Source organism: Paenibacillus oceani, assembly GCF_014705615.1.
Classification (GTDB): domain Bacteria; phylum Bacillota; class Bacilli; order Paenibacillales; family NBRC-103111; genus Paenibacillus_AB; species Paenibacillus_AB oceani.
Genome location: NZ_JACXJA010000006.1, coordinates 288,357 through 346,027, shown reverse-complemented (window position 1 = coordinate 346,027; position 57,671 = coordinate 288,357). Strand labels below are relative to the sequence as shown.

Below are 57,671 nucleotides of genomic sequence, written 5' to 3'. Positions count from 1 at the left end.
GGGCGATTGGGCGGAAGCGCCGAAGAAGCGCTTCGCTGGGAGCGGGTCGTGCCGACAGGGGCGACGTATTTGCCGGATTATTATTAATTCGTCCCTCTTCTAGCGCCGGGCATTCCGAATCCATCTCTCCATAAATGGGCCGATATCGGCGCCGAGTAGGAATACTTTCGGACGGCCGTCCGGTTCAAGCAGCAGGAGTTTCGAGACTGTGGACTTGGAGGACGGGTCCCACATCAGATACAGCTCCGGGATCGGGCCGTCGAAGAAGGAGATGTTCGTTTCTAGCGGAGGACAACAACGGATTCTTATGATATAACCCCGCTTGGGAAGCAGATGCAGGCTCGTCGACAATCCGCGGACATCCGCAATCCATGATTCCGCCGCACAGCAAAGATCTGTAGTTGCGGGTACGCTGAGAGCAACCTCGCCGCGCGATACATCGAACAACTCTGCCCGGGAGCCGCCGCCGGCTTCGGGGCGGTCTCGTTCCGCAGCGATCAGCGGTTTCGCAGCCGCTATCGGGGAAGCGGCATGCGCGTGTGTACACAACCATAACGCGAGAGCGCCTAGCAGCAGCCTGTTCAGCCAGACCCCATCCTTCCCATCGTTTTCACGTTCTCCATCCTAGCTGGTTCCCCTATACTTTCACCCAACATTAACTGATCTATGCAAGTCCGCCAAACCCGGGAAACGCGCGCCGTTCCCGGGTTTTCGCGTATTGGCGCGGCCAGACGGCCCAATCGCGAGGCGTAAACGACGGTACCTTGAGACGGTCCCCGGCGCCCGACCAAGGTCCAGTGTCAAAAACCGTCGCGGGTCCGTTTTGACTAGACTGCGATTCGCCTAAAATAAAGACATAAGCGAGAGAGAAACAAACGAAAGGCGGTGAACATGAATGAAACTGAAAGGCAACGGCGGCTTAGCGGTTCTGCTGATCGCCTGCGGCGCCCTGATACTGCTGGCTAAGATCGGCTTCGGACTGGGCTTCCTAATGGGTTATTTGTTCCCGATCGCGCTTCTGGGGCTCGGGTACTACGGAATCCGCAACGGCAGCAAGTTTTTCGGATGGGTCATCTTTATCATCGGCCTGTTCGCCCTGGTCGGCAAATTTTCCTGGCTGTTCGCGATCCTATTTGCGGTAGGGCTGATCTACTTCGGTATAACGCTTCTGAAACGAAACCAAAGAACCTACTAATCACGATGCCGCTACCTTACACATAGATTCGAGGAGATAAAGGAGGATGGAGCAATGAGCCTGATGAGGCGGATGAGAGACATCACCGTCGCCACGCTGAATGAGCGGTTGGAGCAGGCGGAGGATCCGGTCAAGCTGATCGATCAATATTTGACCGCACAGAAAGAACAAATCATGCAGTCCGAGAAAGTTCACCGCCAACTGATGGCCCATGCGGGTTCGCTTCGCCAGCAGGCGATGTCGGCGGAGCAGCTCAGGGACAAGCGTGAGCAGCAAGCGATGATCGCCTTGAAAGCCGGCGAAGATCATGTAGCCAAAATGGCGCTGCAAGAAAAGATTTTGCAGGAAGAGAAGTACGAGCAGTTCAAAGAACTGTACGAGCAAAGCAAGCTGTCCATCGTAGAGCTGGAAGAGCAACTGGATCAGCTCAAGCGGGATTTCGACGAAGTATTAAGCAAGCGACAATATTACATGGCGCGTCTCGAGTCGATCCGGCTGCAGCGGCATATGAACGAATCGCTGCGCGGCGGATACCCGGGAATCAGCGGCCGCACCTTTCACCGGCTGGAGGAACGCATCTCCGATCTGGAGCTGGAAACCAAGTCCTTGCGCGACGTCCGGCAGCTTGGCCGGGAGGTGGCCCACACAGGAAGCCAGATGCAGCAGGCGCTGGAGCGTGAGCTGTCCCAGCTGAAAAACAAGCTGGAGAAGGAAGGTTGGTTAAAATGAAGAAGCTGTACCGTTCCCAACGGGATAAGAAGTTGTTCGGCATATGCGGCGGCATGGCCGAGATGATGAACGTGGATGCGACGCTGCTTCGTCTGGTCATCGTAGTAACGACCTTTTTCACCGGCGGGGTGCTGATCCCGATTTATATTATCGCGGCACTGGTCATTCCGAAGGAGCCGGCGTTCGAGACGCCGCATATGGGCTCCTGGAACCCATACGGCGCAGGTTCTCAAGCTTACTCCGCTCCTCAGGGCGGTTACGGATTCCAGCAGGCGCCGGCTTATACGGCAGCACCTAGACCGAATGCAGCGCCTGCACCGGAATCGAGCCCGAATCTGGATCACATGATGAAAGACATCGAAAGCAAAGCGATGTGGAACGAAATTCAAGAATTGAAAGCTAAACTGGCTAAATACGAGAAGGGAGACGTGTAAACAATGGGAGTTTTCAAACGGATTAAGGATATGACGAAGGCATCGATGAATGAGCTGCTGGATAAGGTGGAGGACCCGGTCGTGATGCTCAACCAGTATATTCGCGACATGGAGGAGGAGATCGCTCAGGCGGAAGTGACGGTTGCCCGTCAAATCGCCAACGAACGCAAGCTGCGGGAGCGTTTGAACGAATCGGCAAGACTGAGCGCCGATCGCGAAGCGAGAGCGGCCGATGCTCTGAAGAACGGTCACGAGGCTCAAGCCCGTCAAGCGTTGGAAGAAAAGCTGTATTACGATCAAAAAGTCGTCGAGTATACCGAAATGCATACCCAGTCCAAAGGTCAAGCCGACGAGTTGATGGCTCAGCTGCACCAGATGAAGGACGAGTACTACAAAATGCGTAATAAGCGCAACGAGCTGGCCAGCCGTGCGGAGCTTGCCAAAGCGAAAAAGCAAATGTCGCAAGCTACGGTAACGAATTCGATCGATTCCGGCAGCGCAGCCCGCGGCTTCCATCGGATGGAAGAGAAAATCATCCAGCTTGAAGTTGAAGCCGAGATCGCCCGTACGCCTTATGTGCCGGCATCCGCGCTCCAATCGGTGCAAACGATCGACGCTGCGAAACAGCTGAAAATCGATGAGCAGATGGCCCGCCTGAAGGAAAAGCTGTCCGTAGGCACACCTGCCGCAGAATAACTTTTGAAGCGGCAAACGAATTATGCTATTCTATTCAAGGAGCAAAGCCATAGGCGAAACGACTATCGCGCTATGGCTTTTCCCTTGTACCGCTGGGGCACTAGACGATACGCAAAGGAGGTGCGGCAATGGGAAATCGCAATCGCAACACGGCAATCGTGCTCATCGCAGCCGGGCTGTTCATCTTGGTCGAGCATTACGTCAGTTTTTTTACCATTGCCGCCCTGTTGTTCATCGCCCTTGGCATTTATAAAATAAGATCCTCTCCGGACAAGACCGGATACGTGTTGCTCGCGGTCGGCGTCATCCTGATGTTTACCGGACACTTCACCTTTATCCTGTCGGTCGTGCTGATCTCGCTCGGACTGTTTTACATGAAATCGAAGCAGACGCACCGGGACGACTCCTACGTCCAGAGACAAACATTTCTGGAAAGCTTCAAGCGGGACAAAGAGCCGTGGGAGCTGAAGGATACGAGCATGTGGAACGTCGTCGGCGAGATTTACATGGATATGTCGCTCGTCATGCTGGATCAGAAGGAAACGACGGTCATTCTCCAAGGGGTGTTCGGGGACGTCGATATTATCGTGCCGGAGTTTGTGGGAGTCAGCGTCAACGCCTCCGTGCTCGTCGGACAGATCAACGTCGGCCCCGAGAGGGAGACGGGACTGGTCAACAAAGTGATCTGGCAATCGCCGAATTACGACACTTCCGATCAAAAAGTGAAACTTCTCGTTTCTTATATCGTAGGGGATATAGATATCAAAATGGTGTAACCGGGGGAGGATCGCACTTGAACAAGAAATTAACCAATATGATATGGCGCAGCATGGGCGAGTCGATCCTTCTCAGCCTTTTTTTGTTCGGAACGGTCGTATACGTTCTGAATTATTACGGTTATATAAGGCCGTTCACCGATTGGAAAGAGGGCATTACGATCAGCCTGCTTCTGATCGGTATTGTTGCCGTTCTGGGCGGGGCCTACGGGTATTGGTCCAGCAGCCGGACGAAGCGCCGTCTGGAGATGCTTCAGGACGCGATGCTTCATCTGGAAAAGGGAAACCTCAGCAAACTGGTCCCGGATCTCGGCCAGGACGAAATCGGCCGGATCGGGGAACAGCTCGGCCGGATCAGTACGAGGTGGGAGGAGCAGGTGTCGTCCCTCCAGCGGTTGTCGACGAACAATGCCGAATTGGCTGAGAAAGCCCGGTTGTCGGCGGTGGTGGAGGAACGACAGCGGCTCGCGCGGGAGCTGCACGATGCGGTAAGCCAGCAGCTATTCGCGATTTCGATGACGGCGACGGCCGTCGGCCGGACGCTTGACAAAGATTTTGAGCGGGCGAAGCGGCAAATCGCGCTGATCGAAGAGATGTCGTCCGTCGCCCAGTCGGAGATGAGGGCGCTGCTGCTCCATCTGCGGCCGGTGCATCTGGAAGGCAAGCGTCTGTCCCAAGGGCTGATGGATCTGCTGCAGGAGCTTCAAGCGAAGGTGCCGATCGATATCGCCTGGGATATGGACGACGGGATACGGCTACCGAAAGGGATCGAGGATCATCTGTTCCGGATCGTGCAAGAGGCGCTCTCCAACACGCTCCGGCATTCGAAGGCGAATCAGATGGAGCTGAAGCTTCATCGCCCGCTGGACAGCGTCAGGCTGTCGATTCGCGATAACGGGGTCGGGTTCGAGCTGGATGAGACGAAGCACGCTTCTTACGGAATTCAATCGATGAAGGAACGGGTCAACGAGATTGGCGGGTCGATCCAGTTCGTTACCGCTCCGGGCAAAGGAACCCGGATCGAAATTCGCGTACCGATCTTGACCGAAGAAGGAGGAGAAACGTCCGATGGAGATAATCAAAGTCCTATTGGTGGATGATCACGAGATGGTGCGCATCGGCCTCGCCGCGGTGCTCGGAACCGAAGACGGAATCGAGGTGGTCGGCGAAGCGAGCAACGGTCTGGAAGGAATCCGGCTCGCCCAGGAGTACGATCCGGATGTCGTGCTGATGGATCTGGTCATGGACGGCATGGACGGCATTGAGACGACACGGAAGCTGCTGGAGCAGATGCCCCATATCAAAGTCATCGTGCTGACCAGCTTCCTGGACGACGAGAAGATGTACCCGGTTATCGAGGCAGGCGCGTTCAGCTATTTGCTGAAGACGTCCCGGGCTTCGGAGATCGCCCAGGCGATCCGGGCGGCGGTGAAGGGCCAGTCCGTGCTGGAGCAGCAGGTGGCGGCCAAGATGATGAACCGGTTCCGCCAGCCGAAGCCGGCTTCCGAGCCTCACCATGAGCTGACGGACCGCGAGATGGAAGTGCTGCGGCTGATCGCGTCGGGCAAGTCCAATCAGGAAGTGGCAGACGAGCTGTTTATCGGAATTAAGACGGTGAAGTTCCACGTAACGAACATATTGGCCAAGTTGGGCGTCGACGACCGGACACAAGCGGCGATTTACGCCTTTAAGCACGGACTGGCGGAGTGACGTCTGGCTAGTTACGCTGTACGATTGCGGAGGAAGAAAGAAGCTCTCATCTCTGGTGAGGGCTATTCGCCTGTAGCAAAAGTTGACATAAAAATGTATATTATATACTATTGTATATATAATGAATGATAGGCGAACTAAAAGACGGATAACGAAGGACGGAGTTACGTATGGATCAACCGGTGCAAACACAGCCTCTAATTATTCAAAAGCAAAACATCAGCGAAGAGTTAGTCAAATATATTAAGCAGCAGATCATTACCGGCGAGCTGAACCCGGGCGACCGGATCGTGGAGACGAAGCTGGCCCGTGAGCTGGGAGTCAGCCAGACGCCGGTCCGGGAAGCGATCCGGCACCTGCACGGAGAAGGGATCATTACGATCGTTCCGAACAAAGGGCCGATGGTCCGCACGCTGGATATGAAGGATGTCTTCGAAATTTACTCGGTCCGTTCGATGCTTGAAGGGCTGGCGATCCGGCTGGCGACCCAGCATGCGACCGACGAGCAGATCGCCGAGCTGGAATCGTTTTACGAGCAGATGAAACAAAAACTGAATGACGACAGCGTGCCTTTCCTGCTGCACGACTCGACGCATATCCACAAAACGATTATCGACATGTCGGGCCATTCGCGGGTCATCTCGATGTACCAGTCGATCTCCTTCCAGATCTCGCTCGTCAACCGGCTGCTCGGCACGAAGTCGACGAAGCAGAAGGAAGTGGACCAGCATCTGGAGCTGATCGAGGCGCTGAAGAAGCGGGACCCGGATCAGGCGGAGCTGACGATGCGCAAGCATATTTTCCGGTCGTACCGCGATTTCGTCCAATTATCCGAGCAGAAAGGACCGCAGCCCGAATTTGACCAGAAGCTGTGGCTGTAATGGCATCCGCCGCGATGAAATTTACTTGTTCAGCACGATGGATATTTGTCCAAACCGAAAGCGCCCTGTCCTGATGCGACAGACCGGGCGCTTTTTTTAACGTTTAAAGTATTTCACTTTACTACGGGCTGCCGCTTCATCGAAGGAAGGTTCATGCGTCTAAGCAGGATTCTGGCCATGCCAGGATGGTCAAGGCGCAGCTTGAAATGGAAATAAACAGTAAAAAACAGGAATTGACGATATAGTATATATTATATATAATATTTCACAAGAGGAGATTTTCCGTTTGAGTAACTGCCGTCCGAAATCGCCAACCGATCGAAGCATGCTGCACGGACGGGATCACGGGAATCTGTTCTTTGCTGACGGCGAAGGGAGACCATTATGGCGGTTGAAGATTTGAACGAGAGACACCCGGCCTTACGCATTCTTGAAGATATGATCCGGATTCAAAGCGTCAATCCCCATTTTGACCCGGGAGGACGCGGCGAGGGCGATATGGCGGACTACATCGAGCGCCGGTGCGCCGCGGCCGGGCTGAAGGTGACGAGGCAGACCGTATTTCCCGGTCGGGATAATCTGATCATTGAGCTGCGAGTAGGCAAGCCGGACCAAACGCTGCTGTTCGAGGCTCACATGGACACCGTAACGCTTGGAGCGATGGAGAATGCGCTGGAGCCGGTGTACCGGGACGGGCGGCTGTATGGCCGGGGAGCGTGCGATACGAAAGGATCTTTGGCGGGGATGCTGTACGCCATGGAACGCTGCGCTGCGCAGCCCGGGCTGGCCGGAGGCGATCTGGTCCTGTGCGCATCGGTGGATGAGGAACATGCTTACCGGGGGCTTCTTGCCTTCCTGGAGCTGGATATACCGGTTGCCGGAGCCGTCGTCGGGGAACCGACGGAGCTCGGCATAACGGTAGCGAACAAAGGCTGTGTGCGCGTTGCGCTGACTACGCACGGGAAAGCGGCTCACAGCTCGATGCCCGCAGAGGGAGACAGCGCCATTATCCAGATGATGCGGGTCATCCGCTTCATCCATGAACGGCTGGAACCGGAGCTGGCCGCACGGGTTCATCCGCTGTGCGGCAGCCCGACGATTGTGGTCGGCACGATCCGGGGCGGAACGCAAATCAATATCGTACCGGACCGCTGTGTCATTGAAATCGACCGGCGTCTCATTCCGGGGGAACGGCCGGAGATCGTCGAGCATGAGCTGATCGAGCGTCTGGAGCGCGAATTGGCCTCTGAAGGAGTCAAGCTGACCGTAGAGCGGCTGCTGCTTGATTGGGCGCTCGATACCCCTCAGGAAGCGCCGATCGTCCAGGCGGCCCGGGAGGCGGCTTCAGGCGTTGGCCTGAGCGACCGGCTGCAGGGCGTTACGTACGGCTGCGATGCCAGCAAGCTCCAGGAGCTGCGGGGAATTCCCTCGATTGTGTACGGTCCCGGTTCGATCGCCGAGGCGCATACGAATCACGAGTGGGTACCGGTATCGGACGTGGAGCAAGCCGCGGAATTTTATTTGCAGCTCGCCCGGACGTTCGGGCGTTTGGGAGCGGTTAAAGGTTGAATATGAAACCAGCTTTTGATTTCGCAAAAGCTCAGCATATGCTTACGAAGTCAACCTTTGCTTAAGCAAAGGTTCTCAGGAGGTTCCCATGAAAATCACCCCCCATGTCCATATGGTCGGAAGCGGGCGTCACGGCCTGCAAATGACTCATCTGATCGACTGCAACGTCTATCTCCTGGACGGAGGCTCCGAGTGCGCGCTGATCGACGCCGGAGGCGGCGTCGAGCCGGAGCGGATCGAAGCGAACATCGCAGCGGCGGGCATCGCCCCCGAGCGGATCAAGAAGCTGCTGCTTACGCATGCTCACGGCGATCATGCGGCCGGTGCCCGGCACTTTTATAACCGATACGGCGTTGAGGTGATCGCCGCAGCGGAAGCGGCACCTTGGCTGGAGAGCGGCGACATGGAGAAGAACAGTCTGCTGGCCGCGATGGAGGTCGGCATCTATCCGCAGTTTTACCGGTTTCCCGCTTGCCCGGTAGTGCGCGCGGTGACCGAAGGGGACCGTATTCAGGTCGGAGAGATCGAGCTCACCGTCCTGGATACGCCGGGCCATTCCCGCGGTCATGTCAGCTACATATGGGACGAAGGCGGGAGCAAAGCGATTTTTGCCGGAGACGTCATTTTTGCTGGCGGTAAAGTTGTCATTCAGTCCACCTGGGACTGCTCGATTCAAGAATATGCGGCGACGACGGCGAAGCTGCACGGGCTCGGCATCGATACGTTGTATGCGGGTCACGGCGCTCCCGTCCTGAAGGAAGCGTACCGCCATATCGAGAAGGCGCATGATTGCTTTCGGAGACTGGATATTCCACCGAATTTGTAACAAAACGATCCGAAGACGAAAGGTGGAGCAACGATTATGGAATCTTTGATCAAACCATCCGAATTTATCGGCTTGGACAGCCGCACCTGGTTTTACGGCGGCGCGGAGTCCCCTCCCCACCGGGGGATGGTGGAGGCGGTGAAGACGTATTATACGAACCGGGCGGAAGGTCCGGAAGGACGGCAGCGGAACAGCGACATCGAGCACGCCTGCAAGCGCAATCTCGCCCAGATGCTCGGAGGCAGCGCGGAGCAGATCGCACTTCTATCCAATACGTCCGAGGCCATCTCCATGATCGCCTCTTCGTGCGGGCTGAAGGCGGGCGAAAACGTCGTTGTTCATGATCTGGAGTTTCCCTCCGGTATTTTGCCGTGGCTTAGGCTAAAGGCGAATGGAGTAGAGGTCCGGGTCGTCCCGAGCCGCGAGTGGACCGTAACTGCCGAGGATTTACTGTCTCCGGTGGATGAGAAAACCCGTATGGTCGTGACGAGCCACGTCAGTTATTTGTCAGGAGCCCGAATCGATTATCGTCAAGTGTACAACGAGCTGAAAAAGACGAACGCTTTGCTGCTCGTCGACGCGACGCAGTCGCTCGGTGCGATCCCGGTTAATATCAACGATGCCGATTTCATCGTGGCCAGCTCTTACAAGTGGCTGCTGGCCGGACACGGAGCCGGAATACTCGCGGTGAATCCAGAGCGGACGTCCCGGTTCGAACCGGCCTACGTAGGCTGGCGGAGCGTGGAGGATATGTTCAGCGACACCCGGTTCGAATCGTTCCGTTTTTTCCCCGATGCCCGCAGGTTCGAGGGCGGCTATCCCAGCTATCCGACTTTGTACGCGATGAAGTTTACGACCGACCTGCTTCTGTCGTTAGGGATTGAACGGATCGAGCAGCATCTCCTCGAGCTCGGCGGGACGCTTATACGCGAGCTGAAAAGGCTCGGCTACGAAACGATGACGCCCGGGGAACCCGAGCAGCGTGCGGGCAATATATCGTTCGTATGCCCGGAAGGCGAGGCGTTCGCAGAGTCGCTGAGCAAGCAGGGAACCTACTTGTGGGGCGGAGACGGCCGTCTCCGGGCATCGATTCATCTGTACAACAGCTCGGCAGACATCGCGAAGCTGCTTGGGCAGTTAAGCGCGCTTGCCAGCGGGCAGGCGTCATAGCCGGAGGAGGAAGAATATGGATATCGGGATCATTACGAGTCTGAGCAAGGACGGAAACAGCTTTGAATCCGTCCGGCAGTTCGGCTTGCGCACTTGCCAACTCGTGAGCTGGGACCCGTCCCTTGTGGTGCCGTCCGTCGCGGAGCGGATCGTACGCGAATCGGAGGAGTCGGGAGTACGCGTGTGCGCCATGTGGGCGGGATTTCCCGGCAGGATGGTCTGGAACTTCAGGGAAGGTCCGGTTACGCTGGGACTGGTGCCCGAGGAGCACCGGGCTGCCCGTGTGGAGGCGCTGAAGCGATGGGCGGATTTTGCCGTATGGATCGGCGCGCCGGCGATTATTACGCACTGCGGCTTTATCCCGGAGAACGGGACCGACCCGTCCTACGCTCCGGTTGTCGAGGCAATCCGCGAGGTGGCCGAATACTGTGCGGACAAAGGGATCGGATTCTGGTTCGAGACGGGGCAGGAGACGCCGGTGGTGCTGCTTCGCACGATCGAGCGGATCGGGACGGGAAACCTCGGCATTAATCTCGATCCGGCCAATCTGATCCTGTACGGGAAAGGAAACCCGGTCGACGCGCTCGATGTGTTCGGTCCGTACGTCCGCAACATTCATGTGAAAGACGGCTTTTATCCGGTCAATGGCGACGACCTTGGAGCGCAGGTTGCGGTTGGCAAAGGCAAGGTTGATTTCCCGAAGATGTACGAAGGGCTGCAGCAGTACGGCTTCCGGGGAGAATGGATCATCGAGCGGGAAGGCGGGGTTGGCGAAGACGAGAAAAATCGGGATATCGTCGAGACGATCGGTTTCCTGCAGCAGCTGGCCGCCGGTGGACGCGCGTAATAGTCGGAGTTGATCGGCCCAGTCAGGGCTGAAAAGTTCCAGGGATGTTCCCGCGCGCATGAAATCATACGCTTCGTATCGCCGTTTTTTTCCGCTGGTCGGAGAGGGACGGCATTTTCATTGGAGAAAAGGAATGGACGATGCGGGTGCGTTTGCACGTAATCCTCGTAAGAGCGGTTACAGAGGAAACGGGAAACAGAAAACAGAAAACAGAAAACAGAAAACAGAAAACAGAAAACAGAAAACAGAAAACAGCCATCGGCAAACGGGGCAGTTTCTTTTTCTATCTATCCGAAAGTGTATCGTGGGAGCGGCTCTAAATCTCGGTAAATGCCAGCCTCAAGACGCCGATAGGCGTTTATCCTTAGAGAACAGAACGTTTGTGTTCTTCAAGAGGTATCCTTCCTTGGCGTAAGAGAACGTATACTCAGGTCCGATGACTAACGAATCGTCTTGTGCTTATCGCTGAAAAACAACGTTATTCCAGACGTAACGAATCCGGGCATCGTTATCGGACCGAAAGTGGAAAAAAACGATCTGATCTGCGGGAATAACGACACAAGAGTTCGTTACAAATTCAAACGTCCGAATTCGGCTCTAATAACGAATGCTAGGTTCGTTATTCATACCGCCGCAAAAAAACAACACGACTGAGGGCGAGCCGCTGGAGCGAAGGAAGGAAGGAAGGAAGGTGCCCATTCCCTTCCACGCACTGGCGTATGGGTTTGCACGTCAAAGAACCGTCAGGGTTGATGGACGGTTCTTTTTTTCGCGCCTTCCTTTGCACACTTCCTAAAAAATAAAATGGTTCTTTCCGAAATTGTCGTGTAGACTGTAATAGGTAAATCGGAGGACATCCTCTATATTAGTCCGGCTGGAGGTCAACAAAGCGTGAAGCAATACCCTTTCGAGTACGATCATTCCCGGCCTTTCATCGCACAGGTTAGCGATTGGATGGCTGATGTATTTTATGACATATTGCCGGAGTCCGGCTTCGAGGTGCGCGACGAACAAATCTATATGGCGTTCCAGCTGGAACGCGCTTTTTCCGAGAAACAGACGATGTTTGCGGAAGCGGGAGTGGGGACGGGCAAGACGCTCGTATATTTGCTGTACTCGATCTGTTACGCCCGTTATAAGAGAAAACCGGTCGTGATCGCCTGCGCCGACGAATCCCTGATCGAGCAGCTCGTCAAGCCCGAAGGGGATATCGCCAAGCTTACCCGTCATCTGAATCTGGCTATCGACGCCAGACTGGGGAAGTCGCCGGACCAGTATGCATGTCTCGTCAAGCTGGACGATGCCCGATTCCGGGACCCGGAGGCGGACATGTACGAGGAATTGTATGAAGGATTGCCCGGCTTTGTCCGCAGCCATGAGCCGATGCAGAACTTCCACGCTTACGGGGACCGGAAAAACTATCCGCAGCTAAGCGACGAACAGTGGAGCAAAATGAACTGGGACCCGTTCCAGGACTGCTTCGTATGCGATAAGCGGCACCGGTGCGGCCAGACGCTGTCGCGGAACTATTACAGACAGTCGGAGGAGCTGATCATCTGCTCGCACGACTTTTATATGGAGCACGTATGGACGTACGAGGGACGGAAGCGGGAAGGCCAGCTTCCGCTGCTGACGGATCATTGCGCGGTCGTGTTCGACGAAGGCCATCTGCTTGAGGCAGCCGCCCAAAAAGCGTTAACCTACCGGTTGAAGCATTCGGTGTTCGAAGCGATCATAACCCGGCTGCTGGAAGGACAGGTCCGGGAGGAGCTGGCCCTGGCGATCGAGGAGGCCATCGTCCGTAGCGAAACGATGTTTGCGGGGCTGGAGAACCGCAGCCAGACGATCCCCGGTTCGGACCGGAAGCCGGTTATTCTGGACGAGCAGCTCGTGACGGAAGTGAACCGGCTTCGCCAGGCGTTGTCGGCCATCGAGGAGGAGCTCGTATTCGAGAGCGGATTGTATACGTTGAACGAATACCAGCTGCGCATCGTGGAGGAGCATCTGGAGACGATGCAGATCGCCCTGCGCCTGTTCGAGCAGGAGAGCAAGCTGCTATGCTGGGTGACCGACGGTCAGGACGGACCGACGCTGGTCGTCATGCCGAGAACGGTCAAGGAAGTGCTGCAGGAACGAGTCTTCTCCTCAGGCATGCCGATTGTGTTTTCTTCGGCTACGCTATCCGTCGACGGTTCTTTCCGCTTTTTGGCCGACAGTCTCGGAATCGGGAACTGCTTATCTTTCCAGGCGGACTCTCCTTACGATTACAAGAACCGTATGGAGCTGCTCGCTCCCATTGGCCCGGGCGAAGATACTTTTGAGCGAAAGATGGAAGCGGCCGCGGGACTTCTGGAGCGTACGGGGGGAAGAACGCTGCTGCTGTTCCCTACCAAGGACGAGCTGCTCCGGTTCAAGCAGGCGGTTCCGGCGTATCCGGCCATCCGGAATATGCGGATCGGGTTCGAAGGAGACGGGGAGATCAGTCATCTCATCTCTTCGTTCCAAAACGACGAACAAAGCGTCCTCGCGGCAGTCAGCTTATGGGAGGGACTGGATGTGCCCGGTCCGTCTTTGTCGAGCGTGATCATCTGGTCGCTGCCTTATCCTCCCGAAGATCCGGTGTTTATGGCAAAACGCAAAGAATCGGCTGTGCCTTTCGAAGAAGTGGATATGCCTTACATGCTTCTTCGACTGAGGCAAGGCATCGGCCGGCTGATCCGCTCACGCGACGATTCCGGTATCGTCTCCATATTAAGCGGAGAGCTGTATGAGCGGCAGGAGGTCAGGGCGCGGGTCGAGGCGGTGCTCCCTAAAGGCGTACGGATCAAGGAAGCGAAGCTCTTTTGACGTTCCTTCCCGATCCCGGTACAATAACGGTAGCAAGGCGGACATCACCGCCGGATGAAACTTGGGGGAACGGACATGAGCGGTACACAGGTAATTGTGCTCGCCTTGTTTTTGGCGGCTACCATAGGGTTCACCTGGTTGATGACGAATAAGTGGAAACGATAGCCGGATGACGGAGCACCATCGGCTTCCCGGGTTCATACACTGTCCTAGAAGCTTGCACGGTGAGTTGAGGACCGGATAGGCTAGCCAGCAGGGCAAAGGGATGATCAGGGATGATCCGGACTCGCAATCCGCGTCGGGACGACCGGACTATATTGCAACTGGTCAAGCAAGAGCTGTTTCCGTATACACTGCTGTCGTTTCCGGGTTTACGCTGGAGCGCTGCGGAGATTCGCCGTCGGCTGGCCGGCAACGTAACGTATGTCGCCGTGCCGAGAAGGAGCGGAGCGGCTGGATTCGCTTCGGTAAGGACGGCCGGCAGGGAGTTGTATCTCGATATGCTCGCCGTCGCTCCGGCGAGACGGGGCCAAGGCTGGGGCAAGGCGCTGCTTGCCGAGTCGGAGCGGCATGCCCGGCGCAAAGGTTACCGGCAGCTCAGCTTGTATGTGAACGACGCAAATGCGAACGCCAGACTTTTTTATGCGCGTCACGGATACGCCGAAGCGGGATATTTTCCGGCTATTCAATGCTATAAGATGGTCAAAACATGGTAGGCTCGCCTTCATAGAACAGCCCCCGCTCCGATGGAACGGGGGCTGAGGCCGCTGAGCGGTCCGCTGGCAACAAGGCCGGGTTGAATCCTGCGCTATCAATCCGGGAGGCCGATCGCGCCAAAACTCTTAATGAACAATGACCTTGTACTAGATAAACAGGAGAAACAACAGCGCGATGGCAGCTAGATCGAGCGCAATCCGGTTGCCGAAAGGAGCGAACGGGAAAGCCCCCGGATAAGGTCCGGCAAAAGGAAATGCGGAAAGGCGGGCTTTGTCGCCGCCTGACTCTGAACGGCTGTTTTTGACCGTACTGCTTGCTCTCGCTTTGCCGGAAGAGCCGCCTTTGCCTTTGGCGCTCCTGATCTTGGCCCCCTCTGTGGACGCTTCAGGCGATTCGTTCAGAATCAGCTTGCCCCCCGAGATTCGGCTGATCACGCCGTAGTGCCGGGAACCGTCCTGGAGCACCGCGCAGACCGGCATGCCGACAAAATGAGTGCAAGTCGCTTCGTCTACCGGATAAATTCGATTCATCGTACATCTGCCTCCTTGGGTTTTATTCTCGTTATTAGGCTATTCACCGGCTGCATTCGTGTATGGACAGACGCCCATCGTACGACAGCCTATTTTTGGGGCTCCCGAGGAACGGGCTTTTCGAAAGGCCGTCCATGCGCCTGGGCGAAGCAGTCCGGGAGAGCGCTTGGGGGCGGCGGACGGTTTGCTTTCAAGACGTGGATTGTGCTGTGCCGATATGCTAAACTACTATACATAACGGTCCGGTTTTTGGACCGAATTTCGCGAAGAAAGAATGATGAACGATGAATTTTGGGGAATTGGGCGATATTGGAGCGGATCGCACGCTCTTTTTTATCTTTGGAGCTACCGGAGATTTGGCGCGGAGAAAGCTGTTTCCGGCTATTTACAGCTTGTATCGCGAGGGGAAGCTGTCCAAGCGGTTTGCCGTCATCGGCCTGGCGAGACGTCCGCGTACGAACGAGCAGTTCAGGGACGACGTAAGTGGGTCGATTCGCGAATTCGCGCGTTACAAATCCGAGGAGGACAAGCAGTGGGACGAGTTCGCCGGACATTTCCATTACATGTCGCTCGACATCAACAAGCCGGAGGCGTTCGCAGAGCTGAGAAAGCTGGCCGATCTGCTCGACGACCAGTATGATATCGGCGGCAACCGTCTGTTTTATTTGGCGCTTGCTCCAGAGCTGTTCGGCAGCGTCAGCAATAACCTGAAGGAAGGCGGGCTGCTCGATTCCAGCGGCTGGCACCGTCTCGTTATCGAGAAACCTTTCGGGTACGATCTTCCTTCGGCGCAGAAGCTAAACGAGCAAATCCGCCAAGTGTTCGAAGAGGACGAAATATATCGGATCGACCACTATTTAGGCAAAGAGATGGTGCAGAACATCGAGGTGGTCCGGTTCGCGAACGCCTTGTTCGAGCCGCTGTGGAACAACAAGTACATAGCGAATATCCAGATTACGCTCAGTGAAACGGTAGGGGTCGAGGAGCGCGGAGGTTACTACGATCATGCCGGAGCGCTGCGGGATATGGGCCAAAACCATATGCTGCAGATGATCACGATGATGGCGATGGAGCCGCCCAGCCGGATGGAGCCCGAAGATATCCGGGACGAGAAGGTTAAGGTGCTCCGCTCATTGCGCATCTTCAAAAATGCGGACGAAGTGAAAGAACATGTAGTCCGCGGCCAGTATTCGGCCGGCGAGCTGAAGGGCAAGCCGCTCCCGGCTTACCGGAACGAGGAAGGCGTGCCTTCCGACTCCGTCACGGAGACGTATTTTGCGGCCAAAGTGTTCGTCGACAACTTCCGCTGGGCCGGCGTACCGTTTTATATTCGTACGGGCAAGCGGCTCCCGGTGAAAACGACCGAGGTTGTCGTCGAGTTCAAGAACATGCCGGAGAACGTCTATTTCTCCAGCAAAACGAAGCTCGAGCCGAACCTGCTCGTATTCCGGGTCAACCCGACGGAAGGCATTTATTTAAAAATGAATGCGAAGCGGCCGGGCTCCCAATGGGGGATCGTACCGATCGCCATGGATTTCTGCCAAAGCTGCGAAGTCGGCATCAATACGCCTGAGGCTTACGAACGGCTTCTGTTCGATGCCGCGCGCGGCGACTCGACCTACTTTACAAGATGGGACGAAGTGTCGCTCGCCTGGAAATTCGTCGACCGGATCGAATCCGCCTGGCGCGAGCAAAGCACCGATCTTCAATATTATGCCGCGGGCTCCTGGGGGCCAGAGGCGGCGCAGCAGCTGCTGGCGAGCGACGGCTTCAAGTGGTGGCCGGTTAACGGCCAGCTTGAAGGCGAGGTCGTCTGGGCGACTCCGGTCGCCGGCAAGTAAATTGGATCTGTATATCCGGACCGCCGCCGCTTTGCCGGCTCGCTGTACGGGGGAGCGGCAGGCTGCCGCCGGCTGGCCTGCAACGGCGCTTCGTTCCTAGCCCGCTGCGGGATGGCGGACAACCCGGACCGCTGCGACCTTCGGACACCCGAAGGTCTTTTTTTTCGCTTGCGAGCCCAAACCGTCCGCGTAGACGAAGACAGCCCTTTTTCTATATAATGAATAATAGCGGTGTTCATCTTGGAAAAATGGAAGTGAGACCATGTCCAGACGCGGATTTATGAAATGGCTGTTCGCTGCTTTTGCCGTGATCGCGGGTTCGTTTTACGCTTTGTTTCAGCTATTGACCCGTGTCGGCACACAGCCCTCTGCACCGCCGGCGGTAGCGGACGTCGTCGTCCCGATGCCCAAACCGGAACCGGCCCCCGCGCAAGACGTGAAGCCGGTCGTTTCGGCTGAACCGCTGCTTTCGTTTTTTCTTTTTAGCGACTTGCACATCTCGCTGTACGATCCGGCTACGTCTCAGAAGCTGAAGCAGGCGCTCGACGACGTCACCAAGCTGGAGTCCAAGGTGGAGGCGATCGTGTTTACCGGCGATTTGACCGATTACGGGACGGACGCCGAATATAATGCGCTGGAAGCGATTTTAAAGGACTATAAGCTGCCCCCAATTTACGGCAATATGGGGAATCACGACTACTACCGGATCTGGATCGACAAAAACGGCGGATTTGCCAGAGAGACGATGCCGAACGGGCAGACCGACGCGGAGTCGAGAGCGCGCTTTCAGAAAATGTTTAACCTCTCCAAGCCGTATTCAGATGTTACGATTCACGGCTACCATCTGATCATGATGTCACAAGAGACGTATGTCCAGGAACAGCCGGACGTCGGGGAAGGGGCCTGGTATTCGGATGAGCAGTTGGAATGGCTCCAGGCCAAGCTGAAGGAGACGAAGGACAACAAACCGATCTTCGTTATGATTCACCAGCCGCTGCCGCCGGAAGGGCAGGACGGAGGAACGCACCGGGTCATTCGCGCCAAGGCGTTCCGGGAGATCCTAAAGCCGTATCCGAACGTATTCGTTTTTTCCGGCCATACGCATCAGGATTTCGAGAACGGATCGTCGCACTATTCGAAGGAGTCGTTCCACTGGTTCGTCAATTCTTCGGTCGGGCGGACTTCGAACCGGAGCTTCCAGCAAGAAGCGAAAGACAAAACGCAAGGACTGTACGTGCAAGTATATGAAGACCGGGTCGTGCTTCGCGGCAGGGAATTCAGCCAAAAATCGTTCATAACGGCAGCCGACTGGACGATTCCGCTGGAACGAGCCAAAGTAGAAGGCCGGAACTAGAAGAAGGGAACGACAAGATTACTATGAATCCAATAACGACAAATATGCGGACCGAGGTCAGCAAACGCCGTACGTTCGCCATCATTTCTCACCCCGATGCGGGGAAAACGACGCTCACGGAGAAGCTGCTCCTGTTCGGAGGCGCCATCCGGCTGGCCGGTACGGTCAAAGGACGCAAAGCGAATCGCCATGCCACCTCTGACTGGATGGAGATCGAGAAGCAGCGCGGTATTTCTGTAACGTCAAGCGTGATGCAGTTCGATTATCTCGGCCACAAGATCAACATTTTGGATACTCCCGGTCACCAGGACTTCAGTGAGGACACGTACCGGACGTTAACGGCAGCCGACAGCGCGGTTATGCTGATTGACTCCGCCAAAGGGGTCGAGACGCAGACGAAGAAGCTGTTCCAGGTATGCCGCAAGCGCGGGATTCCGATCTTTACATTTATGAACAAGCTGGACCGCGAAGGCCGCGACCCGTTCGAGCTGATGGAAGAGATCGAGCAGCTGCTGGGCATCCGCTCCTATCCGCTTAACTGGCCGATCGGCTCGGGCAAACAGTTCTGCGGCGTGTACGACCGTGTAAAAAAACGGCTGGAGCTGTTCCGGAACGGCGATCATAACGATATTGAAGTGCGCGAAGTGAGCGGCTACGACGATCCGCTCGTCCGGGAGATTGCAGGCGACTATTTGTATGAGCAATTGCAGGAGCAACTGCAGCTGCTCGATATCGCCGGCGACGAATTCGATTTGGAGCAAGTGAGCAGGGGCGAGCTGACTCCGGTCTTTTTCGGCAGTGCGATTAACAATTTCGGTGTGCAGACGTTTCTGGAAAATTTCCTTCAGCTTGCTCCGCAGCCGGTGTCCCGCAACAGCAACCAGGGAGTCGTGGAGCCTACTTTTGAGAAATTCTCGGGATATGTGTTCAAGATCCAGGCGAACATGAACCCGGCGCATCGCGACCGGATTGCCTTCCTGCGTATATGCTCCGGCAAGTTCGAGCGCGGGATGTCGGTGAAGCACGTCCGGGTCGGCAAAGACATCAAGCTGTCGCAGCCGCAGCAGTTTCTGGCGCAGGAGCGCGATATCGTCGAAGAGGCGTTTCCCGGCGATATTATCGGGCTGTTCGACCCGGGTATTTTCCGGATCGGGGATACGCTGGCCCAAGTGCCGGAGTTGATGTTTGACGAGATGCCGACGTTCTCTCCGGAGATGTTCAGCAAGGTGACGATCAAAAACGCGCTGAAGCAAAAGCAGTTCCTGAAAGGGATCGACCAGTTGACGGAGGAAGGTACGATTCAAGTATTCCATACGACGAGCGGCTTCGACGAGATGATCCTCGGCGTCGTCGGCCAGCTCCAGTTCGAAGTAATGGAGCACCGGATGCGGGCCGAATACGGGGTCGATATTTTGCTGCAGCGGCTGCCTTACCAGTTCGCCCGCTGGGTGATCGACGAGAAGCTCGACCCTTCGAAATTCCGGATCAACTCGCTGCTGGTGAAGGATAAGAAGGACAATTACGTAGCGCTCTTCGAGAACGAATACGCGATGCGCAGCGCGGTGGAGAAGATGCCGCAGGCCAAGTTTCTAGAAACGGCTCCGTAAGACGGAGCGTTACGAGGGGCGGCTGCTGTAGGTAGTCGGGAACCGTGACCTTGGCGAGTGAATGAGTAACAGTAAGGAAAGTAATAAGAGCCTCTGCCGCTTCTATGAGCGCCGAAACGGAATTTCGGCGGGATCGAGGCGGTCAGGGGTTTTTGTTTGGTGGGGAGAGCGTGAAGACGGGACGTGGAGTTGCTCGCGGCAGGCGCAGCGGAATAAGAGCTTCTAGCAGCTCGTTTTGGGCGCGGAAACGGCGGTTTTGGCGGAATAGAGGTGATTAGGAGCTCTCATTTGGTGGAGAAGCGTGGCGGAAAAAGAGCCTCTAGCAGCTCGTTTTGGGCGCGGAAACGGCAGTTTTGACGGAATAGAGGTGGTTAGGAGCTCTCATTTGGTGGAGAAGCGTGGAATCGGGGGAAGCGCGGCGGAATAAGAGCTTCAAATCGCTCCTATTTTGCATCGAAACGGAAATTTCGGTGAAATAGAGGTGGTGAAAGGCTCTTATTTGTCCCGCCCGCGCTCGCGACTCCCCCCCCGATCGCGACTGCCGGTGCCAGGTGCCGGAGCACGCTCGCTGCCGGCTGTTCAAACCCAACCGGCTACCGGCTGTTCAAACCCAACCGGCTACCGGCCTACCCCGGGCCGAGAGTCCGCTTGACCTCCAACTACCTTCCGCCTGAGTCCATACTGTCACGGGTCTGGTCGACTGCGGGCGGCTTCGGAAACGAAAGCCTGAGCGTAGTGCCCATTCCCGGTACGCTGATCGCGTCGGCAGCGCCGCCGTGGGCTTCCGTCAACTGCCTGACGATGAATAAACCGAGGCCGGACGCCCCTTTGTCTTTCGAGCGGGAGGGATCGCCTCTATAAAAACGTTCGAACATCCGCTCCTGCTCCTCCTTCGACATGCCCTTGCCCTGATCGCGGATCTCCAGGACGACAGCTTCCGCGGTTTCCGAGCCGATCAGGCGAATGGTACCGAAATCGGAAAACTGGATCGCGTTTTTCACGACATTCATCGTGATTTGGATGAGCCGGTCATAGTCGCCGTATAGGGTAAGCTCGTCCGGGCAGTCGATGTGCAGGCGAATGTTTTTCTCCGCGGCTACAATAGCGAGCGTCTCGGCTACGATTTCGAATAGGTCCCATACACGGCATACCGCTGGGCGCAGGGTGATTTGTCCGGTTTCCAGCTTCTCTACGTCGGTCAGCTCGTTGACCAGCCGGATAAGCCGTCTCGTCTCGGCTTCGATGATCGTGTACGCCTTCTGTTCCTCATCCGGCGAGACTTTGCCGTGTCTCAGCCCTTCGATAATGCCGCGGATGGAAGTAAGCGGCGTACGAAGCTCATGCGTAACGTCGGACAGAAACTGCCGGCGCCTCGTCTCCGCCAGCCCTTGCTTACCGGATGCCTGCTCCAGTACGGACGCCATCCTATTAAACTCGCGCTCCAAATCGCCGAGCTCGTCGGTACGGGTAACGCCCAGTCTGGTTTCGTACCGCCCGGCGGCTATCGAACCGGTTGCTTGCCGGATCGTCCGGACGGCGCTGCTCATGCCCCGCGACAGACGAAACACGACAAGCAGTGACAGCGCGAGGACGGCTCCTATCGCGTAGACGAAACCTTGCAGTATGGCGCTATCCATGGCGTTGATCTCTTTGGCCGGCGAGAGAGCAAATATGACGACATCCTCGTTATGAAACTTGGACGGCACTACGTTGGAGGCCACTAGCAGGGGGGAGGGAGACGATTGGCTGATCCGAAACGTTTCCCCGTTGTTTTCCGGCCATAAGTGGTTGCGAAGCTCGTCCAAGGTTGTACGTTCCCTCGATTCCGGCGTCATCGTCCCCGCTTTTTCCTCGAGCGGATCTCCCTTTCGATTCATTACGATCACCGATATATTCCGCTCGCTCCAAAAAGCCAGATTTTGCATCAGCGTTGGGGAAGGGGCTTCCTCGTACTGCAGGAGCCTTCCGACGAACCGAGAATAGCTGACCAGTTCCTCCGTTTTGTAAGGATACAAAAGCCCATACTTGGCGTAGGAAGCAAAACCTGCCCCAAGCATAGCGAGCAGCAGGGAAGCGACAAGCAAATAACTGATGAATGGGCGCTGGAAAAACGTGAATTTATACCGGGAAAACAACCGCTTCATTCGTTACTCCTCCAACTTGTAGCCGATTCCCCAAACGGTACTGACCCATAAACGCTCCTTCGTGGCAATTTTATCGCGCAGTCTTTTGATATGTACGTCTACGGTACGGTCTTCCCCGTAATAATCGATCCCCCACACGTTCTCGATAAGCTGTTCCCGGGTAAATACTTTTTTCGGATGTTTGACGAACAGCAGGAGCAGTTCAAATTCTTTCGGAGTCAAGTTGGCGACAAGCTCACCCCGAATCGTCACCTCCCGGGTGTGCGTATCGATGGCAAGCTCCTTGTACCGGATCGGTCGGCTCTCGTCGTGGGGCTCATCTTCAGGCTCCGCTCCCGCCGCCGGTCCCGCCTCGACTTCAGGCACCGGCGAAGGCGCTGCCGCTGCCGCCTTATAACGCCTCAAAACCGCCTTCATCCGTGCGATCAGCTCCAGCGGACTGAACGGTTTGGTCACGTAATCGTCCGCGCCCAGCTCCAGACCGGTTATCCGGTCTTTCTCGGCGGTTTTGGCGGTAAGCAGGATTACAGGGGTGTCGGAACGGCTGCGGAGCTCTGCGCACAGCTGCAAGCCGTCCCGTCCCGGCAGCATCCAGTCGAGCAGCACAAAGTCCCAGTTTCGCTCCCGAAGCAGCTTCTCCGCTTCATGGCCATCATGAACGTATTCGGCTTGTATGTGTTCTTTCTCCAGAAACAACCGGAGCATTTCACATACGGATGGGTCATCCTCGGCAACGAGCAGCTTCATCCAGCACCTCCTTATCCGGAATCGCGAGTTCGGAAAAGATAAAAATATTGATACGCTTTATTAAACCTGAACAGCTCGGACCCACACTTTAGCTGCAAGGGGATTACTTGGGAATCGGGCCCGGTCGGAAATAAAGAGCCTGTCCAGTAATAGTCAAGAACTGTATCAGTGTTGTTACAATATGTAACAATTACAGCATATTCGGTTGAGGGCCCAGATGCAAGAAGCAAAAGGACTAGGATTCGCCGATCCGATATTAAAAGCCGCCTGTCGGTTGACGACAAGCGGCTGACGGTCAGTCCATATGGTTTTTTAGCGTATCTACCAGTTGATGCTGAATATCCTCTCCGCAATGCTGCCATATAATCTCGAACAAAACGCCGAGTCCGGGCAATGCCTTGTCGTCACCGCCGATCGATCCTTCGATCACTTCGTACAGTTCGTCCTCCGACTTCCCGTGAACGCGCTGAATGATGGCTTGCCGTAAGCTTAAGATCATAATCGGACCTCCGGTTTCATCATATTCCGTTTACTAATATGTGCACTTGACGCGCCGTTCATGTATTCGTCCGCCGGACGGCCGATACGGTATACGCGGTGCCGGCGGCACTATGGTATAATAAAAAAACACATAGGGACGGGGGAGGAACAACAACGATGAAAAAGAAGCAATACGCGGTAATCGGCATGGGACGTTTCGGTACCAGTGTCGCCAAATCGCTGTATGATCTCGGCCATGAAGTAATGGCTCTGGATTCGAACGAGCAGCGGATGCAGGAAGTTTCCGCCATGGTGACACATGCCGTTCAGGTCGATTGTACCGATGAAGAGGCGCTGCGGGCGCTCGGTATCCGCAATTTCGACGTCGTCGTAGTGGCGATTGGTGAAGATATCCAGTCGAGTATTTTGACCACGCTCATTTTGAAAGACATGGGAGTGCCGCTGCTGGTCGTTAAAGCGCGCAACGAGCTGCATGGCAAAGTGCTCAAAAAAATCGGCGCCGACAAAGTCGTATTCCCGGAACGGGATATGGGACTTCGTGTTGCACACCATCTAGTGTCCCCGAACATCCTCGACTTTATCGAACTGTCCGATGATTATAGCATCGTGGAGCTGAAGGCGTCCTCTACGATGATCGGCAAAAATCTGCGCGAACTGGATATTCGGGCCAAATACGGGTGCAACGTGATGGCACTTAAAACGGGACTAAAAATGAACATTTCGCCCAACGCGGAAGATACGATCAAGGAAGAAGACATTCTGGTTGTCGTCGGTCAAAACAATCAGCTTAGTGTGTTGGAACGGGCGTTTGCTTAATAAGGAGTCGGGTCGGAATCCATGAAACAGTTTAAAATCGAATCGTTGCAAAATCCCCGCGTCAAATTGTGGGCCCAATTGCTGGACAAAAAAGGACGGGACAAGCAGGGGCTTTATCTGGTCGAGGGCATTCATCTCGTCCAGGAGGCGCTGCGATATGACGCGGGTGTCGAGACGGTACTTTATTCGGAAGAGCGCGGCCTGCCGGCCGAGATCGCCGCGTGCCTGAATGACGGGATGGTGGAGAGAATCGCAGTCACGGAGCAGGTGCTCATCAAATGTTCGGATGCCCAGACCCCCCAGCCGGTTATCGGCATCGTCCGCAAATCGGCGAAGACGATAGAGCAACTGCTTGCAAGTCCGGAGAGCCTCGTGGTCGTTGTCGACGGCGTACAGGACCCGGGCAACCTCGGGACGATTATCCGTTCGGCGGATGCGGTAGGGGCTGCGGGCGTCGTGCTGGGCAAAGGGACGGTCGATTTGTATAATCCGAAAACGGTCCGGTCGACGATGGGATCGATGTTCCATGTGCCGGTCGTGGAAACGGAGCTGCTGCCGCTGCTCGATCTGGCCAGATCCCGGGGCATTCAGCTCGTGGGCACGAGTTTGCAGGCAAGCCGCTCCTGCTATGATATGGATCTAACAGTCCCGACCTGGATCATCCTCGGTAACGAAGGCAAAGGCGTCTCGGCAGAGGTGGCCGCCCAGGTCGATACCGGAGTGATTATCCCGATGAAGGGCCGGTCCGAATCGCTGAACGTGGCCATGGCGGCTACCGTATTGTTGTTTGAGGCCATGCGGCAGCGGGGCGATCGGCCCAGACCCGTCTAATTTATTTCTCATGAACCTTCAGGTTTGAAACTCACGGCAGCTGCTAACGTGCGGCTGCCTTTTGTTTTGCCTGCATTTACAAATCCTTCAACCCGGGTTTACACAGGGCAAATACGGACCGTGTAAACTATACAGATTCAACCGAATCGATCAAGGTGGATTCGATTCCGCGGCTTACAGACGGGAACATGCAGAGGGGAGAGCGGATCATGTCCAAAATCTTGTTGAATCATGTGTACAAGTATTATGGCAAGGAGAAGCAGGCCGTCGTCAAAGACTTTCATCTCGAAATCGGGGAGAAGGAGTTTATCGTATTCGTCGGGCCGTCCGGCTGCGGCAAATCGACTACGCTGCGAATGATTGCGGGGCTGGAGGAGATCAGCCGCGGCGAGATCTATATCGATCAGGTGCTGGTTAACGACCTTCCCCCGAAAGACCGCGATATCGCGATGGTATTTCAAAACTACGCCTTGTATCCGAATATGACGATCTACGAAAATATCGCCTTCGGGTTAAGGCTTCGCAAGCAACCGAAGCATGAAATCGATACGGCCGTCAAACGCGCGGCGCGGGTGCTCGGGATCGAAAGCTTTCTGGAGCGCAGACCGAGTCAGCTGTCCGGGGGACAACGTCAGCGGGTCGCACTCGGGCGGGCGATCGTGCGTAATCCGCAAGTGTTTCTGCTCGATGAGCCGCTGTCCAATCTGGACGCCAAGCTTCGGGTGCAGATGCGCGCCGAATTGATCCGCCTTCATAAGCAGCTCGGGGCGACGACGATTTACGTGACTCACGATCAAACTGAAGCGATGACGATGGCGAGTCGGATCGTTGTGATGAAGGATGGACTCATCCAGCAGGTGGATACGCCGGAGGAAGTGTACAACAATCCGTCCAACTTGTTTGTGGCCAGCTTTATCGGATCGCCGTTAATGAATTTTATCGAAGGCCGGCTGAAGACGCAAAACGGGAAGCTGGAATTTCACACAGACAAGTTCGTACTTGAACTGTCGGCGCCTAAAGCCGGACACGACTCCGCAAAGCCGCTGATCGGCAAAAGGGTTACGCTGGGTATTCGTCCGGAGCATGTAAGTGTGGACCCGATCCGGGCGGAGCGGCATCCCGAGGCGACGATCAGCGGCATCTTCCGCCAGGACGAGCTGATGGGAGCGGACCGTTTTGTGTATCTCGATATCGGGATGCCCAGCCTGCTAGTCGTGCGGACAAGCCCGTCCAACCGTTATGAGCCGGATTACCATGTGGCCGTATCGCTGGATAGGGAGCATGCCCTCTTTTTCGACACCGACACCGGTGAGCGGATACTGTAGAGGAAAAATAACAATTGCATTCGTGATAAATGAAAAAAGACTGTATCCGGGACGTTGCGTTACGGGGTACAGTCTTTTGGCGTTCAGCCGGATCAATAGATCACATACAGCATAATCCCGATCCCGATGATACCGGCGATTACATAAAAGGAAGTCAGCCGGACCATGTTGCCGCTCGTTCTTTTTTCGTATTCGGGATTGCCGTCCCGGTTTTGTTTGGACATTCCGACCAAGATCGTAGCGACAGCGGACAAGATTATGAAAAAGATGATTAAGGCAGCGTAAATCGCCATAGGATCACCTGCTTTATCGGATTTGGTACATTTAGAGTAACAGGGGACAATGTTCCTGTAACCATCCATTTGGCCGGCAATCGGACCATCCACTTGCCAAAGTGGCGCAAAATCGGATCGGCAGGTTGACATCGCGTATAAATGGTACTATGATGAGTATATACCCCTACACGTATAAGTATAATATTGAGGAGGAATGGAATATGGCGACGATGCCTATTACCGATAACAACTACGCAAAGGTTATTCAGAACAACAAACTGGTCCTGATCGATTTCTGGGCGCCGTGGTGCGGACCTTGCCGGATGATCGCTCCGATCCTTGAGCAATTGTCGGAGGAAGTGGGGGACGCCGCCGTCATTGCCAAGCTGAACGTCGACGAGAACCCGACTGGTGCGGTTCGTTACAGCATCCAGGGGATACCGACGATGATTTTGTTCCGGAACGGAGTCGAGGTCGAACGCTTTGTCGGCGTACAACCACTCCAGGTTCTTAAAAGTGCCGTTATGAAACATGCCCGCCAGTAATTTTTTTTGACGGGATCAATACCCATGGGGGTATTTATTCCTTTATAGAGAGGGGACGAGTCATGGACGTCCAAGTCGGCTGGATCGTAACTTTATTTCTTATCGGCTTCATAGGGTCATATATTTCGGGCATGGTGGGCATTGGAGGTTCGATCATCAAATATCCGATGCTGCTGTATATTCCACCGGCGCTCGGTTTTGCCGCTTTGACGGCTCAGGAGGTATCGGCTGTCAGTGCCGTTCAGGTATTTTTCGCCACATTGTCGGGGATGCTCGCTTACCGCAAGGGAGGCTTTATTAACAAAAAGCTTGTCCTTTATATGGGGATTCCGATTATCGCAGGCAGCTTTCTGGGAGGATACGGCTCGAAATTTTTGCCGGATACGGCTATTAACGTTACGTACGCCGTTATGGCGCTAGTCGCGGCTGTCATGATGTTTATGCCAAAAAAGCAGCAGGATGTCGACGATTACTCGAAGATCCGGTTTGATCCGATACTCGCTTCCGGGTCCGCTGCGGTTGTCGGAGTTTTATCCGGGATCGTAGGGGCGGCGGGTGCTTTTATTACGGTGCCGATCATGCTGGTAGTGCTGAAAATTCCGACCCGCGTGGCGATCGCCTCGTCCCTCGCCATTACGTTTTTGTCTTCGATCGGGTCAACGGCAGGGAAATTAATGGGCGGCCATATGCTGCTGATCCCGTCCGTGGTGATGGTGATCGCGAGCGTCATCGCTTCTCCGCTTGGCGCGAAAGCGGGAAAGAAAATGAACGTGAAGGCGCTCCAGTGGATATTGGCCGGACTGATTACGGCGACGGTCGTAAAAATATGGCTGGATCTGTTGATGGGATAACGAAAGGGGAATAATAAATTATGAGCCAAAAAGAGAAAACGACGATTGTACTGTTCAGCGGGGAGCTGGACAAGGCGATTGCCGCCTTTATTATTGCGAACGGAGCGGCCGCTTACGATCACGAGGTAACGATCTTTTGCACATTCTGGGGGTTGAATACGCTGCGGAAGGATCAGCCTGTACCGGTGAAGAAAGGTTGGCTCGAGCGGGTGTTCGGAGCGATGATGCCACGTGGGGCGAACAAGCTCGGGATGTCCAAAATGAACTTTGCCGGGATGGGCCCGAAGATGATTAAACATGTGATGAAAAAGCACAATGCGCTCTCTTTGCCGCAATTGATCGAGCTTGCCCGCGAACAAGGGGTGAAGCTGGTTGCCTGCACGATGACGATGGATTTGCTCGGCTTGCAAAAAGAGGAGCTGATGGACGAAATTGAGTATGCGGGAGTCGCAGCTTATTTAGGCGATGCGTCCGACGCTAAAGTCAATTTGTTTATTTGATCGAAAGTTGGCGAAAACCGGGCAGACCTCCTACCCACACCTGGTGGGCAGGAGGTTTCTGCGTTTCCGGAAGCAGACGAGGTAAAAGAAAATGTTTCGCTTGACAGAAGTTAATTACTAATATACACTTACTTACTAAAAGTAATTAATGAACACCGAATAAATAATAGACCTGAAATCATATACGAAGGCGAGGAAACGAAGATGACACACAGCATATATCCGGGCACGTCCATAGGTACCGTCCATTTGAAAGTAGCCGATCTGGAGCGTTCTATTCCGTTCTATCGCGATGTTATCGGCTTGAAAGTACTCCGGCAGGAAGCGGATGTCGCCGAGCTGACCGCTGACGGCAAGCGGCCGCTCCTAACGCTGCGGCAAATTGCCGGCGGGCTCGCGATGCCCAAGCGATCCACATCCGGCCTGTACCATTTTGCCATTCTCGTGCCGGATCGCCGGTCGCTGGGGCTGTCGCTGCGCCGGCTCGTGGAGCACCGCATACGCATCGGCTCATCCGATCATCTGGTGAGCGAAGCGCTGTATCTCGACGATCCGGACGGCAACGGAATCGAAATTTATGCGGACCGCCCGAGGGATGAGTGGAAGCATCTCCCGAACGGGGATATCGCAATGGCAGTTGATCCCCTGGATCTGGACGATTTGCTGATGCAGGCGGGCGACCTGCCGTGGACCGGGCTGCATCCCGACACGACTATCGGTCATATCCATCTGCACGTCTCCGATCTGAACCGGACGTGGAAATTTTACGGCGGAGTGCTCGGCTTCGATCTGGTCGCCCGGATGGGAAATGCCGCCTTGTTCGTCTCGGCCGGCGGTTATCACCATCATATCGGCTTGAATGTGTGGGCCGGTGTAGGGGCACCGACGCCTCCCGATCATGCGGTAGGATTGTCGTATTACGACGTCGTAATTCCGGATCGGCAAGAGCTCGAAGCGACCATAAATCGAGTACGAAGCACAGGGATACCCGTGCAGGAGCACGACGGAGGCTGGATGCTGAAGGACCCTTCAGGCATCGGAATCAGATTGACGGCCGGAGAGTAAATATTTCCACATATTCGCCATGTTCCCGTTGACAAAGAGAAGTAGTTCACTTAAGATAATATTGTTACGAAACATAAGTAAATAAATTTTAATAAGTCAATGAACAATATGGGGAGGATTTTGATTATGTCGAAGACGAACTGGGCGATTGACCCGACTCACAGCAGCATTGACTTCTCGGTTAAACATATGATGATTGCCAACGTAAAAGGCTCATTCCATAAATTTGAGGCGACGGTAGAAGCAGACCCGCAAGACCTTACTACAGCCAGCATCGAATTTAAAGTGGACGTAAGCAGCATCGACACCCGCAACGCAGACCGCGACGCGCACCTGCGCTCCCCGGATTTCTTCGACGCGGAGAAGTATCCGAGCATTACGTTTAAGTCGACCGGCATCGCAGCGAAGGACGACGGCGAATATGACGTTACCGGCGACTTGACGATCCATGGCGTTACCCGTCCAGAGACGTTCCTCGTAACGTTCGAAGGAGCCGGCAAAGACCCTTGGGGCAATGAGAAAGCAGGCTTCAGCGGCAAAGGCAAAATCAAGCGCAGCGATTACGGCCTGACTTACAATGCCGTACTGGAAGCGGGCGGCGTGCTGATCGGGGACGATATCAAAATCTCGATCGATATCGAAGGCGTAAAAGCGTAACAAGGGAAGGCTATCTAACAAGCGGCGATTCGGTGAACCCGGTCGCCGTTTCATTATTATTCTTGACATACCCACGGGGGGTATTGTATATTTAACATGTGAGGTGATTCCATATGGAGCATACGAATCCGCTTGAGCACGAGACGGGATATTGCGGGAACGAATCCGCCGGCGAGAGAAGAAGCCATCATTCGGATAAAATGAAAGCGAACCTCATCACCCGGCTGAACCGGATCGAAGGGCAGATTCGCGGAGTCAAAGGGCTGATCGAGAAAGATACGTACTGCGATGACGTGCTGAATCAAATCTCGGCCATCCAGTCGGCGCTTGGCAGTGTCGGCAAGCTGCTCCTCGAAGGACACCTGAAAAGCTGTGTCGTCGACAAAATCCAGGCCGGCGATCCGGATATTATTGACGAGTTGCTCGTCACTGTTAATAAACTGATGAAATAAACTACTAATCGGGAGGAATCCATCATGCAAAACGTTACTTTACAAGTCGAAGGAATGTCCTGCAATCATTGTGTCAATTCGATAGAGGGCGCCATGAAAACGATCGGAGCTACCGCCAAGGTGGATCTCGCCGGCAAATCGGTAACAGTCCAGTTCGACGAGTCGAAGCTGTCGCTCGACACCGTGAAGACTACGATCGAAGATCAAGGCTACGACGTCGTATAATTGTGGAATGAATGCGGCATAACTGTGGGATACTAAGGGTACAGAATAGGAGCCATCAGACGGTGACCCCTTGTTTCCTCCATTGCATGGGGCTGCTTTGGGAAGCTGTTTTGTATTAGGATGCATAGTTCGAATCTGCAAGGATGGAGAAATCTCCATCCTTTTCGTTGTGCTTGCACGGTGAAGCGGGAAGCAGCCTGCAGAAGAAGAGGGCCCCATTGACAGCACAACGGAACGATGACAGAATGTATAAGACCTGTATACGAGTGCATGCGGAGGAGAGAGAGCATGAAGTACTTTCGAGAACTCGCTGCGCGTCTGACCTTCAAACGAAAGCTTCTTGCGGTCGTTATGATCCTGAGCATTGCGCCGATCCCGCTGTTCGGTTTGTTTTCCTACTACACGGTGTCGGGCAGCGTCAAAGAAGAGGTCGACCGCAACCATAAGATGATCCTCAACCAGATCGAGCAGCATGTCGACGCCTTCCTGCAAAGTTTGGGCAAATCGTCGCTGGAGATCGCCTCCAATCCGACGATCGAGCAGTCTATGCGGCTCGGCGTATCCATCGACAAATATTTGGTCGAGTCGCTCGATATGATGGACACGCTTATGAAATTCCGCAATTTATCCGATATCGCCTTCGATGCCTCCATCGTTTATAACCAGTTCGGCAAAGTATACTCCAATCGTTACGGCTATATCGACCTATCCGCTTTTCCATACCGGGAAGTCGTGCTGAACAGCCCTTTAAAGTACAACGGTTTTGTCGTCATCTCGCCGAATACGTACCCGAATCAAAATGAAATCCTTATCGTCCGGCCTATACCGGCGACGAGCAGTCCCGGCGTGGGAGCGTTGTTTCTCCATGTCAATTTGGATAATCTGACTGCGTTTCTGAAACAGTTGAATATCGGAGAGAAGATCTTGTTCATCTTCGACGAGAGCGGCAATGTGATCGCCGGCAGCAATGCGAACGAAGCGGAAGCTGATCTTGCGGGTGCCGTCAGGCTGTATGATTACTGGTCGCAGCATTCCCAGAGCTCCGATCAGATCCGGTTCAATGACAAAGACTATGAGCTGTCGGCGATGAGGTCTTCGATTACGAATTGGACGTATGTGACGATGACGCCCACGACGGAGCTGAATCTGAAGCTGGATCGGATAGAAAACGCGACATGGGGAATGGTCGCGCTCTTGTCCGGCATCTGGATCTTGTTGGCGTACGTGGGCTCGAACCGGCTGTATGATCCGATCCAGCGCCTTCTGTCCGTGTTCAGCCCGCAGCCGGCCGGCCGCAGAAGCGATGCGATCCAGACGCTCGATCAGACGATGCGGCAGATGATGGCGACGAACAGGCAGCTGCAGATCCGGCTTGGCGAGCAGCTTCCTTTCTGGCGGGAAGGCGTTTTTCTCAGGCTGCTGAGAGGGGATATGACAGACAAGGAGTTCCGGGTGCATATGGAGGAACACGGCTTTCCACTTGCGGGCAGCTGGTTTTATGTGTGCATCGTGGAGGTCGACCGGATCGACCAGTTTCAGATGAGGTATAAGGAGAAGGATCGTTCGCTGATCATTTATGCGCTCGGCAAAATGATCGAGGAAATTATTATCGACCATTACTCCAGCGTAACGGTGGCTCCCCGGTCGGGACAGTTTGCCGTCATGATCGGAATGGACTCTCTCAAGGATGAAGCCGACCGCAAAGTTCGCGAATTGTGCGATGAGATCCGCAGTAAAGTGAAGCAATACTTCCAATTTACCGTATCGGTTTCGATGAGTGGGGCCAAAAAGAATTATACCGGCCTGGTTGACGGTTATGAGGACGCCGTAACGTTAATGGGCTACCGGATGCTGCTGGGGCCCAACGTGACGATCGCCCAGGAAGACGTCGTATCGTCGGTCAAGCCGTCCGGTCGTCCGCTCATCGAATCCCAGAAAATGATTATGCACAGCATAGCGCAAGGGGATTTCGCGCAAGCCGAGGACCGGCTGACCGAGCTGATGCGGCTCGTGCCCGCTTCGGTGCCGAACAAAGAGACGGCGCTGGCCGTATTCGCTTATTTGATAGGGGAAATCGACCGGTTTATCCATGAGCTGGGTTATGAGCTGGATCACTTTTTCGAATTCGACCTGTATCAGTCGCTGTACGCGTTCTCCTCGCTGGAGGATGTGGAGCGCTGGTTGAGGGAGACGGTGTTCGCCACGATCCGCGATAAACTCGAGACGGTGCAAATCGGCAAGCAGAAACGTCTGGTCCATCAGGTTGTCGCTTATATTCACGAGCATTACGACGAGGATTTGTCTTTGCAAGGCGTTGCCGATCATTTTCAGGCGTCCACCGGTCAGATCGGCCGGGCGTTAAAGAGTGAGCTGGATACGAACTTTAGCCAATATCTCATTCAGTACAGGCTGAATAAGGCGAAGGAATGGCTGCTGCATACCGATATCCCCATCAAGGAAATTACGGAGCGGCTCAGGTATACGACTGTGCATAATTTTACGCGGATGTTTACGAAGACGGTGGGCGAATCTCCGTGGCAATACCGGAAAAAGTATCGGGACATTCCGGGCAGGGACGATTCTTCCGCCGGGTAAGAAGGTTTAGGCAAGCAGTCATCTTCACGAATAGTTTGTATCTGTCTTCTCGTTCGACTGAAACAGCTGGCAGGGTTAATAACCTGCCGGTTGTTTTTTTGTGAGAAACCATACTCTAACGGACATGGTGGAGGCTATTTTGCTAAAAAACAGTCTTTAAAATGTAACGGTCACCATGGCGCTTATTTACTCCGAATCACCTCCAAAAATGACACTTCTCGTCAATTGGCTGCATCTATGTCCGTTTGAAATCAAATGGATCGAAATTTACCACAAAAACGGCCGCTGTGTCCGTTAGAGTTTTAGTTCTTATACACCGTTCACTGCTTCCGCTCCTCCGCTCCCAACCTAGCCGATCAGTACGATATCGCTTGCCCCTCCCCCTTTGATCCAAACCAAAAGCCGTTCTAATACGGCGTTCATAAACAGACGCTCGTAGTATAGCGGCATGTGCTTTATGCTGATTCGATAGGGTTAGGTAAAACCGATTATCCCCAATACGACAATTGTGAACATGCGCTCCTCCGCTCGCATATAGAAAAGACCGACCGGACGGTTTTTCTTGCTGCAATCGTTCCACATTCCGCGATTTATCGAGGTTTTCCGGGCTTTTATCCGTATCCTCGGGCTTTTATCCTTGTGCTCGGATGTCGAACGGAAGAGATAATTGCGGTTAAAACCGGCAGTGTGGTTTTATGGGGATGCCGAAAGGAAGCCGCAGCAAGAACGACTGCAGAGGGAGGTTGCAATCCGCTATGACAGATCACACCCGACAGACGGGAGCGGGGGAAGTTCGGATGACGTCTGCCGCCGTGTCCTACTGGTTTGCCGGAAACATCCTCGACGAGTTTCCGAAGTTCGACCCGACCACGGGCCGATTTATGGAAGGCGAGGGCTGGGCGGTTACGAACCAGGACATCATGCTGGGCATGGCTTACTTGTACAAGACCGGTTATTCGGGCAACCGGCTGTACCGGGACGCCGGACTGCTGGAGAAAATCGGCCGGACCGGCGACGCGCTCAGGGATTTTCAATATCCCGACGGCAAGGTTGAATTCGTCAAAGTAGACGGCTCAAAGTGGGGGCCCATCTATATGCCGTGGTCGATGTACCACTGGCTGGAAACGTATCGGATGATCGAATCCGATCTGGACGAGCCGCGCCAAGCCCGCTGGAAGGAAGGGCTGCTGCTCGCTTACGAAGGCATCGACCGCGAACTGCGCGAGCTGCTCGCCCGTCAGGCGGCCGATCCCGCCCGGCAGGTCGTGCACAATATTCCGGCATGGAACGCGATGGCGCTGCACCGCGCGGCGTTACTGTTCGCTCGACCGGATTGGAAGCAGACGGGAGAGCAGATGATCCGGCTGACGCTGAACGAACAGCACGAAGACGGCTTCTGGCCCGAGCATCACGGACCGACGACGCTGTACAACCTTGTCTACATTCACGCACTCGGCTTGTACCATCGCCACGGCGGACGGCTCGACGTGCTGCCGGCTCTGGAAAAGGCGCTCCGCTTCCATGAACGGTTTACGTATCCCGACGGCTCGAGAGTCGAGACGGTGGACGGGAGAACGAAGTATGACGCCCACCCGAGTCCGATGGGGCTCGTCGGTTTTACGCTCGTGCCTTGCGGAGAGGGGTATGCGAGAAGCTTGATCCGGCTTGCGATTCAAAGAGGTATCCGCTGGAAGGGAGCCCATCTGGCTGATCTGCTGCAGCATTGGAACGTAGAACCTGAGACAGGCGAGCAACCGAGCTTGTTCGAACAGCCTGCGGCTGCTGAAGAACTGGCCCGCTCGATGATGGTGAAGCGGAATGGCTGGTATGTTGTACTCAGCGCCTTCACCGCCGAGAAAGTGGAATCCCGCTGGGGACAAGACCGGCAAAGCTTCATCGGCGTCTGGCAGGAGCAGGCGGGCTTGATCGTGGGAGGCGGCAACTCCAAGGAACAACCGGAATGGAGCACGTTCGAGCTGAAGACGGCGGACGGCGGGCATTACTATGTCCCGGATGCCGGACAAGTCGATCTGGACAGGAGCGAGGCGAAGCTGGTTTACGGACCGCGCACGCTGACCGTAAGGCTGCAGACGTTGACGCAGAAGTCCGTTCAGCTTGCGTTCGCCGCCGATCTGGACGAAGCGGACTCGGCGGTCGTCCATATCCCGCTCCAACTGCACCTCCATCAGCCGCTGAGAGGCGGTGACGGCGCGGAAATCAGGCTGACCGACCAAGCTTTGGAGCTGACCGGAGAGCGGGGCGGTCATAGCTTGCGCCACGGGTCGTGGCTGCTCGAGCTCGAAGGGCCTTACCGGCTTGACTGGCCGTCCTATCCGTTCAACCCTTACGCTGCCGACGGTGCCGCTCACCTGGCCGAAGCGGTAGCGGTGCTGACGCTGCCCCTTGAACCGGGAATGGAGCGCGTAGTATCCCTATCGACAATCCGAGAATAAACACCGCGCCTTTTTCGCAAACGCTATCATTATGAGCTTTAAGGAGGAAGATTATCGTGCCGCAACCTGCTTCAAGCGCTCCGCATGTGTCGGGCGCTCCGGTTTCCGCCAGCCGCAAAGCGGTCGTAAAAATATGGCGAGACCGGTTTCTGTACTTCCTCGTGCTGCCCGGCCTTTTGTACTTTATCATCTACAAATATATTCCGATGCTCGGAATGATAATCGCATTTCAGGAATACAGTCCGTTTCTCGGATTTACCGGAAGCGAGTTTGTCGGGCTCCGCCATTTCAGCCGGATATTTTCCGAGCCGGAAGTGCTCCGGGTTATTTGGAATACGCTGTACTTGTCGTTTCTGCAGATCGCCTTTGCCTTCCCGGCGCCGATCATCCTGGCCGTCCTGCTGAATGAAGTGCGCAACCAGCTGTATAAGCGGCTTATTCAGACGGTTGTTTATTTGCCGCATTTCTTGTCATGGGTAATCGTCGTCGGCTTGTTTTTCATCTTTTTGCGTTCGAACGGGATCATTAACCGGATTCTTCAAGTGTACCTCGGTTTTGAGGTGCCGGTCGATTTCCTGACTGAACCGGACTTCTTCCGTCCCCTGATCATCATTCAGGTTATCTGGAAAGAAATCGGCTGGGGGACGATCATCTTCCTGGCTGCGCTTGCCGGAATCAATCCGGATCTGTACGAGGCCGCCATCGTCGACGGGGCGAACCGCTGGAGACAGATCTGGCATATCACGCTGCCGGGCATCCGCTCGACCATCGTCATTCTGCTTATTTTACGGCTGGGGCATGTGCTGGACAGCGGGTTCGAACAAATTTTCCTGATGCTTAACGCGTTCAATATGGAGATCGGCAATGTGTTGGACACCTTCGTTTACTACAAAGGGATTCAGCAATCGGACTACAGCTTTGCAACCGCCGTTGGGATGTTTAAAGGAGTCGTGGGGCTCATCCTCGTAGGCGGGGCCAATTACTTGGCCAAGAAATTTGGAGAAGATGGCATTTACTAACGAAAGAGGGGAGGTTCCTCATGAAACATAAATCACGATCCGACCGTTTGTTCGACTCGCTTAATCATGTGCTGCTGGCTTTATTGGCTTTATCGATGCTGTTTCCGTTTTTGTACATTTTCTCGGTCTCCTTTACGACCTTCGACGAGTTTTTGAAAAGCGAGATTTTGTTATGGCCCAAAGTTTGGGTGACGGATGCGTACCAATACATTTTCCAGTCCAAGCCGTTCATTCGCGCAATGGGGATGACCGTGTATTTGACCGTCGTGGGCACGATCGTCAACTTGCTGTTCACCGCGTCGATGGCTTATGCGTTATCCCGCAAAATCTACGGACAGCGGCTTATGATGTTCATGGTTTTATTCACGATGCTGTTCTCGGCCGGGATGATCCCGACGTTCCTAATGGTCAAGGCGACGGGGCTGCTTAACTCGATTTGGGCGTTAATCCTTCCCGCGGCGATCGCGCCTTTCAACCTGATCGTCGTCAGACAGTTTTTCCTGAACATTCCGAACGAGCTGTATGAAGCCGCAGTTGTAGACGGGGCCAACGAGTTCCGGATATTCTGGCAGATCATCCTTCCGCTCTCCAAGCCGGTGCTGGCTGCGTTCGGTTTGTTCTATGCGGTCGGTCATTGGAACACGTACTTCGGCGGAATCTTGTACCTGAACGATCCGAAGCAGTGGCCGATCCAGGTCATCCTGAGGCAGATCGTCATCCAGAGCGACGCAAAAAATGCGCTTGGCGCAGCGGAACAGTTGATGCTGGACAATCCGCCGCCCCCGGAAACGATTCAAATGGCCGCTATATTGGTCGCAACACTGCCGATCCTGCTTGTCTATCCGTTTCTGCAAAAGCATTTTGCCAAGGGGGTGATGTTAGGGTCGGTCAAGGGGTAACGTTGGTTCAAATCCATACAAGTTGAACTAAATATCATCGATGGAAAATCCCAATGTAGAGGAGAAAAGAAATTTGCTTGAAAGCTAAGAGTTTTCGTTAGAAAGCTGCTTCGGAAGGTTAAGCTCCCGGTGTCAACAGTCCGAAGGCCAATCCAACTCGAGACACTCAAAACAAGATGTCTGAAGCTTCAAGCAATTTTTTTCGCAACGAAATGGACTTCAACTTTCATTAGTTCAACTTATAGTACAAAAATCCGAAGGGTGGTTTCTACAAATGCAAACTCGGAAAAAAACGGCGGTTTTATCCGTCGCCACGGTATTGCTTACAACCAGTGTGGTCGGTTGTTCGTCGGCAGGCGGCGACCCGGCACAGAACGGCTCCGGATCAGCCGCGCCAGGCACGGACGATAAGGCGAAGAAGTATACGATTAATGCGATGAAGCCTTACTACGGGGATATACCGGGCTCGGAAGGCCGCGGTCTTAAGATGATCAACGAGAAATTCAACGTCGACTACATCCCCGGTCTCGTTCCCCAAGGTATGTACGAGGAGAAGCTGACCGTCACCCTCGTTTCCGGAACGCTGCCGGACGTGATGGTGTTCCAGAGCGCCGACTTGACGAGCAAATATAACAAATTTGCCAAACAAGGCGCGTTCACGCCGCTCGACGAGTATATCGATCAGTATCCGTCGCTCAAAGTGATTCCGAAGTTCGTCCTGGATCAATTCCGGATTAACGGCAAGCTGTATGCGATTCCGCAATATTATCCGAAATTCGGCTTCACGACGATTGTCCGGAAAGACTGGCTCGACAATCTCGGGCTGAAAGTGCCAACAAGCTATGAGGAATTGAAGCAGGTAGCTATCGCCTTCACCAAAAACGACCCGGATAAAAACGGCAAAAACGATACGTACGGGATTGCGATCGGCAAAGATATTAACCCGTCGTTCACCCAGGGCGCTTATTGGGATTCTCTTGCCTGGTATCATAAAGATGCGCAGGGCCGGTTCATCCCGGGGAATATCGGGCCGGGACGCAAGGAGATCGTCTCGATGCTGGCCGACCTGTACAAGGAGAACGCGATTACGCGCGATTTCGCCACGATCGATTGGGCGAATACGAACAAAGAGTTTTACTCGGGCAAAGCGGGAATTTTCATCGGCACGCCGCGGGGGATGTCCCAGGCTTACATGGACGGGCTGATGAAAATTAATCCGGCAGCGAAGTTCGTCCATCTGGATCAGTTCAAGGCGCCGGACGGCTCGCAGGGGATGCTGGCGGGCAGCGGCTTCAGCGGCTTTGAAGTCATTTCCGCCGAAGCAGGCAAAGATAAGGGCAAGGTGAAGCGAATTCTGGAGATGGTGGATACCGGACGCCACTTTTACCCGGACGGCGAGAAAAACGAGAAAAATGCGGACTTCGACTGGCTGTACGGCAATGTCGGACAAGGGTACGATATGGTGAACGGCCTGCCGGTCACGAAGAAAGATGCGGCCGCTCAAGGCTTGCAGCCGCTCAACTATTTGATCGACGGCGTAGCTTGGCCGGCCAAAGATTCGGACCTCAACTATTTGCTCGCCTATCAGGAGCCGCTTAAATCGCTCGCCGGCGAAATTATGAAGTCGTATTCCGCGATGAAGTATTATGCGAATCCGACGAGCGGAGTCGTATCCGAGACACAGCTAAGCAAAGGCGCCGATTTGACGAAATATTTGAATGACGAGCAGACGAAGATGATTGCAGGGCAACGTCCGATTTCCGACTGGGATAAAATGATCGAGGAATGGAAGGCGAAAGGCGGCGAGCAGCTGATCAAGGAAATGAACGCCGAAGCCAAATTTAAAGACATGAAGGAAGGCTGGAACTAAATCGAATCGGCCGCCACAGCATCTGCCCGCAACTGGGCAGATGTTGCTGTAAGCCGAAGACAAGCGGGGCGTTTCGTGATTAAATGAAGGGTAGAGGAGGTGGATCTAGTGAAGCAGACGATCAGACTCGCCTTTCAACGATTCACCGCCGCCCTGCTGCCGGTTGTGATTGCTTGCAGCGTCTCTGGCTGCGGATGGCTGAGCCCGGCGAAGGAGCAGGGCGTCGAAGCGAACGGCATCGACGAGGTTACCTACATCAACTACATTTGGGACGAATCCGCGCCTGCGGAAGGTGAAGGACTCGCGATGATCCAGGAACGGTTCCGGATTCGGATCAAGTCGCAATTCGTTCCGCAGACGGATTATATGAGCAGGCTGTCAGTGCTGATGGCCTCCGGCGGTATGCCCGATGTGGTCGGAGTGAAAGATTTGGACTCCAATTTTTTCAACTGGGCGAAGCAAGGCGCTTTCCTTCCGCTGAACGACTATTACGACCGCTATCCGAGCCTGCAACTGGTGCCGGCTCACATTCGCGACCAGTTTACGGTAAACGGCAACATTTATGCGATCCCGCGTTATTATCCCGAGCAGTATTTATTCGTCATTATGCTGCGCCAGGACTGGCTTGCAAAGTTGAATTTGAAAGTGCCGACGAGCTACGAAGAGCTGAAGCAGGTGGCGCTCGCTTTCACCCGGGACGATCCCGACGGCAACGGCAAAAACGACACCTACGGTCTGGTTCTCTCGCAGAGCATTAACCCGGATTATCATGCAGGGGCGTACTGGGACCCGGAAGCCTGGTACCACCAGAACTCGGAAGGCCAGTATATCCCCGGCATCATCGGACCCGGACGCAAGGAGGTGATCCGAATGATGGCCGACTTGTACAAGGAAGGAGCGATAACGAAAGATTTTGCCGTGATGAACTGGAATCAGGGCAATCAGGAGTTTTATTCGGGCCGGGCCGGCATTTTTATCGGTTCGCCGAGAGGCATGTCCGAAGTGTTTATGGGAGGATTGCTGAAACTGAACCCGAACGCGAAGCTTGTCACGATTGAACCGTTTACGGCTCCGGATGGCTCGCAAGGGTATGCCTCGCAGCGAGGCTTTCTCGGATTTACGGCGCTGTCGTCCAAGCTGTCGGGCCATCCGGACAAAATAGACAAGATTATGGATGTGATCGATTACGGCCGAAACTTTATCCCCCCGTCCGAGCGTACGCCGGGCAATCCGGACTATGACTGGCGCCTTGGCGGGCTGAACAAGGGCTACAGCTATGTAAATAAGGTCATACACCAGACAAAGATGCGGGAAGGAAAAATCCCGGCCCTTTACTTGTTCGACTCGATGATGTGGGCGCCGAGCGATGAAGCGAATATATACTCGGGCAATTACCAGATTCCGCTGTTGAAGCAAGTGACCGGGGAGATGGAGCGGATGTTCGTCAAGTTCAAGGACAAGACCTATATGAACCCGCACAGCGGGATCGACTCCGAGACGTATATGGCGAAATGGACGGAGCTGACACAGTTCTTGATCGTCGAGCAGACGAAAATGATTACAGGCCAGCGGCCGGTCTCGGATTGGGATCGGATGGTCAAGGAATGGTCGGAGCGGGGAGGCGCAGACATCGTCGCGGAGATGAATCGCGGGATTGAGGAGAGAAGAAGTAAGGGAACGGGCATCGGGAGCAAGTAAAGGGCTGCCGTGAGAACGGCGCAAAGCCTGGCCTCGGCCCTGCAACAATCAATCCGGCGACCGGTCTGCAGGCGGCTTTATCGGGGATGTAGGTGCTCCCCGCCCCTACAACCGGTTAGCTTGACGATAGCGCGAAGGCGGCATCCCCATCTTGGCCGAGAAGGCCCGGCTGAAATAAAAGCCGTTGTCGTACCCGCAGCGGCGGGCGATATCGTCAAGCGTCAAGTCGGTCTCGACCAGCAGCGCCCGTGCGCGGTTCAGCCGGATCGATGTCAAGTAAGCGCCCGGCGTCGTATGTTGCGAAGCGCTAAATCTGCGGGTCAGCTGGACCGGGCTTAACCCGAGCTGCCCCGCCAGCTCTTTCAGGCTGAACGGCTCATGCGCCCGCTCCCGGATGATCTGCCCGGCGTGTTCCATCAGCGGGTCCCGTTTCGCATCTCCGGACAAACGCCCCTCGCCCGCTTCCCAGCTGTACAAACGCCATATATCCTGAAGCAAATATTGTTTGCGGTTCATATAAGGCTCTTCATGGAGATCCCACACCGCCCGTAAATAATCAAAGTCGGAAAACAGCCGGTTATGGTCGCGGATCGTCACTTTTCCCGCAGGCAGTCCGGAGGGAGCGACCGTCCCGGCGCCAACGGAGCAGGCGCCCGTTTCCTCGCTGCCCGCCGGGCTCGAACCGTCTTCCAGGGAGAAGTTAAATACGAAAAAGGTTAGCGGCCGGACCACCGTACGACCAAACGGGACGAACGGAGGACAAAACACGAGATCTCCCCGCTCCGCGATGCCTTTCTCCTCGCCGATCTCATAGCGGAACGAGCCGGATTCGACGGCGAACATCATCCACTTGTAATGGGTGTCCACCTCAAACAGAAATCGTTCCTTCTGCTTCCAATACATCACGTTGTCGGTTTTGGGGAGCCACCGTTCCAGCGCCGTCGCATTCATCGCACAGTCACTCCTATAAGTGAAATAAAGTATAAATTAATGATAACTTATTGAATGTAAAAAGAAAATAGAATCCTCTATCATGAAATTATGTGTAAAAGATTTCAAGAGGGGATGAGACGCGTGAAGAAGGAAACTATACGGACGGATATTACGGTCATCGGAGGAGGACTCGCAGGCGTATGCGCCGCGGTTGCAGCCGCCCGGCAAGGACGGACGGTGGCGCTCGTGCAGAACCGGCCTGTGCTCGGCGGCAATGCGAGCAGCGAGGTGCGGGTATGGGTCAGCGGCGCTTCCGCAACGGGCACGAACCGATTTGCCCGGGAGACCGGAATCATGGGCGAGATGTTCGTGGAGAACCAATTCCGCAACCCGGACGGGAACCCGTATTATTGGGATCTGGTCGTGCTGGAGACCGTCAAGGCGGAGCCCAACATTCAGCTGTTTCTGAATACGGATGTGCACGAGGTTGAAGCAACGGGACCGGAGGGAGACCGGCGCATAACGTCGGTAATCGGATGGATGATGGGATCGGAGCGCCGAATCCGCTTCGAAAGCTCTCTCTATGCGGACTGTACGGGCGACGGTCTTATCGGCTTTCTGGCCGGCGCGACCTACCGGATCGGGCGCGAAGCTGCGGACGTGTACAGCGAATCGTGGGCCCCGCAAGCGGCCGACGATATCACCCTCGGCAGCACGCTGCTGTTTTATACGAAGGATCTCGGGCATCCGGTCAAATATGTTCCGCCGTCATTCGCCATTGATATTACGAAAACGACGATACCGGAGCGGCGCATCATCCGGTCGGGCGATTCGGGCTGCTACTACTGGTGGATCGAATGGGGCGGCGAGGTCGACACCGTGCATGAGAATGAACGCATCCGCGACGAACTGTGGTCGGCGATTTACGGAATCTGGGATTACATTAAGCACTCGGGCAAATTCGATGCCGACAATCTGACGCTGGAGTGGGTAGGCTCGATTCCGGGGAAACGGGAGTATCGCCGCTTTATCGGCGATTACGTGTTGAACCAGAACGACGTTCTCCGCCAGGAGCCTTTCGACGATCGCGTCGCGTTTGGAGGCTGGTCGATCGACCTGCATCCGCCGCAAGGGATGTATGCCGTAGAAAGCGGCTCGAAGCATATGTACGCCGACGGCATCTATCATATTCCGTACCGTTCGCTGTACTCCGTCAACGTGTCCAACATGCTGATGGCCGGGCGCAACATTAGCGCTTCGCACGTCGCCTTCGGTACAACCCGGGTCATGGCGACTTGCGCCATCATGGGAGAAGCGGCGGGCACGGCGGCCGCATTATGCGCCAAGAAGGGTGTGACGCCGCGCGAGCTGCACGCGCATCATCTGGAGGAGCTACAGCAGACGCTGCTGCGCCAGGATGCATCGGTTATCGGGCTCGTCAACCGCGATCCGCTCGATCATGCGACAAGGGCCGCCGCCGCTGCCTCGAGCGAGCTGACCGAACTGACCATAGATAAAGCGGTAGATACGCTGCCGCTCGAAGCCGACGCGGGGCTGCTGTTCCCGGTTCATCCGGCTATGGAGCGCATCGGGCTGCTGGCGGACGTGTCCGAGGAGACGGTGCTGGAAGTCGAGCTGTGGGATACCGGACGCGCCGAGAACTTTGTTCCGCATTCCCGGATCGCTAAAGCGGATATCCGCGTCAAGGCGGGGGCGGAGCAATGGGTCGAGGCGGAGCTTCCCTGGCATCCGTCCGAACCGTGCAATGCGTTCGTCATCGTCAGAGCGAACGATGCTGTGACTTTGCGACTGTCGAATCAGCCGGTGACGGGCGTGTTATCGTTTGTCCGCGGGAAACAGCCTGTCGTCGATCCGAGACTCGAAGAGCGTCAGCCGGCTCAGCCGGTTGTCGAATGGAGCATGCGCAAGCTGGCGCGCAATCCGATTTGTTTCCGCCTGTCCGGCGTTACGGCCGCTTATGCGGCGGGGCGCGCGATCGACGGTTGTGCCCGCCCGTACGGCGGACCGCATATGTGGGTATCGCAACCGATGACGGAAGGGCGTGAGGAATGGCTGGAGCTAAGCTGGCCGGACCCGGTATCGGTATCCGAGGTGCAACTGATCTGGAACGACGATGTGAACGAATATTTGATCAATCTGCATTATATCCGCACTCCGTTTGATGTGATGCCTGAGCTTGCTGCCGATTACCGGGTGGAGGCCCAGGTGGACGGAGAGTGGACGGTACTTCACCGGGAGACGGATAACCGCAAGCGCAAAAAGACGCACCGGTTCCAGGCCGTAACGACTGGCAAGCTGCGCGTCGTGGTCGAGCGGACCAACGGATGCCCGCGGGCGGAGCTGATCGAGATTCGGGCTTACAGCTGATGCGGCAACGATCGAGCCCCCATGCCGATCGGGCTGTATAACGCTTCCGGAACTCCAAGCGACTAATCGGTTCGAATCATGAAGCTTAGAGGAAAAGACGCTTCCGCCACCACGTACTTGTGGATCGGAAGCGTCTTTTACCTGAGGGAACGAGCTAGACAACAAGCAAGTGGAATGCGGAGAGCACAAGACCGATTCCGAAGCCGCAGATCGCCCCGTTGACGCGAATCCACTGGAGATCGTGGCCGATTTTGTCTTCGAGCATCGCAATCAGCGTGTCGTTGTCGTACTTGTTAATATTTTCCTCGATCAGAGCGCCGATCTTGTTATGATTGCTCTCGATCCAGCCGGCCAGCTTGTCCTGGATGAACGTCTCGATCCGCTCCACCTGCTCGGGCGATTGTCGGACCCGCTCGATCGCCTGATCGAGGATCGGTACGACGACCTCCGGTGCGTAGGCTTCGGTGTGGATGAAGGCAAGCAGCCGCTCGCGCGCCTGCTCGAGAAATCCGGAGAGCGTAGCGGCCAGATCGAAGCGGGACAGCAGGTCGGCCTTCCACTGCTCCAGCGCTTCCTTCGTCTCCGGCTTCGCCACGAACGTATCGAGCTTCAACCGAAGCGTCTCGCTGATCGCAATCCGGGTGGCGTTCTGCTCGTCACGAAGTTCCCAGATTTGCGTTTGCAGCATTTGCCGGATCGTCTCGCCGAGCCGTTCCTCGCTCATAAAGCCGGCGAACGCGTTCAGCGCGAACGACATGAGTCCGTTGGCCGGTATGCGCCCGATCGCATCGGAAGCCATCGCCCCCATTTGCCGCACCGTCGATTCCCGATTGAGGAATTCTTCAGCAAAGTCGAGCACGAAGTCGAGCGATTTGCCGTCCCAATCGTTTGCATAGGCGTAATCGAGCAGCCTCGACGCGATACCCGCCGTATCGATCGACTGAAGCTTGCTGCCGATCTCGCGCTCCAGCACCGGCACAACCCGCTCAAGCGGGAACGAACGGACGGCATAATCGCTCACCGACACGATGGCCGAAGCCGCTTCTTTCTGATGAATCGTCGCTGCCGCGCCGTCCAGCAGCCTGGACGTGACGGACAACTGCTTGAGCTTGGCGCGAATGCTCGTCTTGCTGAGCAGATCGTTCTCGACGGTCGATACGAGCGCTTTCGTCACCCGCTTGCGGTTGTTCGGCAGGATGGCCGTATGCGGAATCGGGATTCCGAGCGGATGCCGGAACAAGGCGGTTACGGCAAACCAGTCAGCCAGTCCTCCGACCAGTCCGGCTTCAAACCCGCCGCGGAGAAAACGGACCCAGCCGATGGACGAGAACGGCACCGTTATCAGAAAGCCGATCGCCATAACGAGCAGCGAAATGGCGGCGATATGTCTCGTGTTCGTTTTCATCGTATTTACTCCTCTTTACCCTCATTCGATCTCCTCTTCATTGTACTCCAAAATGCGGAAATCGAGAAACGTTCGTTTTCATTCGCTCGCAACCGTCAGCAATCCGGAACGGTCATCCAAGCCCGGGGGATCTCGTCTTTTTTACCGGACACCCGCATATAATCTAAGGATTCGTACCACCCGCGGCACACGATACGGAACACGCATTGTTTTATATTCAAGGAATCGGGGGAACACGCTGCATATGCTCAAGCGCAGATGGCGGAGCCGGCCGACCAAGCAGTCGAAGCGTAGGGCGTTTTTTATCGCGATGCTGATCTTTAGTTTGTTTTCGCTTCAGTCGTTTATTTATATAGAGAAAAACTTGCGTCCGCCGATTATGCACGTAGCCAAGCTCCGGATCAAGCAGGTCGTGACCCAATCGGTAAACGCCGCTCTGACGGAACGGATCTCGCAAGGCAAAAGCCTGGACAAAATCATCGACTGGCAGATGGATAAAAACGGGAAAATCAACGGATTCATGCTGAATTACGTGGAGCATATGAAAATTACTTCGGAGACGGTCAACACGGTACAGACGTTATTGATGGAGCTCGGCAGCATCCCGGAGCACGTGCCGGTCGGCCAGGCGTTCAACAGCGCGATTATTGCCTCGTTCGGACCCAAAGTGCCGGTGAAGTTTACCCCGATCGGCGCCGTAAAGGTGGACCTGAGCACACGTCAGCAAACGGCGGGCATCAATATGGTTCTGGTCGAAGTTTATATGAAAATAACCGCAGAGGTTTCGATCGTCATTCCGTTCGATTCGCAGCCGGAGATCGTCGAGACGGAAATTCCGATTTCGTATGTGATGGTCGTAGGCGACGTGCCGATGTATTATTACGACGGCAAAGGCAACCCGAGCGGCAAAACGCCGGCAGCACCGCCAACGATAGCGATTCCGCCGATGAAGGTGGGAGAAGAACCAAAAAAGGAATAAGGAGGACTCGTCGCCGGAGCAGGAAAGAACCTCCAGCCCACGGGTACGTAATCTGAAACTGATCGTGTTGTCTTGACGAGAGGACTTGGTTTCCAGGCCCTTGTCAATTCGCCGCGTCAGATCGATGTCGTACCGGATGTGGAATTGGAGGTTCTTATTTGTGAAGCCGGCGGAAGAAAGACACGGAACGGCCGGATCGGCTACCCGTTCGTTTTTTGCTTGCCACGCAGCCGTTCTTCGCGCTCCCATTTTTTCAAATACGGGAACGGGTCGAACGACCATTCGCGCTGTCCGTTGTCGCGGTACAGACCGTAATGCAGGTGAGGAGGGAACTTCCCCTGCGTCCCCGGTTTTCCGTATCCGGAGCTGCCTACCCAGCCGAGAATTTGACCCGGCTTGACGATGTCGCCCTGCTTGATATTTTTCTCATACCCCGACAGATGGGCGTAATAATGGTAGACGTTATTCAAATCGCGCAGTCCGACACGCCAGCCCCCGTATGGATTCCAGCCCTTGATCTCGACGATGCCGTAACAGGTGCTCCGAACCGGGACGCCATGACTTGCGAAAATATCGCTGCCCTCATGAATCCGGTGGCCTCCCCAACCGCGGCTTGCCCCCCACGTGCCCCGATAGGCGTAATTGGAGCTTAGCGGCAGAGGGAAAGCGTGCTCGTGCAAATCGAGCCTCCCGAACGTGGCGTATATGCTTGCAAACTGCTGAATGCGTTCCACGCTGCGGGTATTCCGGTAGTATTCCCAGAGCGCCCTTTTGATCTCGTCCTCGGACGTGCCGTAAGTAAGCAAATAAGACGTCATGGTCGATAACAGATCGAGGTCGTTGAGCCGATCGGCTAGGCCGTCGCCGGAGCCGTCCTTCCCCTTGCCCCCGAATAAGGCGATCGAATACGGATTCGTATCCTCCTGTTCCGGATTGGCAATTCCCGACCACTCCGTCTGCGTATAATAAATGCCGATCAGCCCCGAGCGGAGCGGTCTCTTCTTTGGATTGGCGATACTGAGCGTCCTTTCGTATTGATCGATGGCCGCCAAGTAGTTCCAGGGGATGCCCGTTACTTGATCGAACTCCTCGAACAATTGCTTGCGTTCTTCAAACAGCGCTCGGGGATCGGGACTGGCTTTTTTGTCCGCCTGCGGTTCCGCCGACGCCGAAGACGGCGCCGGCAAAGCGAGGGACAGGAACAGCATCCAGCCGAGCAGGATTACCGTTATTCGTTGAAACCGGCCTGCACGTTTCAAGTTCGCTATTCTCCTTTCATTGCGGGTTTCGACTGTTCTTTCCGTTAGGATGCGCACTCCTGCATGTCGCTATTCGGTTTCGTGCGATCGGCGGCTGACCGGGTTCATTTACAGAAGAGGCGCCGGTTTGGTACGATGAAGATAAACGCCAATAGCGAAAGAGAGGGTGCCGCTTTTGTTCGACCACCACAATGAGCATGTCGACGACCAGATGGTGCTCGTGCAAGCCAATATCGACGATATGAACCCGGAATACAGTTCGTATGTGACGGAACGGCTGTTCGAGGCGGGGGCCAACGACGTATACTGGGTCCCGATTATTATGAAAAAAGGGCGTCCCGGACTTATGCTGAATGTGCTGGCTGCCGCGGAACGTCTGGAGCAGATGGAGGACGTAATCTTTACGGAGACGACGACGCTCGGACTGCGGTATTTGCAGGCGAACGTGCACCGTCTGGGACGCGAGTTCGTGCAGGCGGATACGCAGTGGGGAACGGTTTCGGTGAAGCTGGGTTACTATAAAGGCAAGCTGGTCCAAGCGGCGCCGGAGTTCAAGGAATGTGAAGCGATCGCCAAGCGGCACGGGGTGCCGCTGAAGCTGGTTTATGAGGAAGTGCGCCGGACATGTGCCGGGCTGAAGCCTCCAGCTGCGGATACCTGACACGGCCAGGGAAAGCACTGCAACGTGCAGAGGGGAGAAAACGATAAGCCTCCGAATTCGCCTAAAGCGGATCGGAGGCTTGTATGAGTCGGAAACAAACTTCGCTGCTTAATGTTTGTGCGAGTGGGATTCGCCCTTGTGCTCATGCTCATCATCGTGATCGTGCTCGTGACGATGCCCTTTTCCATGGCGATGGCCATGGTCATGATCATGGTGATGGTGATCATGATCGTGATGATGGTGCTCGTGTTTATGCTCATGATCATGGTGGTGCCCGTGGTCGTGGTCATGATGATGGTGATGCTCATGGGCGTGCGTATGCTCGGCCGGAATATGCGCATGGCTTGCTTTCCATTCCGCAATATACTTGTCCATCGTACCGACGACGACCCGCAGCACATTCGGCCGGTTCGGCAAATCGCGGGTTCCGGCTCCGTATCCGATGGACTCGACGATCATCGAAGGCAATCCTTTGGAGAAGTCGTTTACGACGCCGGATACGATCCCGGCCCCGGTCGGCGTAGTCATCTCCATCGCATAGTCGGTCGGGGCGATCGGCAAGCCGCGCATCATCTCGAGCGTAGCAGGCGCCGGAACCGGGTATAAGCCGTGATCGCACTGAACCGTTCCCGAGCCGAGCGGGACGGCGGAGCAATAGATGTATTCCGCTTGCAGCGAGTCGAGAGCGAGCGCAACGCCGATTACGTCTACGATCGAATCGATCGCGCCGACTTCGTGGAAATGGACGTTCTCGATCGGAATGCCGTGTATTTTGCCTTCCGCGATGCCGATTTGCTTAAATATGGCAAGACTAAGCGCGGTGACGCGCTCGTTGAAGCCTGCGGCCTGGATCAGACGGACGATGTCGGAATAGTGGCGGTGATCCGTCGGTTTATGGTCCGGGTCGAGCGTTACGTCCATTTTGAGCGCCGATATGCCTTTTTTGTTCACTCTGCGCCATTCCAGCGCGAACGGCTCGATGCGGATTTTTTGCAGCTCGCTTTCTACGTAAGCCTGATCGGCTCCCGCGTCGACCAGGGCGGCCAGCGCCATGTCGCCGCTAATGCCGGAGAAGCAATCGAAATATACGACTCTCACTGAACATTCACGACCTTTTCGACATATTTTTATTGATGAGTCCTGCGCTGTAGCCGGCTCCGAAGCCGTTATCGATATTCACGACCGTAACGCCGGTCGCACACGAATTCAGCATCGTCAGCAGGGCGGAGACGCCTTGAAAGTTCGCCCCATAGCCGACGCTGGTCGGTACGGCGATAACGGGGCTGGATACGAGTCCACCGACGACGCTTGCCAGAGCGCCTTCCATTCCGGCCACCACAACGATTGCATTGGCGCCGCGGATGACCGGCAGACGGCGGAACAGCCTATGTATGCCGGCAACGCCGACGTCATATACTTTCTCCACATGGCTGCCCATACATTCGATCGTAATCGCGGCTTCTTCCGCCACGGGCAGATCGGCCGTACCTGCGCATACGACGGCGACGTAGCCGTCGTGCACTTTCAGAATCGGCTTCTTGAACCAGGTGAGCGCCCGCGCCGAAGCATGATACGTCGCTCCCTGCACGGCGGCGAGCACAGCTTCGGCCTTGACCGGATCGACGCGCGTGGCGAGCACCCGGTCGGAATGCTCCGTCAGCCGTTGGAAGATGACGGCGATCTGCTCCGCCGTCTTGCTCTCGCCGTAGATGACTTCGGGGAACCCGGTCCTCTTCTCGCGCTCCAGATCAAGCTGGGCGAAGCCGAGATCGTCTATTTTGGCGGAAGCCTCCGCCTGCGTTAGCTCCTCGATCTGACGCTTCGCTTCCTCCAGCTCGAGGTCTCCCGCTTTCAGTAACTTGAGAACGTGCTCCAGCTGCATCATTGAACCGCTTCTTTCTTCAACGGTTCGGCTGAAACGGCCGGCTCCGCGTTCGTTTTCAATACGGCGTTCATGCTGCCCGTCCGGTATCCCGCAAGATCGAGCGCGACGTAAGTAAAGCCTAGCGACGTAAATTTCTCGTGAATGCTGTCTTTCAGCTCGATCACCTTCTGCAGTTCGTCCGGCATCACTTCGATGCGGGCGATCTTATCGTGGTGACGCACTCGCACCTGCCAGAAACCGAGAGCGTACAAAAAGTCCTCAGCTTCGTCCAATTGATCGATTTTATATTTCTCAATCTTCGTTCCGTAAGGGATGCGCGAGGACAAGCAGGCGAACGACGGCTTGTTCCAGGTACGCAAACCGAGCTCTTTGGAGAGCTCGCGGATTTCGCTTTTCAGAAACCCGGCTTCCTGCAGCGGGCTGCGCACGCCTTGCTCCGTTTTGGCTTGAAGGCCGGGACGGTAATCGCCCAGATCGTCGACGTTGGAACCGTCTACAATGAACGGATAGCCCAGTTCCTTCGCAATCGTCTGCAAATGGGAATACAGCCCGGTCTTGCAATGGTAGCAGCGGTCGGGGTTGTTGGCCACGAACGACGCATTCTCATATTCTTTCACTTCCGTCTTGTGCAGCCTGACTCCGAGCTCCTCGGCCAAATGCACAGCCGCGTTGAACTCACGGGTCGGGAACGTCTCCGATGCCGCCGTAACGGCCAGCACCTGATCGCCCAGCTCCTGATGCGCCCGCTTCAGGACGAATGTGCTGTCCACGCCGCCTGAAAAAGCGATTAGAACGCGTCCCATATCTCGAAGGATGGCGCCAAGCTTCTCATCCTTTTGTTTAAGTAGTAATCCGGTATCCATCCGGTTTCCCTCCCCCAAGGCACCGCTGCTCTTGCGTTCGGCACCGCTGCCTGATCTTTCTATTATAAAGTGTATCACAACCGGGGTATTCCCGAAACCTGTCGCCGGAAAAAGGAAGAGGTGTCCTCCGCCCTGGGGAGGCCCGGGTCGCGTCATCGAACAAATCGACACCTTTTCCAACAAGTTAGCTCCTGAATTTCCATTCTCTGTCCGATACAATGGGAACGTAAGCGATAGTCCGGCGTGGATTGTTGCCGCTTTCGTGGTATAATACTTGCAGAGTCCGCCCGTCCATGGGCGAATTTTTGCAAGCGGTCCGGCTCGGGAGGCGATTTTCCCGAAAGGATCTTAACCAAACGGAAAGCAGGAATCCATATGTCGACCAAACCACCCGTGCTTCGCAAACCGGAATGGCTCAAAATCAAGCTGCCTACCGGGGACGATTACGATAATGTCAAAGAACTCAAAGATATGATGCGCTCCAAGACGCTTCATACCGTATGCGAAGAAGCCAAATGTCCGAACCTCCACGAATGCTGGGCGAACCGTACGGCTACCTTTATGATTCTGGGCGATATTTGCACCCGGGCTTGCCGGTTCTGTGCCGTTAACTCGGGCTTGCCGACAGAGCTTGATCTCCAGGAGCCGGAACGCGTAGCGGAAGCGGCCGAGCAGATGGGACTGCGCCACTGCGTCGTCACGTCGGTAGCGAGGGACGATCTGGCGGACGGAGGAGCCTCCATCTTCGCGGAGACGATTCGCGCCATTCGCAGACGTCTGCCGTTTTGCTCGGTTGAAGTGCTGATCCCGGACTTTCTCGGCAATGAAGATTCGCTGCGAGTCGTATTGGATGCGAAGCCCGACATCCTGAACCACAACATGGAGACGGTGGAGCGCTTGTCCGACCGCGTCCGGTCGAAGGCCAAATATCCTCGTTCCTTGGAGCTGCTGGCCCGCTCCAAGAAGATGTATCCGTCCATTCCGACCAAGTCGAGCATTATGCTTGGCGTCGGGGAGACTTGGGACGAGATTTTGCGGACGATGGACGATTTGCGCGCCGTCGATTGCGATATTATGACGATTGGCCAATATTTGCAGCCGACCAAAAAGCATCTGAGGGTTATGGAATATTACACGCCGGAGCAGTTTGCCGCGCTGAAGGAAGAAGGCATGAAGCGGGGCTTCCGCCATGTGGAATCCGGTCCGCTCGTGCGCAGCTCCTACCATGCTCACTCCCAGGTTCAATCTGCGAATGCGGCCGCTTCGGCGAATGCGCAATCTTAACCTAACCCGTGAAACCGGCGCAAGGAGGTGTATCCATTGATTCATATCGGCGGCAAAACATATGAGCTTGTGCAGGAGAACCGGAACGGATACAACTTCGAAGCGTTCCGCGACCGCTACAGCGAAGTGCTCGAGCGCTACGATTATATCGTCGGCGACTGGGGATACAACCAGCTGCGGCTGAAAGGCTTTTTCAAGGAATCGAACAAAAACGGCAACAAAGATACGTGCGTCTCCAGCATGCACGATTATTTAAACGAATACTGCAATTTCGGCTGCGCCTACTTCATCCTGCGCAAAATGCCGGGCAAATCGGCTCCCGGGGAGTCTCAACCGGTAGCGCCCGAACTGCAGGAGGCTGCCCTCCCGGGAGCCTCCCAGGCACAGCAGCCGAATCCGCAGCACGAAGCGAATCACTCCCGGCACAACCCGCCGCGCCAGGAACGTCATGAGCGCCAGGAGCGTCACGGACAAGCAGAACGTCACGAACGCCACGGGAACCAGGAGCGGCCGGAGCGCAGAGAACGTCAGGATCAGCGTCACGGACATCAGGAGCGCGCAGCCCGCGCGGAGCGTAACGGGCAGCCGGAACGTCACGAGCGGCAGGAGCGGCACAACCGGGAGCGCCAGGAGCGTTCCCAGCCGAAGCAGTAACGAGCGAACGATTGTCGGGGGGCGAGTAGCTTGTCGGACACAAAAAGACGGGTTTTTACTTGGCTGTTGTTGGGAGCGCTTGCGGCGGTTCAGACCGGCTGCACGTACGTCAATGCGAAGCCGCAGGAGAAGCCGGAATTGCTCAAGCCGGTCAAACGGCAGGAAGACCTATACGAGACCAAAAACGGCTCCATCGTGAAGCAGGTGCGGGGGACGGGCGTGTTCGTTCCGGCGGATACGAAGTTCCACCAGTATCCCGTAGGCGGCAGGCTGTCCGCGATCCCGATCAAGCTCGGCGATTCCGTGAAAAAGGGAGACGTCCTGCTCGAACTTGACCCGGGCGATATGAAAATGAAGATCGTCGAACAGATGCTTGTGCTGGCAAAGGCGGAAGATCAGCTGGAGCAGGCGAAGCTGGCCCGGGACCCTGAGAAGCTGCGGCTGGCCGGCTTAAACAAAGAGGTTGAGGAGCTGAAGCTCCGAGGGCTGGAAGCGAATCTGGCCCGCACGAAGCTAACCTCCGAGCAAGCGGGCGTCATCACGTTTCTCGACTTCATGAAGCCCGGCGATTCGGTTACAGCTTACAAAAGCGTAGTCGGCATATCCGATCCGAACAACCTGCTGTTTATGTACTCGGTCCAGTCTGCGGGCGACTTATCCTCGATCGAGAACGGCATGGAGGCGGAGGTCGACTACGGCGGCACGATCTACAAGGGCAAAGTGATCCAGACGCCGAGAAGCGCCCCGTATACCGACAATGTGACCCAATCCCAGAAAAACTCGCGCTCGATCCTGATCGGATTCGACAATCCGCCTCCGGCGAGCTTCGGCACGCAAGCGGAGATGTCGATCGTGACGGATCGCAAAGATAATGTGATCGTAATCCCGCGGGTTGGTCTTCGCTCCTATCAGGGACGATATTTCGTCCACGTCAAGGATGGGGATACCCGCAAAGAGGTCGACGTGGAGAGAGGACTGGAGACGGCTACGGAGGCCGAGATCCGCAAGGGGCTCAAACCCGGCCTGCAGGTTATTTTGAACAATTGACAGATCGGCGCAAGTAAGCTTAAGGGCTTAAGTCCTTAAGCTTATTTTTTTGTTTCGTGTCCCGGATGCGCAGAATGTAATTCGGGCGGATCGTGCTTTTCTCATAGAGATGGATGATCCGAATAGGCATTTCAACCTGCAAACGGTCAATTTGTGATGAAAAATCAGAATATTTGTCGAAAAAATCACACGAAATTCATAAATATTCCATTACAATAATTGAAAGGGCTTACACCTGTTGCGTCAGTTTCCGCTGCAGTCCGTATTATACGGCCGCTTATTCACCGCACGCAAGTAGCGGTAAGCCGTCCATTTTATAAGCCAATTGGGGGTATAGGGATGATCGGCAAGACAATCGCAGCGATCCGGACGATTCGCGGAAAAGCGGGGTGGTATCGTTCGATCGGATTTAAGCTGTTTGCCGCTTTTTTGGCCAGCATCGTACTGACGTGCGCCGCGGCCGGCTGGATCGCGTACCGGATATCGTCCGATGCGCTGACACGCAAGGTGGGCTCCAACATGGAGCAGGTCGTTCAAGATGCCGCAAGCAACTCGGACCGCTGGTTCAAGGTGATGGACGGGACGTTTAATCAACTGGCCATTTATGCGGACAAAAACCAGTTCATGACCAAGGACCGGCGCAATCTCGAGCCTCAAACCGAACCGGAGGCGAAGGAATATACACAATTGATCGAGCAGATCAAGGCGCTTGACGCGGAGATCGCCGAGAAGTCTTCCCAGGCGGGAAAGCTGACCGAATCCAAGGACCGGATCAAGCTTAACGACGATATCGCCAGAGCTTCCCAGCGCAAAAGCTCCTTGCAGCCAAGGTATAACGAGCTGAACGCTCTGAAAAGCCAGCTCGACAACTCGATTAACGCCTACATATCCGCCTACGCGATGACGAATGCCGACATGGTGTTTTCGATCGGAATCGTCCGTTTTAACGGAGAGAACCAGATGTTCAGCAGCACCGGCAAGACGCGGACGGACGCGCTGTACGATTCCGAGTGGGCTTCGGAAGCGATCAAGGCGAAAGGGAAAAACGTCTACATACCTCCAAGGAAAGGCTCGCTGCTGATCGCCGAGGAAGAGACGAGGCTGTTCGCGGTAGCCAAATCGTTCTGGAGTGCGGAGGACCAGAAATGGTCGGATGTGCTGGTCATCGAATACAAGTTGGGCTTTTTTGAAAATTTGCTGAAGCCGATCAATTTTGGCGGACTCGGGGACATTCATCTGGTACGCAACTCAGGGGAAAATTTGTTCTCCAACCGCGAAGGCGTCGAGTTCGGACAGTCTGCGGCCGTACCGCTCGGGAGCGAAGGAGGTGACGGATCGCACCTCGTCTTCTCGAAACCGCTTGAGAATACGGATTGGACGCTGGTTGGCGCCATTCCGCAAGAAAGATTGCTGGAGGATGCGAAGTCGATTCGCAATGGCATGTTTGCTCTGCTGATCGGTGGGGTGCTGCTGGCGCTGCTGCTTGGCTTATGGGGCTTCCAGACGATCGGACGGCCGCTGCTGCTGGCCGTTACGAAGATGCGCCAGGCGGAGAAGGGCGATCTGAACGTCCGGCTGAACATGCACCGCAGTGACGAGATCGGTTCCGTCAGCGGCAGCTTCGACAGCATGATGGAACGGATCGGCAGCATCGTAGCGCAGACGGGACAATCCGCCGACCGGCTGATGCAGGCGACCGTCCAGATTAACGGACTCGTTCAGCGGTCGCAGGACGCCTCCGGCGAGATTGCGATTGCGATGAACGAGGTTTCATCCGGAGCGGACAGTCTGGCGAAGGATGCGGAGAAGAGCAGTCTGCTCACCGGCGAGATGTCGAACCGGTTGGACGAAGTGATGGCGGTTAACCGCGAGATGAAGGACATCTCGCATCAGGTCGAGCAGTCCAGTAAGACCGGCGCCGATGCGATCGAGGAGCTGTCGCGTCATAATAAAGAAGCGGAGCGGGTCGTCTCCTCGCTTGTGGACAATATGGGCCGTCTGCAAGCCGGGACGGAATCGATCTCCGTCATTCTGGATATCGTAGGCAATATTTCGAAGCAGATCAACATTTTGTCGCTGAACGCTTCGATCGTCGCCGCTTCGGCCGGTGAGGCGGGCAAAGGGTTCATGGTCGTCGCAGGCGAAATTCGCAGCTTGGCGAACCAGTCGAAGGAATCGATCGCTTCCGTGGCGTCGGTCATTGAGAACATTCAGGCGGAGATGACGGCCACTAGCAAGCTGGTAGCCGAATCGCTTCCGATCTTTCAGCGGCAGAGCGATATATCCCGTTCGTCGCAGGATACGTTCCGCCACGTAGAGACGTCGATGCAGCAGTTTATGGACAGCTTCCAGCGCGTATGGGAATCGCTCCAGTTCTCGATGGAGGCGCAGGCCGAACTGGCCGGCACGATGATGCAGGTAAGCGCCGTATCCGAAGAGTCGACGGCTGCCACGGAGAACGTCGCTTCGCTCATTCGCGACCAGCACGAGTCGGGAGGAGAGCTGGTACGGACCGGGCAGCAGTTGGAGCAGCTGGCTGACGAGCTGCGCAGTGCGCTCAAAGTATTTCAGGCGAACTGACACCACCGTATAGGCATCTGCATAGGATAGGAGCGAGAAGATGAAACGGAGGGATATGTTTCATGTCGAGCGAACCTGTACAGCAGCCTGTTTTGTACCAAGCGGACCCGAACTTCATCCAGTCAGCCAAGAACGTATGCGACCGGATTCATGAGATGGGAAGGCACTATATGAACCATCCTGTCCGCGTCCAGACGGCTGCGGGACACGTGCATGAGGGTATGATTGTAAATATTGACAATTGCTATTTATATTTGGCGGTACCGGCTCACGGCGGATATCAGCGCCAATGGTTCAATCCGTGGTGGCAGCAAGCGGCGTACAACAATGTCATACTGCCGCTGGTGCTGTATGAGCTGCTGGTTATTACACTACTTTATACGTAGCATATACGGAGTGGATATGGAGCCTATACGGAGCGTATATGTAGTGCTCACAGCTGCGTTAGTCTGATTTTAGGGCGTCCTGCGATTATGCGGGGCGCTTTTTTGTCCGGATACATAATTTTAGAATGCCAAAGTGGTGCAGGTACAAGC

At 55.3% G+C, this 57,671-nt stretch carries 53 protein-coding genes and 1 pseudogene (1 of these 54 only partly in view); 42 read left to right on the top strand and 12 right to left on the bottom strand.

The features are described 5' to 3' along the window. Positions 1 to 87, top strand: the 3' portion of a protein-coding gene (locus IDH45_RS06845; protein ID WP_190925935.1) for a GNAT family N-acetyltransferase. 1,095 nt of this gene lie to the left of the window's left edge; 87 of the gene's 1,182 nt are visible here — the last part of the coding sequence; its start codon lies off the left edge, out of view; the stop codon is at positions 85 to 87. A 12-nt stretch (positions 88 to 99) separates the two neighbouring features. On the opposite strand, the gene IDH45_RS06840 is transcribed toward IDH45_RS06845, so the two are convergent. Next, entirely contained in the window at positions 100 to 549 is a 450-nt protein-coding gene (locus IDH45_RS06840; RefSeq protein ID WP_190925933.1) for a hypothetical protein, read from the bottom strand. A 346-nt stretch (positions 550 to 895) separates the two neighbouring features. On the opposite strand from IDH45_RS06840, the gene IDH45_RS06835 reads away from it, so the two are divergent. The 14 genes from IDH45_RS06835 to IDH45_RS06770 all read left to right on the top strand — a co-directional run bounded on the left by IDH45_RS06835 (position 896) and on the right by IDH45_RS06770 (position 14,396). Beyond that, positions 896 to 1,195 carry a LiaF transmembrane domain-containing protein gene (locus IDH45_RS06835; RefSeq protein ID WP_190925931.1) on the top strand — a complete coding sequence of 100 codons (300 nt, stop codon included), beginning with the start codon at positions 896 to 898 and terminating at the stop codon, positions 1,193 to 1,195. A gap of 54 nt (positions 1,196 to 1,249) precedes the next feature. After that, entirely contained in the window at positions 1,250 to 1,924 is a 675-nt protein-coding gene (locus tag IDH45_RS06830) for a PspA/IM30 family protein (protein WP_190925929.1), read from the top strand. Next, entirely contained in the window at positions 1,921 to 2,358 is a 438-nt protein-coding gene (locus tag IDH45_RS06825; protein ID WP_190925986.1) for a PspC domain-containing protein, read from the top strand. The genes IDH45_RS06830 and IDH45_RS06825 overlap by 4 nt, the downstream gene beginning before the upstream one ends. A gap of 3 nt (positions 2,359 to 2,361) precedes the next feature. Further along, positions 2,362 to 3,054, top strand: coding sequence for a PspA/IM30 family protein (locus tag IDH45_RS06820; protein WP_190925927.1), 693 nt, complete (start codon positions 2,362 to 2,364; stop codon positions 3,052 to 3,054). A 128-nt stretch (positions 3,055 to 3,182) separates the two neighbouring features. After that, entirely contained in the window at positions 3,183 to 3,830 is a 648-nt protein-coding gene (gene liaF / locus IDH45_RS06815; RefSeq protein WP_190925925.1) for a cell wall-active antibiotics response protein LiaF, read from the top strand. 38 nt (positions 3,831 to 3,868) lie between these two features. Beyond that, the gene (locus IDH45_RS06810) at positions 3,869 to 4,930 is read left to right on the top strand and encodes a sensor histidine kinase (RefSeq protein ID WP_190925984.1); all 1,062 of its coding nucleotides are present in this window, start codon (positions 3,869 to 3,871) and stop codon (positions 4,928 to 4,930) included. Beyond that, positions 4,899 to 5,540 (top strand): response regulator, encoded by a 642-nt coding sequence (locus IDH45_RS06805; protein WP_190925923.1) that lies wholly within the window; start codon positions 4,899 to 4,901, stop codon positions 5,538 to 5,540. The genes IDH45_RS06810 and IDH45_RS06805 overlap by 32 nt, the downstream gene beginning before the upstream one ends. Positions 5,541 to 5,710: 170 nt before the next feature. Next, the gene (locus IDH45_RS06800) at positions 5,711 to 6,421 is read left to right on the top strand and encodes a GntR family transcriptional regulator (RefSeq protein WP_190925921.1); all 711 of its coding nucleotides are present in this window, start codon (positions 5,711 to 5,713) and stop codon (positions 6,419 to 6,421) included. Positions 6,422 to 6,805: 384 nt separating this feature from the next. After that, positions 6,806 to 7,990 (top strand): M20 family metallopeptidase, encoded by a 1,185-nt coding sequence (locus IDH45_RS06795; protein ID WP_190925919.1) that lies wholly within the window; start codon positions 6,806 to 6,808, stop codon positions 7,988 to 7,990. An 88-nt stretch (positions 7,991 to 8,078) separates the two neighbouring features. Then, the gene (locus IDH45_RS06790) at positions 8,079 to 8,816 is read left to right on the top strand and encodes an MBL fold metallo-hydrolase (protein ID WP_190925917.1); all 738 of its coding nucleotides are present in this window, start codon (positions 8,079 to 8,081) and stop codon (positions 8,814 to 8,816) included. A gap of 36 nt (positions 8,817 to 8,852) precedes the next feature. Continuing rightward, positions 8,853 to 9,986 carry an aminotransferase class V-fold PLP-dependent enzyme gene (locus IDH45_RS06785; protein WP_190925915.1) on the top strand — a complete coding sequence of 378 codons (1,134 nt, stop codon included), beginning with the start codon at positions 8,853 to 8,855 and terminating at the stop codon, positions 9,984 to 9,986. A 16-nt stretch (positions 9,987 to 10,002) separates the two neighbouring features. Beyond that, positions 10,003 to 10,833 (top strand): sugar phosphate isomerase/epimerase family protein, encoded by an 831-nt coding sequence (locus tag IDH45_RS06780; protein ID WP_190925913.1) that lies wholly within the window; start codon positions 10,003 to 10,005, stop codon positions 10,831 to 10,833. Positions 10,834 to 11,724: 891 nt separating this feature from the next. Beyond that, positions 11,725 to 13,680 carry an ATP-dependent DNA helicase gene (locus tag IDH45_RS06775; protein ID WP_190925911.1) on the top strand — a complete coding sequence of 652 codons (1,956 nt, stop codon included), beginning with the start codon at positions 11,725 to 11,727 and terminating at the stop codon, positions 13,678 to 13,680. 275 nt (positions 13,681 to 13,955) lie between these two features. Next, positions 13,956 to 14,396 carry a GNAT family N-acetyltransferase gene (locus IDH45_RS06770; protein WP_190925909.1) on the top strand — a complete coding sequence of 147 codons (441 nt, stop codon included), beginning with the start codon at positions 13,956 to 13,958 and terminating at the stop codon, positions 14,394 to 14,396. Positions 14,397 to 14,543: 147 nt separating this feature from the next. Here the strand turns inward: IDH45_RS06770 and IDH45_RS06765 are convergent, their stop codons facing one another. Then, positions 14,544 to 14,927 carry a hypothetical protein gene (locus IDH45_RS06765; RefSeq protein ID WP_190925907.1) on the bottom strand — a complete coding sequence of 128 codons (384 nt, stop codon included), beginning with the start codon at positions 14,925 to 14,927 and terminating at the stop codon, positions 14,544 to 14,546. A gap of 284 nt (positions 14,928 to 15,211) precedes the next feature. Between IDH45_RS06765 and zwf the strand changes: the two genes are divergently transcribed. From zwf to IDH45_RS06750, 3 genes are all read left to right on the top strand, one after another. Continuing rightward, positions 15,212 to 16,768, top strand: a complete 1,557-nt coding sequence (gene zwf / locus IDH45_RS06760) for a glucose-6-phosphate dehydrogenase (protein WP_190925905.1) — start codon at positions 15,212 to 15,214, stop codon at positions 16,766 to 16,768. A gap of 262 nt (positions 16,769 to 17,030) precedes the next feature. Next, positions 17,031 to 18,122: a metallophosphoesterase family protein gene (locus tag IDH45_RS06755; protein ID WP_190925903.1), complete on the top strand. Its 1,092-nt coding sequence runs from the start codon at positions 17,031 to 17,033 to the stop codon at positions 18,120 to 18,122. A gap of 23 nt (positions 18,123 to 18,145) precedes the next feature. Next, positions 18,146 to 19,729 (top strand): peptide chain release factor 3, encoded by a 1,584-nt coding sequence (locus IDH45_RS06750; RefSeq protein WP_190925902.1) that lies wholly within the window; start codon positions 18,146 to 18,148, stop codon positions 19,727 to 19,729. A gap of 659 nt (positions 19,730 to 20,388) precedes the next feature. Here the strand turns inward: IDH45_RS06750 and IDH45_RS06745 are convergent. From IDH45_RS06745 to sspI, 3 genes are all read right to left on the bottom strand, one after another. Next, positions 20,389 to 21,873 (bottom strand): sensor histidine kinase, encoded by a 1,485-nt coding sequence (locus tag IDH45_RS06745; protein WP_190925900.1) that lies wholly within the window; start codon positions 21,871 to 21,873, stop codon positions 20,389 to 20,391. Positions 21,874 to 21,876: 3 nt separating this feature from the next. Then, positions 21,877 to 22,620, bottom strand: coding sequence for a response regulator transcription factor (locus tag IDH45_RS06740; RefSeq protein WP_190925898.1), 744 nt, complete (start codon positions 22,618 to 22,620; stop codon positions 21,877 to 21,879). Between the two features lie 295 nt (positions 22,621 to 22,915). Beyond that, on the bottom strand, positions 22,916 to 23,119 hold the full coding sequence (gene sspI, locus IDH45_RS06735; protein WP_190925896.1) for a small acid-soluble spore protein SspI: 204 nt from the start codon (positions 23,117 to 23,119) through the stop codon (positions 22,916 to 22,918). 80 nt (positions 23,120 to 23,199) lie between these two features. On the opposite strand from sspI, the pseudogene IDH45_RS06730 reads away from it, so the two are divergent. From IDH45_RS06730 to IDH45_RS06720, 3 genes and pseudogenes are all read left to right on the top strand, one after another. Beyond that, a pseudogene (locus IDH45_RS06730) lies at positions 23,200 to 23,937 on the top strand (potassium channel family protein); the annotation flags it as partial. A gap of 21 nt (positions 23,938 to 23,958) precedes the next feature. After that, on the top strand, positions 23,959 to 24,768 hold the full coding sequence (locus IDH45_RS06725; protein ID WP_190925892.1) for a TrmH family RNA methyltransferase: 810 nt from the start codon (positions 23,959 to 23,961) through the stop codon (positions 24,766 to 24,768). A gap of 209 nt (positions 24,769 to 24,977) precedes the next feature. After that, complete coding sequence (locus IDH45_RS06720) at positions 24,978 to 26,093, top strand: ABC transporter ATP-binding protein (protein WP_190925890.1); 1,116 nt, start codon at positions 24,978 to 24,980, stop codon at positions 26,091 to 26,093. Positions 26,094 to 26,185: 92 nt separating this feature from the next. Here IDH45_RS06720 and IDH45_RS06715 read toward each other — a convergent pair whose 3' ends face one another. Next, entirely contained in the window at positions 26,186 to 26,386 is a 201-nt protein-coding gene (locus IDH45_RS06715; RefSeq protein ID WP_190925888.1) for a hypothetical protein, read from the bottom strand. A 203-nt stretch (positions 26,387 to 26,589) separates the two neighbouring features. Here IDH45_RS06715 and trxA point away from each other — a divergent pair, with 203 nt between their 5' ends. The 13 genes from trxA to IDH45_RS06650 all read left to right on the top strand — a co-directional run bounded on the left by trxA (position 26,590) and on the right by IDH45_RS06650 (position 41,197). After that, a complete protein-coding gene (gene trxA / locus IDH45_RS06710) occupies positions 26,590 to 26,913 on the top strand; it encodes a thioredoxin (RefSeq protein ID WP_190925886.1) in 324 nt (107 codons plus the stop codon). A gap of 62 nt (positions 26,914 to 26,975) precedes the next feature. After that, positions 26,976 to 27,764 carry a sulfite exporter TauE/SafE family protein gene (locus tag IDH45_RS06705; protein ID WP_190925884.1) on the top strand — a complete coding sequence of 263 codons (789 nt, stop codon included), beginning with the start codon at positions 26,976 to 26,978 and terminating at the stop codon, positions 27,762 to 27,764. A 20-nt stretch (positions 27,765 to 27,784) separates the two neighbouring features. Further along, a complete protein-coding gene (locus IDH45_RS06700) occupies positions 27,785 to 28,264 on the top strand; it encodes a DsrE/DsrF/DrsH-like family protein (RefSeq protein WP_190925882.1) in 480 nt (159 codons plus the stop codon). A 204-nt stretch (positions 28,265 to 28,468) separates the two neighbouring features. Continuing rightward, entirely contained in the window at positions 28,469 to 29,329 is an 861-nt protein-coding gene (locus IDH45_RS06695; protein WP_190925880.1) for a VOC family protein, read from the top strand. A gap of 126 nt (positions 29,330 to 29,455) precedes the next feature. Further along, the gene (locus tag IDH45_RS06690; RefSeq protein WP_190925878.1) at positions 29,456 to 29,986 is read left to right on the top strand and encodes a YceI family protein; all 531 of its coding nucleotides are present in this window, start codon (positions 29,456 to 29,458) and stop codon (positions 29,984 to 29,986) included. Positions 29,987 to 30,099: 113 nt separating this feature from the next. Beyond that, positions 30,100 to 30,438 carry a metal-sensitive transcriptional regulator gene (locus IDH45_RS06685; protein ID WP_190925876.1) on the top strand — a complete coding sequence of 113 codons (339 nt, stop codon included), beginning with the start codon at positions 30,100 to 30,102 and terminating at the stop codon, positions 30,436 to 30,438. A 24-nt stretch (positions 30,439 to 30,462) separates the two neighbouring features. After that, complete coding sequence (locus IDH45_RS06680) at positions 30,463 to 30,663, top strand: copper ion binding protein (protein WP_190925874.1); 201 nt, start codon at positions 30,463 to 30,465, stop codon at positions 30,661 to 30,663. A gap of 288 nt (positions 30,664 to 30,951) precedes the next feature. Next, on the top strand, positions 30,952 to 33,258 hold the full coding sequence (locus IDH45_RS06675) for a helix-turn-helix domain-containing protein (RefSeq protein WP_190925872.1): 2,307 nt from the start codon (positions 30,952 to 30,954) through the stop codon (positions 33,256 to 33,258). 755 nt (positions 33,259 to 34,013) lie between these two features. After that, positions 34,014 to 35,711 (top strand): hypothetical protein, encoded by a 1,698-nt coding sequence (locus IDH45_RS06670; protein ID WP_190925871.1) that lies wholly within the window; start codon positions 34,014 to 34,016, stop codon positions 35,709 to 35,711. A 56-nt stretch (positions 35,712 to 35,767) separates the two neighbouring features. After that, positions 35,768 to 36,730 carry an ABC transporter permease gene (locus IDH45_RS06665; RefSeq protein ID WP_397326991.1) on the top strand — a complete coding sequence of 321 codons (963 nt, stop codon included), beginning with the start codon at positions 35,768 to 35,770 and terminating at the stop codon, positions 36,728 to 36,730. Positions 36,731 to 36,750: 20 nt separating this feature from the next. Next, positions 36,751 to 37,629, top strand: coding sequence for a carbohydrate ABC transporter permease (locus IDH45_RS06660; RefSeq protein WP_190925869.1), 879 nt, complete (start codon positions 36,751 to 36,753; stop codon positions 37,627 to 37,629). Positions 37,630 to 37,903: 274 nt separating this feature from the next. Next, on the top strand, positions 37,904 to 39,499 hold the full coding sequence (locus tag IDH45_RS06655) for an extracellular solute-binding protein (RefSeq protein ID WP_190925867.1): 1,596 nt from the start codon (positions 37,904 to 37,906) through the stop codon (positions 39,497 to 39,499). 108 nt (positions 39,500 to 39,607) lie between these two features. Further along, positions 39,608 to 41,197, top strand: a complete 1,590-nt coding sequence (locus IDH45_RS06650) for an extracellular solute-binding protein (protein WP_190925865.1) — start codon at positions 39,608 to 39,610, stop codon at positions 41,195 to 41,197. A 105-nt stretch (positions 41,198 to 41,302) separates the two neighbouring features. On the opposite strand, the gene IDH45_RS06645 is transcribed toward IDH45_RS06650, so the two are convergent. After that, entirely contained in the window at positions 41,303 to 42,148 is an 846-nt protein-coding gene (locus tag IDH45_RS06645; protein ID WP_190925863.1) for a helix-turn-helix domain-containing protein, read from the bottom strand. Between the two features lie 123 nt (positions 42,149 to 42,271). Here IDH45_RS06645 and IDH45_RS06640 point away from each other — a divergent pair, with 123 nt between their 5' ends. Continuing rightward, positions 42,272 to 44,518, top strand: a complete 2,247-nt coding sequence (locus IDH45_RS06640) for an FAD-dependent oxidoreductase (RefSeq protein WP_190925861.1) — start codon at positions 42,272 to 42,274, stop codon at positions 44,516 to 44,518. 154 nt (positions 44,519 to 44,672) lie between these two features. Here the strand turns inward: IDH45_RS06640 and IDH45_RS06635 are convergent, their stop codons facing one another. Next, positions 44,673 to 45,923: a DUF445 domain-containing protein gene (locus IDH45_RS06635; RefSeq protein ID WP_190925859.1), complete on the bottom strand. Its 1,251-nt coding sequence runs from the start codon at positions 45,921 to 45,923 to the stop codon at positions 44,673 to 44,675. 244 nt (positions 45,924 to 46,167) lie between these two features. On the opposite strand from IDH45_RS06635, the gene yunB reads away from it, so the two are divergent. Next, on the top strand, positions 46,168 to 46,902 hold the full coding sequence (gene yunB, locus IDH45_RS06630; protein WP_190925857.1) for a sporulation protein YunB: 735 nt from the start codon (positions 46,168 to 46,170) through the stop codon (positions 46,900 to 46,902). Between the two features lie 200 nt (positions 46,903 to 47,102). On the opposite strand, the gene IDH45_RS06625 is transcribed toward yunB, so the two are convergent. Beyond that, positions 47,103 to 48,110 carry a M23 family metallopeptidase gene (locus IDH45_RS06625; protein ID WP_190925980.1) on the bottom strand — a complete coding sequence of 336 codons (1,008 nt, stop codon included), beginning with the start codon at positions 48,108 to 48,110 and terminating at the stop codon, positions 47,103 to 47,105. Positions 48,111 to 48,327: 217 nt separating this feature from the next. Between IDH45_RS06625 and larC (IDH45_RS06620) the strand changes: the two genes are divergently transcribed. Next, a complete protein-coding gene (larC, locus tag IDH45_RS06620; protein WP_317891156.1) occupies positions 48,328 to 48,822 on the top strand; it encodes a nickel insertion protein in 495 nt (164 codons plus the stop codon). 108 nt (positions 48,823 to 48,930) lie between these two features. Here larC (IDH45_RS06620) and larC (IDH45_RS06615) read toward each other — a convergent pair whose 3' ends face one another. Genes larC (IDH45_RS06615) through larE form a run of 3 tightly spaced genes read right to left on the bottom strand, consistent with a single transcriptional unit; the run spans position 48,931 to position 51,570 of the window. After that, positions 48,931 to 49,920, bottom strand: a complete 990-nt coding sequence (gene larC, locus IDH45_RS06615; protein WP_190925855.1) for a nickel pincer cofactor biosynthesis protein LarC — start codon at positions 49,918 to 49,920, stop codon at positions 48,931 to 48,933. 7 nt (positions 49,921 to 49,927) lie between these two features. Beyond that, entirely contained in the window at positions 49,928 to 50,707 is a 780-nt protein-coding gene (gene larB / locus IDH45_RS06610; RefSeq protein ID WP_190925853.1) for a nickel pincer cofactor biosynthesis protein LarB, read from the bottom strand. Next, the gene (gene larE / locus IDH45_RS06605; RefSeq protein ID WP_190925851.1) at positions 50,704 to 51,570 is read right to left on the bottom strand and encodes an ATP-dependent sacrificial sulfur transferase LarE; all 867 of its coding nucleotides are present in this window, start codon (positions 51,568 to 51,570) and stop codon (positions 50,704 to 50,706) included. The genes larB and larE overlap by 4 nt, the downstream gene beginning before the upstream one ends. 375 nt (positions 51,571 to 51,945) lie before the next feature. On the opposite strand from larE, the gene lipA reads away from it, so the two are divergent. The 5 genes from lipA (at position 51,946) to IDH45_RS06580 (ending at position 57,521) form a co-directional block, all read left to right on the top strand. Then, on the top strand, positions 51,946 to 52,854 hold the full coding sequence (gene lipA, locus IDH45_RS06600; RefSeq protein ID WP_190925849.1) for a lipoyl synthase: 909 nt from the start codon (positions 51,946 to 51,948) through the stop codon (positions 52,852 to 52,854). Positions 52,855 to 52,890: 36 nt separating this feature from the next. Then, complete coding sequence (locus IDH45_RS33870; protein ID WP_223836420.1) at positions 52,891 to 53,508, top strand: YutD family protein; 618 nt, start codon at positions 52,891 to 52,893, stop codon at positions 53,506 to 53,508. A gap of 30 nt (positions 53,509 to 53,538) precedes the next feature. Continuing rightward, positions 53,539 to 54,555 (top strand): efflux RND transporter periplasmic adaptor subunit, encoded by a 1,017-nt coding sequence (locus tag IDH45_RS06590; RefSeq protein ID WP_190925847.1) that lies wholly within the window; start codon positions 53,539 to 53,541, stop codon positions 54,553 to 54,555. A gap of 339 nt (positions 54,556 to 54,894) precedes the next feature. Further along, complete coding sequence (locus IDH45_RS06585; RefSeq protein ID WP_190925845.1) at positions 54,895 to 57,135, top strand: methyl-accepting chemotaxis protein; 2,241 nt, start codon at positions 54,895 to 54,897, stop codon at positions 57,133 to 57,135. Between the two features lie 62 nt (positions 57,136 to 57,197). Further along, positions 57,198 to 57,521, top strand: coding sequence for an acetyl-CoA acetyltransferase (locus IDH45_RS06580; RefSeq protein ID WP_190925843.1), 324 nt, complete (start codon positions 57,198 to 57,200; stop codon positions 57,519 to 57,521). The last annotated feature ends 150 nt before the right edge of the window (positions 57,522 to 57,671 follow it).

Excerpts from the sequence above, each read along its gene's own strand:
- IDH45_RS06835 (WP_190925931.1), top strand. The coding sequence starts at position 896 with ATGAAACTGAAAGGCAACGGCGGCTTAGCGGTTCTGCTGATCGCCTGC.
- IDH45_RS06830 (WP_190925929.1), top strand. The coding sequence starts at position 1,250 with ATGAGCCTGATGAGGCGGATGAGAGACATCACCGTCGCCACGCTGAAT.
- IDH45_RS06825 (WP_190925986.1), top strand. The coding sequence starts at position 1,921 with ATGAAGAAGCTGTACCGTTCCCAACGGGATAAGAAGTTGTTCGGCATA.
- IDH45_RS06820 (WP_190925927.1), top strand. The coding sequence starts at position 2,362 with ATGGGAGTTTTCAAACGGATTAAGGATATGACGAAGGCATCGATGAAT.
- liaF (WP_190925925.1), top strand. The coding sequence starts at position 3,183 with ATGGGAAATCGCAATCGCAACACGGCAATCGTGCTCATCGCAGCCGGG.
- IDH45_RS06810 (WP_190925984.1), top strand. The coding sequence starts at position 3,869 with ATGATATGGCGCAGCATGGGCGAGTCGATCCTTCTCAGCCTTTTTTTG.
- IDH45_RS06805 (WP_190925923.1), top strand. The coding sequence starts at position 4,899 with ATGGAGATAATCAAAGTCCTATTGGTGGATGATCACGAGATGGTGCGC.
- IDH45_RS06800 (WP_190925921.1), top strand. The coding sequence starts at position 5,711 with ATGGATCAACCGGTGCAAACACAGCCTCTAATTATTCAAAAGCAAAAC.
- IDH45_RS06795 (WP_190925919.1), top strand. The coding sequence starts at position 6,806 with ATGGCGGTTGAAGATTTGAACGAGAGACACCCGGCCTTACGCATTCTT.
- IDH45_RS06790 (WP_190925917.1), top strand. The coding sequence starts at position 8,079 with ATGAAAATCACCCCCCATGTCCATATGGTCGGAAGCGGGCGTCACGGC.
- IDH45_RS06785 (WP_190925915.1), top strand. The coding sequence starts at position 8,853 with ATGGAATCTTTGATCAAACCATCCGAATTTATCGGCTTGGACAGCCGC.
- IDH45_RS06780 (WP_190925913.1), top strand. The coding sequence starts at position 10,003 with ATGGATATCGGGATCATTACGAGTCTGAGCAAGGACGGAAACAGCTTT.
- IDH45_RS06770 (WP_190925909.1), top strand. The coding sequence starts at position 13,956 with ATGATCCGGACTCGCAATCCGCGTCGGGACGACCGGACTATATTGCAA.
- IDH45_RS06765 (WP_190925907.1), bottom strand. The coding sequence starts at position 14,927 with ATGAATCGAATTTATCCGGTAGACGAAGCGACTTGCACTCATTTTGTC.
- zwf (WP_190925905.1), top strand. The coding sequence starts at position 15,212 with ATGAATTTTGGGGAATTGGGCGATATTGGAGCGGATCGCACGCTCTTT.
- IDH45_RS06755 (WP_190925903.1), top strand. The coding sequence starts at position 17,031 with ATGTCCAGACGCGGATTTATGAAATGGCTGTTCGCTGCTTTTGCCGTG.
- IDH45_RS06750 (WP_190925902.1), top strand. The coding sequence starts at position 18,146 with ATGAATCCAATAACGACAAATATGCGGACCGAGGTCAGCAAACGCCGT.
- IDH45_RS06745 (WP_190925900.1), bottom strand. The coding sequence starts at position 21,873 with ATGAAGCGGTTGTTTTCCCGGTATAAATTCACGTTTTTCCAGCGCCCA.
- IDH45_RS06740 (WP_190925898.1), bottom strand. The coding sequence starts at position 22,620 with ATGAAGCTGCTCGTTGCCGAGGATGACCCATCCGTATGTGAAATGCTC.
- sspI (WP_190925896.1), bottom strand. The coding sequence starts at position 23,119 with ATGATCTTAAGCTTACGGCAAGCCATCATTCAGCGCGTTCACGGGAAG.
- IDH45_RS06725 (WP_190925892.1), top strand. The coding sequence starts at position 23,959 with ATGAAACAGTTTAAAATCGAATCGTTGCAAAATCCCCGCGTCAAATTG.
- IDH45_RS06720 (WP_190925890.1), top strand. The coding sequence starts at position 24,978 with ATGTCCAAAATCTTGTTGAATCATGTGTACAAGTATTATGGCAAGGAG.
- IDH45_RS06715 (WP_190925888.1), bottom strand. The coding sequence starts at position 26,386 with ATGGCGATTTACGCTGCCTTAATCATCTTTTTCATAATCTTGTCCGCT.
- trxA (WP_190925886.1), top strand. The coding sequence starts at position 26,590 with ATGGCGACGATGCCTATTACCGATAACAACTACGCAAAGGTTATTCAG.
- IDH45_RS06705 (WP_190925884.1), top strand. The coding sequence starts at position 26,976 with ATGGACGTCCAAGTCGGCTGGATCGTAACTTTATTTCTTATCGGCTTC.
- IDH45_RS06700 (WP_190925882.1), top strand. The coding sequence starts at position 27,785 with ATGAGCCAAAAAGAGAAAACGACGATTGTACTGTTCAGCGGGGAGCTG.
- IDH45_RS06695 (WP_190925880.1), top strand. The coding sequence starts at position 28,469 with ATGACACACAGCATATATCCGGGCACGTCCATAGGTACCGTCCATTTG.
- IDH45_RS06690 (WP_190925878.1), top strand. The coding sequence starts at position 29,456 with ATGTCGAAGACGAACTGGGCGATTGACCCGACTCACAGCAGCATTGAC.
- IDH45_RS06685 (WP_190925876.1), top strand. The coding sequence starts at position 30,100 with ATGGAGCATACGAATCCGCTTGAGCACGAGACGGGATATTGCGGGAAC.
- IDH45_RS06680 (WP_190925874.1), top strand. The coding sequence starts at position 30,463 with ATGCAAAACGTTACTTTACAAGTCGAAGGAATGTCCTGCAATCATTGT.
- IDH45_RS06675 (WP_190925872.1), top strand. The coding sequence starts at position 30,952 with ATGAAGTACTTTCGAGAACTCGCTGCGCGTCTGACCTTCAAACGAAAG.
- IDH45_RS06670 (WP_190925871.1), top strand. The coding sequence starts at position 34,014 with ATGACAGATCACACCCGACAGACGGGAGCGGGGGAAGTTCGGATGACG.
- IDH45_RS06660 (WP_190925869.1), top strand. The coding sequence starts at position 36,751 with ATGAAACATAAATCACGATCCGACCGTTTGTTCGACTCGCTTAATCAT.
- IDH45_RS06655 (WP_190925867.1), top strand. The coding sequence starts at position 37,904 with ATGCAAACTCGGAAAAAAACGGCGGTTTTATCCGTCGCCACGGTATTG.
- IDH45_RS06645 (WP_190925863.1), bottom strand. The coding sequence starts at position 42,148 with ATGAATGCGACGGCGCTGGAACGGTGGCTCCCCAAAACCGACAACGTG.
- IDH45_RS06635 (WP_190925859.1), bottom strand. The coding sequence starts at position 45,923 with ATGAAAACGAACACGAGACATATCGCCGCCATTTCGCTGCTCGTTATG.
- yunB (WP_190925857.1), top strand. The coding sequence starts at position 46,168 with ATGCTCAAGCGCAGATGGCGGAGCCGGCCGACCAAGCAGTCGAAGCGT.
- IDH45_RS06625 (WP_190925980.1), bottom strand. The coding sequence starts at position 48,110 with ATGCTGTTCCTGTCCCTCGCTTTGCCGGCGCCGTCTTCGGCGTCGGCG.
- larB (WP_190925853.1), bottom strand. The coding sequence starts at position 50,707 with ATGATGCAGCTGGAGCACGTTCTCAAGTTACTGAAAGCGGGAGACCTC.
- larE (WP_190925851.1), bottom strand. The coding sequence starts at position 51,570 with ATGGATACCGGATTACTACTTAAACAAAAGGATGAGAAGCTTGGCGCC.
- lipA (WP_190925849.1), top strand. The coding sequence starts at position 51,946 with ATGTCGACCAAACCACCCGTGCTTCGCAAACCGGAATGGCTCAAAATC.
- IDH45_RS06585 (WP_190925845.1), top strand. The coding sequence starts at position 54,895 with ATGATCGGCAAGACAATCGCAGCGATCCGGACGATTCGCGGAAAAGCG.
- IDH45_RS06580 (WP_190925843.1), top strand. The coding sequence starts at position 57,198 with ATGTCGAGCGAACCTGTACAGCAGCCTGTTTTGTACCAAGCGGACCCG.